Source organism: Variovorax flavidus, from assembly GCF_030317145.1.
Classification (GTDB): Bacteria; Pseudomonadota; Gammaproteobacteria; order Burkholderiales; family Burkholderiaceae_C; genus Variovorax; species Variovorax flavidus.
Map to the genome: position 1 here is coordinate 898,561 of NZ_JASZYE010000003.1, position 57,112 is coordinate 955,672.

At 64.8% G+C, this 57,112-nt stretch carries 49 protein-coding genes and 2 tRNA genes (2 of these 51 running past the window's edge); 18 read left to right on the forward strand and 33 right to left on the reverse strand.

Going from position 1 to position 57,112, the window contains the following annotated elements; translation table 11 throughout:
• Window positions 1–286: the start of a glutamate carboxypeptidase gene (locus QTH90_RS19520; protein ID WP_286666210.1), read on the reverse strand. Its footprint begins 977 nt before the window's first position; only the first 286 of its 1,263 coding nucleotides appear in the window; the start codon lies at window positions 284–286; the stop codon falls past the left edge of the window.
• Window positions 287–474: 188 nt separating this feature from the next.
• On the opposite strand from QTH90_RS19520, the gene QTH90_RS19525 reads away from it, so the two are divergent.
• Window positions 475–684 (forward strand): dodecin, encoded by a 210-nt coding sequence (locus tag QTH90_RS19525; RefSeq protein WP_286567257.1) that lies wholly within the window; start codon window positions 475–477, stop codon window positions 682–684.
• A gap of 108 nt (window positions 685–792) precedes the next feature.
• Here QTH90_RS19525 and QTH90_RS19530 read toward each other — a convergent pair whose 3' ends face one another.
• The 5 genes from QTH90_RS19530 to QTH90_RS19550 form a co-directional block, all read right to left on the reverse strand.
• Window positions 793–1,026 (reverse strand): hypothetical protein, encoded by a 234-nt coding sequence (locus tag QTH90_RS19530; RefSeq protein WP_286666211.1) that lies wholly within the window; start codon window positions 1,024–1,026, stop codon window positions 793–795.
• A 119-nt stretch (window positions 1,027–1,145) separates the two neighbouring features.
• Window positions 1,146–2,057: a ZIP family metal transporter gene (locus tag QTH90_RS19535; protein WP_286666212.1), complete on the reverse strand. Its 912-nt coding sequence runs from the start codon at window positions 2,055–2,057 to the stop codon at window positions 1,146–1,148.
• Window positions 2,058–2,134: 77 nt separating this feature from the next.
• On the reverse strand, window positions 2,135–3,043 hold the full coding sequence (locus QTH90_RS19540; RefSeq protein WP_286666213.1) for a dienelactone hydrolase family protein: 909 nt from the start codon (window positions 3,041–3,043) through the stop codon (window positions 2,135–2,137).
• Window positions 3,044–3,110: 67 nt separating this feature from the next.
• Entirely contained in the window at window positions 3,111–3,872 is a 762-nt protein-coding gene (locus QTH90_RS19545; RefSeq protein ID WP_286666214.1) for an aspartate/glutamate racemase family protein, read from the reverse strand.
• A 156-nt stretch (window positions 3,873–4,028) separates the two neighbouring features.
• Window positions 4,029–4,913 carry a transporter substrate-binding domain-containing protein gene (locus QTH90_RS19550; RefSeq protein ID WP_286666215.1) on the reverse strand — a complete coding sequence of 295 codons (885 nt, stop codon included), beginning with the start codon at window positions 4,911–4,913 and terminating at the stop codon, window positions 4,029–4,031.
• 208 nt (window positions 4,914–5,121) lie between these two features.
• Between QTH90_RS19550 and QTH90_RS19555 the strand changes: the two genes are divergently transcribed.
• Window positions 5,122–6,357 (forward strand): D-amino acid dehydrogenase, encoded by a 1,236-nt coding sequence (locus tag QTH90_RS19555; RefSeq protein WP_286666216.1) that lies wholly within the window; start codon window positions 5,122–5,124, stop codon window positions 6,355–6,357.
• Window positions 6,358–6,383: 26 nt separating this feature from the next.
• On the opposite strand, the gene QTH90_RS19560 is transcribed toward QTH90_RS19555, so the two are convergent.
• From QTH90_RS19560 to polA, 3 genes are all read right to left on the reverse strand, one after another.
• Window positions 6,384–7,286 (reverse strand): LysR family transcriptional regulator, encoded by a 903-nt coding sequence (locus tag QTH90_RS19560; protein WP_286666217.1) that lies wholly within the window; start codon window positions 7,284–7,286, stop codon window positions 6,384–6,386.
• Between the two features lie 29 nt (window positions 7,287–7,315).
• The gene (locus tag QTH90_RS19565; RefSeq protein ID WP_286666218.1) at window positions 7,316–8,617 is read right to left on the reverse strand and encodes a M20/M25/M40 family metallo-hydrolase; all 1,302 of its coding nucleotides are present in this window, start codon (window positions 8,615–8,617) and stop codon (window positions 7,316–7,318) included.
• A gap of 136 nt (window positions 8,618–8,753) precedes the next feature.
• Window positions 8,754–11,546, reverse strand: a complete 2,793-nt coding sequence (polA, locus tag QTH90_RS19570) for a DNA polymerase I (protein ID WP_286666219.1) — start codon at window positions 11,544–11,546, stop codon at window positions 8,754–8,756.
• 97 nt (window positions 11,547–11,643) lie between these two features.
• Here polA and QTH90_RS19575 point away from each other — a divergent pair, with 97 nt between their 5' ends.
• From QTH90_RS19575 to QTH90_RS19585, 3 genes are read left to right on the forward strand one after another with little or no spacing between them, the layout of a single operon-like run.
• Complete coding sequence (locus QTH90_RS19575) at window positions 11,644–12,021, forward strand: hypothetical protein (protein WP_286666220.1); 378 nt, start codon at window positions 11,644–11,646, stop codon at window positions 12,019–12,021.
• Between the two features lie 7 nt (window positions 12,022–12,028).
• A complete protein-coding gene (locus QTH90_RS19580; protein WP_286666221.1) occupies window positions 12,029–13,072 on the forward strand; it encodes a homoserine kinase in 1,044 nt (347 codons plus the stop codon).
• A gap of 9 nt (window positions 13,073–13,081) precedes the next feature.
• A complete protein-coding gene (locus tag QTH90_RS19585; protein ID WP_286666222.1) occupies window positions 13,082–13,876 on the forward strand; it encodes a BPSS1780 family membrane protein in 795 nt (264 codons plus the stop codon).
• 6 nt (window positions 13,877–13,882) lie between these two features.
• On the opposite strand, the gene QTH90_RS19590 is transcribed toward QTH90_RS19585, so the two are convergent.
• Entirely contained in the window at window positions 13,883–16,255 is a 2,373-nt protein-coding gene (locus QTH90_RS19590; RefSeq protein WP_286666223.1) for a UvrD-helicase domain-containing protein, read from the reverse strand.
• A 242-nt stretch (window positions 16,256–16,497) separates the two neighbouring features.
• Between QTH90_RS19590 and QTH90_RS19595 the strand changes: the two genes are divergently transcribed.
• Window positions 16,498–17,475 (forward strand): GMP reductase, encoded by a 978-nt coding sequence (locus QTH90_RS19595; RefSeq protein WP_286666224.1) that lies wholly within the window; start codon window positions 16,498–16,500, stop codon window positions 17,473–17,475.
• A gap of 18 nt (window positions 17,476–17,493) precedes the next feature.
• Here the strand turns inward: QTH90_RS19595 and QTH90_RS19600 are convergent, their stop codons facing one another.
• On the reverse strand, window positions 17,494–18,360 hold the full coding sequence (locus QTH90_RS19600; protein WP_286666225.1) for an alpha/beta hydrolase: 867 nt from the start codon (window positions 18,358–18,360) through the stop codon (window positions 17,494–17,496).
• Window positions 18,361–18,456: 96 nt separating this feature from the next.
• Here QTH90_RS19600 and QTH90_RS19605 point away from each other — a divergent pair.
• A tRNA-Ala gene (locus QTH90_RS19605) sits at window positions 18,457–18,532 on the forward strand.
• Between the two features lie 31 nt (window positions 18,533–18,563).
• Here QTH90_RS19605 and QTH90_RS19610 read toward each other — a convergent pair.
• Window positions 18,564–19,043: an Lrp/AsnC family transcriptional regulator gene (locus tag QTH90_RS19610; RefSeq protein ID WP_286666226.1), complete on the reverse strand. Its 480-nt coding sequence runs from the start codon at window positions 19,041–19,043 to the stop codon at window positions 18,564–18,566.
• A gap of 135 nt (window positions 19,044–19,178) precedes the next feature.
• On the opposite strand from QTH90_RS19610, the gene QTH90_RS19615 reads away from it, so the two are divergent.
• The gene (locus tag QTH90_RS19615) at window positions 19,179–20,375 is read left to right on the forward strand and encodes an amino acid aminotransferase (protein WP_286666293.1); all 1,197 of its coding nucleotides are present in this window, start codon (window positions 19,179–19,181) and stop codon (window positions 20,373–20,375) included.
• Window position 20,376: 1 nt separating this feature from the next.
• Window positions 20,377–20,754 (forward strand): RidA family protein, encoded by a 378-nt coding sequence (locus QTH90_RS19620; protein ID WP_286666227.1) that lies wholly within the window; start codon window positions 20,377–20,379, stop codon window positions 20,752–20,754.
• A 17-nt stretch (window positions 20,755–20,771) separates the two neighbouring features.
• On the opposite strand, the gene QTH90_RS19625 is transcribed toward QTH90_RS19620, so the two are convergent.
• From QTH90_RS19625 to QTH90_RS19670, 10 genes are all read right to left on the reverse strand, one after another.
• Window positions 20,772–22,118, reverse strand: coding sequence for a threonine/serine exporter family protein (locus QTH90_RS19625; protein WP_286666228.1), 1,347 nt, complete (start codon window positions 22,116–22,118; stop codon window positions 20,772–20,774).
• Between the two features lie 44 nt (window positions 22,119–22,162).
• On the reverse strand, window positions 22,163–22,315 hold the full coding sequence (locus tag QTH90_RS19630) for a hypothetical protein (RefSeq protein WP_286666229.1): 153 nt from the start codon (window positions 22,313–22,315) through the stop codon (window positions 22,163–22,165).
• 35 nt (window positions 22,316–22,350) lie between these two features.
• Window positions 22,351–22,821, reverse strand: a complete 471-nt coding sequence (locus QTH90_RS19635) for a YidH family protein (protein WP_286666230.1) — start codon at window positions 22,819–22,821, stop codon at window positions 22,351–22,353.
• On the reverse strand, window positions 22,814–23,446 hold the full coding sequence (locus tag QTH90_RS19640; protein ID WP_286666231.1) for a MarC family protein: 633 nt from the start codon (window positions 23,444–23,446) through the stop codon (window positions 22,814–22,816). The genes QTH90_RS19635 and QTH90_RS19640 overlap by 8 nt, the downstream gene beginning before the upstream one ends.
• A gap of 14 nt (window positions 23,447–23,460) precedes the next feature.
• Window positions 23,461–24,432: an HAD family hydrolase gene (locus QTH90_RS19645; RefSeq protein WP_286666232.1), complete on the reverse strand. Its 972-nt coding sequence runs from the start codon at window positions 24,430–24,432 to the stop codon at window positions 23,461–23,463.
• A gap of 63 nt (window positions 24,433–24,495) precedes the next feature.
• A complete protein-coding gene (locus tag QTH90_RS19650; protein ID WP_286666233.1) occupies window positions 24,496–27,057 on the reverse strand; it encodes an RHS repeat domain-containing protein in 2,562 nt (853 codons plus the stop codon).
• 26 nt (window positions 27,058–27,083) lie between these two features.
• The gene (locus tag QTH90_RS19655; protein WP_286666234.1) at window positions 27,084–28,469 is read right to left on the reverse strand and encodes a DUF1254 domain-containing protein; all 1,386 of its coding nucleotides are present in this window, start codon (window positions 28,467–28,469) and stop codon (window positions 27,084–27,086) included.
• Between the two features lie 34 nt (window positions 28,470–28,503).
• Window positions 28,504–29,424 carry an HAD family hydrolase gene (locus QTH90_RS19660; RefSeq protein WP_286666235.1) on the reverse strand — a complete coding sequence of 307 codons (921 nt, stop codon included), beginning with the start codon at window positions 29,422–29,424 and terminating at the stop codon, window positions 28,504–28,506.
• A 30-nt stretch (window positions 29,425–29,454) separates the two neighbouring features.
• A complete protein-coding gene (locus QTH90_RS19665) occupies window positions 29,455–31,020 on the reverse strand; it encodes an arylsulfatase (RefSeq protein WP_286666236.1) in 1,566 nt (521 codons plus the stop codon).
• A 249-nt stretch (window positions 31,021–31,269) separates the two neighbouring features.
• The gene (locus QTH90_RS19670) at window positions 31,270–31,977 is read right to left on the reverse strand and encodes an SDR family NAD(P)-dependent oxidoreductase (protein WP_286666237.1); all 708 of its coding nucleotides are present in this window, start codon (window positions 31,975–31,977) and stop codon (window positions 31,270–31,272) included.
• A gap of 114 nt (window positions 31,978–32,091) precedes the next feature.
• Here QTH90_RS19670 and bktB point away from each other — a divergent pair, with 114 nt between their 5' ends.
• Together bktB and QTH90_RS19680 are read left to right on the forward strand one after the other, a co-directional pair.
• Window positions 32,092–33,273 carry a beta-ketothiolase BktB gene (gene bktB, locus QTH90_RS19675; protein ID WP_286666238.1) on the forward strand — a complete coding sequence of 394 codons (1,182 nt, stop codon included), beginning with the start codon at window positions 32,092–32,094 and terminating at the stop codon, window positions 33,271–33,273.
• 64 nt (window positions 33,274–33,337) lie between these two features.
• Window positions 33,338–33,413, forward strand: a tRNA-Lys gene (locus tag QTH90_RS19680).
• A gap of 340 nt (window positions 33,414–33,753) precedes the next feature.
• Here QTH90_RS19680 and QTH90_RS19685 read toward each other — a convergent pair.
• On the reverse strand, window positions 33,754–33,978 hold the full coding sequence (locus tag QTH90_RS19685) for a tyrosine-type recombinase/integrase (protein ID WP_353506622.1): 225 nt from the start codon (window positions 33,976–33,978) through the stop codon (window positions 33,754–33,756).
• A gap of 53 nt (window positions 33,979–34,031) precedes the next feature.
• Entirely contained in the window at window positions 34,032–34,364 is a 333-nt protein-coding gene (locus tag QTH90_RS19690) for a site-specific integrase (RefSeq protein ID WP_286666239.1), read from the reverse strand.
• Between the two features lie 926 nt (window positions 34,365–35,290).
• On the opposite strand from QTH90_RS19690, the gene QTH90_RS19695 reads away from it, so the two are divergent.
• Window positions 35,291–36,247 carry a GDP-L-fucose synthase family protein gene (locus QTH90_RS19695; protein ID WP_286666240.1) on the forward strand — a complete coding sequence of 319 codons (957 nt, stop codon included), beginning with the start codon at window positions 35,291–35,293 and terminating at the stop codon, window positions 36,245–36,247.
• A gap of 244 nt (window positions 36,248–36,491) precedes the next feature.
• On the opposite strand, the gene QTH90_RS19700 is transcribed toward QTH90_RS19695, so the two are convergent.
• The 5 genes from QTH90_RS19700 to QTH90_RS19720 all read right to left on the reverse strand — a co-directional run bounded on the left by QTH90_RS19700 (window position 36,492) and on the right by QTH90_RS19720 (window position 46,555).
• Window positions 36,492–39,692: a glycoside hydrolase family 99-like domain-containing protein gene (locus tag QTH90_RS19700; protein ID WP_286666241.1), complete on the reverse strand. Its 3,201-nt coding sequence runs from the start codon at window positions 39,690–39,692 to the stop codon at window positions 36,492–36,494.
• 3 nt (window positions 39,693–39,695) lie between these two features.
• A complete protein-coding gene (locus QTH90_RS19705) occupies window positions 39,696–42,995 on the reverse strand; it encodes a glycosyltransferase (protein ID WP_286666242.1) in 3,300 nt (1,099 codons plus the stop codon).
• A 43-nt stretch (window positions 42,996–43,038) separates the two neighbouring features.
• Window positions 43,039–43,893: a class I SAM-dependent methyltransferase gene (locus QTH90_RS19710; protein ID WP_286666243.1), complete on the reverse strand. Its 855-nt coding sequence runs from the start codon at window positions 43,891–43,893 to the stop codon at window positions 43,039–43,041.
• Between the two features lie 1,102 nt (window positions 43,894–44,995).
• Window positions 44,996–45,889, reverse strand: a complete 894-nt coding sequence (locus tag QTH90_RS19715) for a DUF72 domain-containing protein (protein WP_286666244.1) — start codon at window positions 45,887–45,889, stop codon at window positions 44,996–44,998.
• 39 nt (window positions 45,890–45,928) lie between these two features.
• A complete protein-coding gene (locus QTH90_RS19720; RefSeq protein WP_286666245.1) occupies window positions 45,929–46,555 on the reverse strand; it encodes a TetR/AcrR family transcriptional regulator in 627 nt (208 codons plus the stop codon).
• Between the two features lie 84 nt (window positions 46,556–46,639).
• Here QTH90_RS19720 and QTH90_RS19725 point away from each other — a divergent pair, with 84 nt between their 5' ends.
• From QTH90_RS19725 to QTH90_RS19740, 4 genes are all read left to right on the forward strand, one after another.
• The gene (locus tag QTH90_RS19725) at window positions 46,640–47,476 is read left to right on the forward strand and encodes a thioesterase family protein (protein WP_286666246.1); all 837 of its coding nucleotides are present in this window, start codon (window positions 46,640–46,642) and stop codon (window positions 47,474–47,476) included.
• Window positions 47,477–47,520: 44 nt separating this feature from the next.
• The gene (locus QTH90_RS19730) at window positions 47,521–49,155 is read left to right on the forward strand and encodes an acyl-CoA dehydrogenase family protein (RefSeq protein WP_286666247.1); all 1,635 of its coding nucleotides are present in this window, start codon (window positions 47,521–47,523) and stop codon (window positions 49,153–49,155) included.
• A 69-nt stretch (window positions 49,156–49,224) separates the two neighbouring features.
• Window positions 49,225–50,016 (forward strand): SDR family NAD(P)-dependent oxidoreductase, encoded by a 792-nt coding sequence (locus QTH90_RS19735; protein ID WP_286666248.1) that lies wholly within the window; start codon window positions 49,225–49,227, stop codon window positions 50,014–50,016.
• A 196-nt stretch (window positions 50,017–50,212) separates the two neighbouring features.
• Window positions 50,213–51,094, forward strand: coding sequence for an alpha/beta fold hydrolase (locus tag QTH90_RS19740; RefSeq protein ID WP_286666295.1), 882 nt, complete (start codon window positions 50,213–50,215; stop codon window positions 51,092–51,094).
• Between the two features lie 57 nt (window positions 51,095–51,151).
• Here QTH90_RS19740 and QTH90_RS19745 read toward each other — a convergent pair whose 3' ends face one another.
• From QTH90_RS19745 to QTH90_RS19755, 3 genes are all read right to left on the reverse strand, one after another.
• Window positions 51,152–52,564 (reverse strand): M20/M25/M40 family metallo-hydrolase, encoded by a 1,413-nt coding sequence (locus QTH90_RS19745; RefSeq protein WP_286666249.1) that lies wholly within the window; start codon window positions 52,562–52,564, stop codon window positions 51,152–51,154.
• A 119-nt stretch (window positions 52,565–52,683) separates the two neighbouring features.
• Complete coding sequence (gene dapB, locus QTH90_RS19750) at window positions 52,684–53,505, reverse strand: 4-hydroxy-tetrahydrodipicolinate reductase (protein ID WP_286666250.1); 822 nt, start codon at window positions 53,503–53,505, stop codon at window positions 52,684–52,686.
• 7 nt (window positions 53,506–53,512) lie between these two features.
• A complete protein-coding gene (locus QTH90_RS19755; protein ID WP_286666251.1) occupies window positions 53,513–54,142 on the reverse strand; it encodes a LysE family translocator in 630 nt (209 codons plus the stop codon).
• Window positions 54,143–54,293: 151 nt separating this feature from the next.
• On the opposite strand from QTH90_RS19755, the gene QTH90_RS19760 reads away from it, so the two are divergent.
• Complete coding sequence (locus QTH90_RS19760) at window positions 54,294–55,199, forward strand: SDR family NAD(P)-dependent oxidoreductase (protein WP_286666252.1); 906 nt, start codon at window positions 54,294–54,296, stop codon at window positions 55,197–55,199.
• Window positions 55,200–55,400: 201 nt separating this feature from the next.
• Entirely contained in the window at window positions 55,401–56,303 is a 903-nt protein-coding gene (locus QTH90_RS19765) for a LysR family transcriptional regulator (RefSeq protein ID WP_286666253.1), read from the forward strand.
• A gap of 8 nt (window positions 56,304–56,311) precedes the next feature.
• On the opposite strand, the gene QTH90_RS19770 is transcribed toward QTH90_RS19765, so the two are convergent.
• A protein-coding gene (locus tag QTH90_RS19770; protein ID WP_286666254.1) for an HpcH/HpaI aldolase/citrate lyase family protein crosses the window boundary here: on the reverse strand, window positions 56,312–57,112 show its 3' portion. Its footprint extends 45 nt past the window's final position; only the last 801 of its 846 coding nucleotides appear in the window; its start codon lies beyond the right edge, outside the window; it ends in the stop codon at window positions 56,312–56,314.

Consider the following 57,112-nt stretch of genomic DNA (forward strand, 5'->3'; position numbering starts at 1 on the left):
CGATGTCGGCGCCCGCGCCGGCTGTGGCCTTGCGACGCTCGGTCTTGAAGCCGATGCCCTTGAGCTGCGCTTCGATCACGCTCGCGATTTTCATCAGGCCGTCGACGTTGAGGCTGCCTGATTCGATCAGCACCATTTCCTTGAGGTTGTCGATCACCGCGGGCTGTGCCTTTTCCGCTGCTGCGAGCAGCCTGGCATCGGGCGCCGCCTGCGCCGTCACGGCCGCAAACACGAGACCACAGGCCAGTGCCATGGAAGAGAGGGCACCGGGAAAGCGCTTGTTCATCATTTCAGGAATGTCGGAGTTGAAAGGCGAAGGGAAGCATATTTCACGCCCGTGCGGCCGCAAGCAAATGCGGGACAAGGGCATGCAAGCCCCGGGTTTCAACTAGGAGTGCCGACCGCCCATGACGTGCCAACATGGCGCGGCGAGGCATGTGCAATCCGCACGTCCCCCTGCGACTGGAGGCCCCCATGTCCAATCACGTCTACAAGCTCCTCGAACTCACCGGCTCATCGCCGACGAGCAGCGACGATGCGGTGCTGCGCGCCATCGCCAAGGCCAGCGAATCGGTTCGCAACATCCAGTGGTTCGAGGTGACCGAAACGCGCGGCCATGTGGTCGACGGCAAAGTTGCGCACTGGCAAGTCACCATCAAGGCCGGCTTCACCCTGGAAGACTAACCCGGCATTCCAGAAATACCGCGGAACCGGCTCAGCCGGGCCGCCGGTATTGCCCCCGGCAGGGGGTAGGCGGCCACACGAAGTGGGCAAGCCTGGGGGCGAGCCAATTCAATCAGGTGCCTGGATGACACGGTCGAATTCTTCGTCGGCGGGCACGTTGTCCGCATCGAGTTCGCTGGCATCGGTCAGGTCGATGCCGGTTTCTTCGGAAAGCTCGTCGGTCGCTTCGGATTCGTCTTCGTCGAACGCCTCGTCGTCCTCGGGCAAGGTGTCTTCGGCTTCGTCGATCTCGGGTTCGTCTGCGGTTTCTCCGGGACGCAGAGGGGGGTCGGCGCTGATCATGATCGGGACTCCTGGCTGACTGATGTTTCGCATGATGCACCCCGAGTGTGGGTCCCAGCCGAATCAGCCACTTCGGCGAAGGGGCAACAAGCGTGTCAGAAAGTGCCGCGGGTGTCCACTCAGTGCTTGTGGTCGGACGCCTCGTGCGCGTGATCCGGATCGGCAGCAGCGCCGTGCGCATGGTCGTGGTCGGCATGCGCGAAGCGACTCACGAGCGTGACGAGGAGGATGCCGATTGCCAGCCACACGATCTGCAGGGCCGTCTGCCGCGCCGGGAGCCGCTTCTGCAGTTGCGGGATCAGGTCAGCCAACGCCACGTAGACGAAGCTGCTGGCCGCCAGCACCAGGAAGTACGGCAGCCAGCCATGCAACTGATCGACCAGCCACCAGCCCGCCAGGCCGCCGAGCGCCGTCATCGTCCCGGCCAGCGAGACCTTGACGAGCGCCACGCGCTGGTTGGACGAGCTTTGCCGCAGCACGACCAGGTCGCCGATGTGGTGAGGCACCTCGTGCGCGAGCACGGCGATCGCGGCCACTAGGCCCAGGCGCAGGTCTGCAACAAAGGCCGAGGCGATCAGGATGCCGTCGCCGAAGCAATGCACGCTGTCGCCGGTGAGGACGGCCCAGCCACCACCCTTGGCATCGTGCGCATGGTCGTGGGCATGCGGGTGGTGGTGATGATCATGATCGTGCGCATGGGCCCGGCTGTGCCCATGTCCGTCGGCGTGCTCGCCGTGGTGATGCTCATGCCCGTGGTGCCACAACTCCGCCTTGTCCAGCAGGAAGAAGAAAACCAGCCCGAACAACAGCACGCCGAACAGCACGGCCGGCGCGATGTGGCTCTCGAAGGCTTCAGGCAGCAGGTGCATGAAGGCCGTCGCCAACAGTGCGCCGGCGGCAAGGCTCAACAAATGCTGCGGATTCACGCCGCCGGCGCCGCTGCGCACGCCCACGCGCAACAGCAGCGCGGCGATCCAGACACTTCCGATGCCTGCGACCAGGGTCGCGGCGATGATGGCTAACAAGTTCATGACTGCTTGCGCAATGGTGGCAAAAACAAAAGCCGTCCATCGGACGGCTTTCGATTGAAAGCGGCTGGCGGATGCGGCTAGGCCACACCGTTGGCTTTGAACCAGGCCAGGGCGCGCTTCCATCCGTCCTCGGCCGCTTCCTTGACGTAGCTGGCCCGGTTGTCGGCATGGAACGCATGGCCCGCTTCGGGGTACACGACGAACTGCGACGCCTTGGCGGCCGGTGTGCCGGTTGCCAGGGCGGCTTTCATCTTATCAACCGTGTCAAGAGGGATGCCCTGGTCCTTGCCGCCGTACAGGCCCAGCACCGGCGCCTGCAGGTGGGCGGCGACGTCGACGGGATGCCGGGGCGTCAGGTCCGAGGGCTGCCCGACGAGCCGGCCGTACCAGGCGACGCCGGCCTTGACCTTGCCCGTGGCCGCATAGAGCCAGACGATGCGCCCGCCCCAGCAGAAGCCCGTGATGGCTGCTTCCTGCACGTCGCCGCCATTCGCGGCCGCGTACGTGAGCGCGCCGTCGAGGTCGGCCATGACTTGCGCGTCAGGCACCTTGCTGACGATTTCGGCCTGCAGCTTCGGGATGTCGGTGTACCCCTTCGGATCGCCCTGTCGCGCGTAAAGCTCGGGGGCAATGGCGAGATAGCCGGCCTTGGCGAAGCGGCGGCAGGTGTCGGCAATGTATTCGTGCACGCCGAAGATTTCCTGGACCACGAGCACCACGGGCAAGCCGGTCTTGCCGGCCGGCGCGGCGGCATAGGCCGGCACCTCGAAGCCGTTCACCGTGTACTTGATGGGGCCGGCCCGGAGGCCTTCGTCGGACGTCTTGACGACGGTCTGCGCCGCAATCGGCAAGGTGGCGGCCGCGTAGCCCACGCCGATGGCGGCCTTGAGCGCCGTGCGGCGCGTGGCGCCTTGCTCGGTGCTGTCGCCGGGGCGGAGCGAATCGAAATCGGCTTGCAGATCGGAAGCGTTCTCGGAACGAGGCATACGGGCGAACTCCTGTTGAATCGGACAATGGGCCTGGCGCACGACGCGCAGGCCGCAATGTAGGCGATCAGGCGACGGCGCGGAAGGCCGGCGCAGAAGCCTCTTCATAGGCCCGTGCCGCGAGCGCGGTCGCGAGAACCCGCGCCGGGTCGATGAGGCGCAGCCCGCCGACCGCCGCCGAGCCCTCCAGCCCCAGGGGGATCTCGGTGCATCCCATGACAATGGCCACCGGCCCATGGCGCCGCGCGAGCTGCAGCGCGACCTCGCTGAAGCAGGCCTGCGCCAACGGCATGTCGCCCGCCTTCACGCCATCGTAGATGCCGCGCATGAGCATTCGCCGCTCCTCGGCCAGCGGCAGGTGGCACGCCATGCCGGCGTCCGCCATCGCCTGCTCGTAGAGACCGATGCGGTAGGTGCCTTCGGTCGCCATCAACGCCACGTCCCGTACGCCTTGCGCCGCCAGATGGGCCGACACCTCGCGCGCGACATGCAGTACCTCGATCTGCGGAAAGCGTTCCTGCAGGGTGGCGTGCCACGCATGGGCCGTGTTGCAGGCAATCGCCACCGCCCGGCTGCCCAACGCCGCCAGCCGCCCCAATGCCTGCAGCATCGGCTCCAACGGCTGATGCGCGCCCAGGCCCTCCGCCTCCAGTGCGCCGCTGCGATCCGGCACCGGCACCTGCGCGAGCCAGTGCTCCGGAAAGCCCTGGTCTCGCACCGTCTCGCCGCGCGCCCGCATCCGGCGCGCGCAGGCATCGACGAACAGACGCACGAAATCCGCGCCCGCCGCCGGCCCCATCCCGCCAAGGATGCCAACTACTCGTGTCATTGCCGTGCGCTCATTTCGTTCACGCCCCTTCCCAGCCTCTTCCAGAAACACCGCGGATCCGGCTCCGCCGGTCCGCCGGTGTTGCCCCCTGCAAGGGGGTAGGCGGCCACACGAAGTGGGCAAGCCTGGGGGTGTGCTCCCAAGCCTCGGGTGTGCTCAGGTCGCCGGCTTGTCGCTGGGGGTCTTGATGTTCTCGCGCAGCTGCGGGCTCATCGGCAGGTTCAGCGGCACGCCCTTGGGCGGGATCGGCTGCATGAACCACTTGTTGTACATCTTCTCGAATTCGCCGCTCTTCATCAGGCCGATGATGGTGTCGTCCACCACCTTCTTGAAGGCCGGATCGTCCTTCGCCAGCATGCAGCCGTAAGGCTCGACCTGCAGCGCATCGCCCACCACTTCGAAGTCGGCCGGATTCTTGGCGTTGGCGATCAGGCCGAAGAGCAGGATGTCATCCATCGCGAAGGCCACGGCGCGGTCGCCTTCCACCAGCAGGAAGGCATCGGCATGGTCCTTGCCGAGCACGATGTCCATGTCGAGGTTCTTCTCGGTGTTGTACTTGCGCATGACCATGGCGTTGGTGGTGCCGGTGGTGCTGGCCACGGTCTTCTTCGCGAGGTCGCCGTAGTTCTTGATGCCCGATGACTTCTTCGCGAGCAGCCGCGTGCCCGTGTAGAAGTGGTTGATGGCAAAGGCCACGTCCTTGCCGCGCGCAGAGTTGTTGGTGGTGGAACCGCACTCCAGGTCGATGGTGCCGTTGGTGATCAACGGGATGCGGTTCTGCGAGGTCACCGCCATCAGCGCCACTTCCAGATTGGGCTTGTTGAGCTTCTTCTTGACCGCGTCCACCACCGCATTCGACAGCTCGACCGAGAAACCGATCGGCTTGTTCGGACCGTCGAGGTAGCTGAAAGGCACCGACGATTCCCGGTAAGCCAGGGTGATCTTGCCGGATTCGGCGATCTTGGCCAGGGTGTCGGCGGCTTGGGCGCCCGTGACGACAGCGGAAAGCAGGACGGCGGCCATCAATGCGGATAGTTTCATGCGAGCCCTTTCGAATTTGAAGTGAAACGAAGTGTAGGAAGCATTCGCCCGTCCGTCACAATTCCTTTTGCACCCAAGCCCATGACCAAATGTTATGGCTGCGCCGTCCCATGAGCTTTGGCTATGGGCCGCGATGTTTTTGGCATTTCCAGACGGAGCGCGCGCCACCTAGAGTCGGCGCATTCGAACTTCAAGAGGAGGAAGCGTCATGCGCGTGTGCGTGCTGGGTGCCGGCATCGTGGGCTTGGCGACCGCGTGGCAGTTGAACCGCGACGGCCACGAGGTGATCGTGATCGACCGCGCCGCCCCCGGCGCAGGCGCAAGCGGCGGCAACGGCGCGCAGTTGAGCTATTCCTACGTGCAGCCGCTGGCCGACCCGTCGATCTGGAAGCAGTTGCCAAAGCTGCTGCTTTCGCCCTCCTCCCCGCTCAAGCTGCGACCGCAGCTCGATCCGTTGCAGTGGCGCTGGGGCATGGCTTTCCTGGCGGCCTGCAACGCGGAAACCTCGCGCGACACGACGGCTCGCCTGCTCGCCATGGCGGCGCAGAGCCGCGCTGCGTTCGAGGAGATGCGCGCGGACATCGCGCCCGATTGCGATTTCTCGGCGACGGGCAAGCTGGTGCTGTATGCCAGCGCGTCGTCGCTCGAGGGCGCGCGCCGACAGCTCGAATTGCAGCGGGCACTGGGCAGCGAGCAGCGCCTGGTGACGCCCGAGGAATGCGTCGCCATCGAACCGGCGCTGGCCTCCTACCAGGGGCAGATGGCCGGTGCGATCCACACGCCGAGCGAATGCGCGGCTGACTGTCTCAAGGTATGCACGGAGCTCGTCAATACCTTGCGGGTGCGAGGTGTCGGATTCATGCTCGACACGGAGATCAAGGGTTTCGACGTGCGCCGCGGGCGAGTGGCGGCGGTGCAGACTGCGGCGGGCGATGTGGAAGCGGATGCCTTCGTGATGGCGCTGGGCTCGGCGTCGCACAGGCTCGGGCGCCAGTTGGGAGCCTATTTGCCGGTCTATCCGCTCAAGGGCTACAGCATCACGGTGGACGTCGATCCGGCGCCGGGCGCGGCACCGCACGTCAGCGTGACGGACAGCGCCCGCAAGGTCGTGTTCGCGCGCATCGGATCACGGCTGCGGGTGGCGGGCATGGCCGAACTGGTCGGGCATGACGCCAGCATTCCGGCCACGCGCATCGAGACGCTCGCGGAGGCTACCCGCGCCGTGTTTCCTGACGCCAGCCGGCTTGATGAATTGCATCCTTGGACTGGAATGCGGCCGGCCACGCCGACGGGCGTTCCGATCGTCGGTCGGGTTGGTCCGGCGCCCGTCAACATGCTCTTCAACACGGGTCATGGGGCGCTCGGCTTCACGCTGGCTTTCGGGTCGGCGCGGAGGGTGGCGCACGAACTTGGCGAGGTCGCGACTGCGGCCGGCGCCCGGTAGGCGGCGCGCCTCCCGCCCCAACCCCATCAACTCATCTCTTCAATCGCCTCGCGCATGAACCGGGTGATGCTCCGCACAGCCACCGAATCCGGCCTCCCCGCAAATCGCAGCGCACGAATCGGCACCGGTATGTGCGGCTCCAGCGTCAGCACATCCACTTTGGATCGATCTGCAGAATTCGCGGTGCATCCATCGACCAGCGCGACCCCCAACCCGTGGTGCGCCATCGCCAGCGCCGCGTGGTACGTCTGCACCGTCACGACCGCCTGCTGAAACCCAACGCCCGCCTGCCGACAAGCCTGGCTCAGGCTGGTCCCGACCGGATCGCGGCTGTCCAGCCCCACCACCGGCAGGTTCACCAGATCGTGAAGCGCCACCGATCCATTGCGCAGCAGCGCGCGCGACAGCATGCCCTTGGGCGCGATGCACACCATGCGGCTGTCGGCAACCGACTCCTGGGTGAGCGACGGATGCACTGCCGGACTGAATGCGAAGCCGACATCCGCCTCCTGCAACAACAGCGCCGACATGATCTGCGGCGAATGCAGCGACTCGACGATCACCGCGATGCCCGGATGCTTCTCCCGGAAACGCTTGAGCGCGCGCGGCAGCACCTCGTAGCTCAGTGCCAGCACCGTGAGGATGCGCAGCTCTCCCGCATCGCTGCCAGTTCGCAGATTGGCCGCGAGCCGCTGTACCTCGTCGAGTTGCGCGAACAACCGCTCGATGTGCGGATACAGCGCCAGCGCCTCGGTGGTCGGCGTCAGTCGACCTTTGGCTCGCTGGAACAGCGAGAACCCGAGCTGGATCTCGGCATGCTGCAAGGTCCGGCTGACCGCAGGCTGCGTGATGTTGATGAGCCGTGCCGCCGCACTCACGCTCCCCGTGAGCATGATGGCGTTGAAAACCTCGATGTGGCGGAGACGCATGGCAGCAGACAGAACCGGACCGCCGGACCTCAGGGAGCCGGCCGTGCCGACACCTTGCCGCGCGAGATGTCCATGATCAGCTGCGCCGCAAGATAGAGCCGCGGCTCGATGGAATCGACCAGCACGTACTCGGCATCGGCCGAATGTGCGCCAAAGCCCTGCAGCCCGAAGCGCTCGACCACGGCCGCCTTGGTCTTCAGCGCCGCGAACGCTGCATCGGTGCCGCCGCCGGCGACCTTGTCGTCCGCGCCCAGTTCCTTGCCGAGTTCCTTGTAGATCTGCTGCGCATGCAACGCCAGGGCGCGCGAGGCATCCGTGGCTTCCAGCGGCGGACGGCGGCGCTCGAATTTCATCTCGACCATGGCCTGCGGAATGAGCTGTTTCTTCACGCGTTCCTGAACCTGCTGCTCGATGCGGTCGTAGTCGCTGACCCTCAGCACCCGAACATCCGCACCGGCCGTGGCGGTCGCCGGAATCACATTGCGATTGGAGCCCGAGCGCGAAACGGTCCAGTTCATCTTGAGGCCTGTCGCCGGATCGGACAGGTCCCTCATCTGCAGGATCTGGTGGGACAGCTCGTACAGCGCGTTCACGCCCAGCTCGGGCGCGGAGCCTGCGTGCGAGGCCTTGCCCGTGACGTTGAGCGTCACCGACGCGATGCCCGCGGTGGCGAGCGAGAGCTTGTCTTCCTTGACCGAGGAGCCCTCGAACGACATCACGACATCGTGCTCCCCGCCCAGGCGCGTGATGAGCGTGCGGGCGCCGGGCGAGCTGATTTCCTCGTCACCGTTGATCAGCACCGTGAGCGTGCCGTATTCCTTGAAGTCCATCGCCTTCAGCAACGCGATCGTGTGCGCGATGACCGCGATCCCCTGCTTGTCGTCCGCGATCCCGAGCCCATAGGCCTTGTCGCCCTCGACCCGGAACGGCTGCTTGTTCAGCATCCCGATCTGATAGACGGTGTCCATGTGCGCGATCAGCATGATCTTCTTCGTGCCCGTGCCCTTGAACGTCGCACGCATCACCTTGCCGATCTTCTCGGGCGTGTCTTCCATCCGATACGCATCGGCCGAAGGATCGATGAGCTCGACCTGCCCGCCGAGCGCCTTGAACTTGTCCGCGATCAGGTTGGCAATCTTGTCGAGTCCTTCCAGATCGCGGCTGCCCGACTCGATCGAGACCAGTTGATTGAGCGTCTCCAGCAACGCCGGCTTCTCCTTCGCAGCCAGCGAAGCGATGCGCTGATCAGGCGCAGCAAAAGCGCACGCACAGGCCGCCGCGAGCGCAGCGAACAAAAAGGCCTTCCGCCCCGTAGCAATAGCAGTGTTCATTGGTTCCAAAATCTCCTCAACGCCAAAAAAAATCCAGAAATGCCGCGGACCCGGCTCCGCCGGTCCGCAGGCATTGCCCCCGGCCAGGGGGAAGGCGAAGCGACACAAAGTGCGCGCAGCCTGGGGGCGAGCCAATCTAGTGGGCTTTGTCCCAGTTCGGGCCAAACCCGATCTCGGCCAGCAGCGGCACCTTGAGATCCGCCACGCCGGCCATGAGGCGCGGAATCTCGGTGCGCACCCACTCGACCTCGCCCTCGGGCACTTCGAACACCAGTTCGTCGTGCACCTGCATGATCATCTTCGTACCGCGCTTTTCGGCGTCGAGTACGTCCTGCACCTTGACCATGCTGAGCTTGATGAGATCCGCCGCGGTGCCCTGCATCGGCGCGTTGATCGCGGCGCGTTCGGCTCCGCCGCGGCGCGGCCCGTTCGGCGAATTGATCTCGGGCAGATAGAGGCGGCGGCCGAAGACGGTCTCCACGTAGCCCCTCTGCTTCGCGAGCGCCTTCGTCTCGTCCATGTACTGCTTCACGCCGGGATAGCGCGCAAAGTACCGCTCGATGTAGGAAGCGGCCGCCTTGGTCTCGATGCCCAGGTTGCGCGCGAGGCCGAAGCTGCTCATGCCATAGATCAAGCCGAAATTGATGACCTTTGCATAGCGGCGCTGCTCGCTCGACACCTGGTCCACCGCGACGCCGAAGACCTCTCCCGCCGTCGCGCGGTGCACGTCGATGCCCTCGGTGAAGGCACGCAAGAGCGACTCGTCGCCGCTGATGTGGGCCATGATGCGCAGTTCGATCTGCGAGTAGTCCGAACTCGCGATCACGCTGCCGGCCGGCGCCACGAAGGCTTCGCGCACGCGGCGTCCCTCGGGGGTGCGGATCGGGATGTTCTGCAGGTTCGGGTCGTTGCTCGACAGCCGACCCGTCACGGCCACGGCCTGCGCGTAGTGCGTGTGCACGCGGCCGCTGCGTGGATTGGCCAGCAGGCCGAGCTTGTCGGTGTAGGTGCCCTTGAGCTTCGACAGGCCCCGGTGCTCGAGGATCTTGGCTGGCAGCGGGAAATCCTCGGCGAGCTTTTCCAGCACCTCCTCGTCCGTGCTCGGCGCGCCGCTCGGCGTCTTCTTGACGACCGGCAGGCCCAGCTTGGTGAAGAACACCTCGCCGATCTGCTTGGGCGATCCGAGATTGAAGGGCTGGCCAGCGAGTTCGTAGGCCTCCTGCTCCAGGGCCATGATGCGCTTGCCGAGTTCGTTGCTCTGCGCGGACAGGGTGGGCGCATCGATCAGCACGCCGTTGCGCTCGATACGGTAGAGCGTTTCGCTCGACGCCATCTCCAGTTCGTAGACGAAGCGCAGCTTTTCGTTCGCTTCGAGTTGCGGCCACAGCGCAAGATGCACGTCGAGCGTCTGGTCGGAGTCTTCGCACGAGTATTCGGCGGCTTTCTCGATCGACACCTGGCTGAACGGGATCTGGTGCGCGCCCTTGCCGCACAGGTCTTCGTAATCGATGCCGGTGCGCCCCAGGTGCCGCTCCGCCAAGCTGGCAAGCCCATGGGGCTTGTGCACTTCGAGCACGTAGCTCTGCAGCATGGTGTCATGGGCGTAGCCCTTCACCTCGATGCCGTGGTTCGCGAACACGTGGCGGTCGTACTTGACGTGCTGGCCCAGTTTCTTCTTCGCGCCATCCTCGAGCCAGGGCTTGAGCTTCGCGAGCACCTCGTGGCGCGGCAATTGCACGGGCGCGTCCGGATAGTTGTGGCCGACGGGGATGTAGGCCGCTTCACCGGGCTTCACGCTGAAGCTCAGGCCGACGATCTCGGCGCGCATCTCGTCGAGCGAGTTCGTTTCCGTGTCGATCGCCACCAGTTCGGCGGCTTCGAGCTTCGCAAGCCAGGCATCGAAGACGTCCCAGGCCATCACGGTGTCGTAGACCAGATTGGTCGCCTTGGAGGCGGCCTCGAAGCTCGGATCGTCGAAGAGGCCGGTGCCCCCCTGCGGACCCTTGCGCTTCTTGTTTTCCTCGATCAACTCGGGCTGCACCTCGTGCGCCTCCAGCGTCTTCACGAGGCTCTTGAAACCGTACTGTTCGTAAAAAGTCTTCAGGCCGTCCGTCTGCTGCGGGCCGATGGCGATCGCGTCGAGCGCGGGAAGGCCGCTGACATGGCCATCCAGATCGCAATCGGTGCGGATCGTCACGAGCCGCCGCCCCTGCGGGAGCCAGTCGAGCGCCTTGCGCAGGTTCTCGCCTGCCTGGCCCTTGACCTCGGCGGCATGCGCGATCACGCCGTCGAGCGAGCCGTACTGGAGCAGCCACTTGGCGGCCGTCTTGGGGCCGACTTTTTCCACGCCGGGAACGTTGTCGACGGTGTCGCCCACCAGCGTCTGGTAGTCGATCATCAGATTGGGCGGCACGCCGAATTCGGCCGTCACGCCCGCCACGTCGCGCTTCTTGCCGTTCATCGTGTCGATGATGGTGATGTGCTCGTCCACCAGCTGGCTCAGGTCCTTGTCGCCGCTGGACACGATCACCTCGATGCCCTGGCTGGCGGCCGTGCGGGCGAGCGTGCCGATCACGTCGTCGGCCTCGACCTCGGGCACGCAGAGCACCGGCCAGCCGAGCATCCTGACCACCTGATGAATCGGCTCGACCTGGCTGCGCAAATCGTCGGGCATCGGCGAGCGGTTCGCCTTGTAGTCGGGATACCAATCGTCGCGGAAGGTCTTGCCCGGCGCGTCGAAGATGCAGGCCGCATAGTCGGCCCGTACCTCTCGGCGGAGGGCCTGCATCATGTTGATCATTCCCCGGATGGCGCCGGTCGCGGGGCTGCTGTTGTCCCCCGGTACGGCGCGAAGGTCGGGCATCGCATGGAAGGCACGGTAGAGGTAGCTCGATCCGTCGACGAGCAGCAGCGTTTTCTTGTCGGTCATCGGGGCATTTTGCCGTGCCGCGCCGGCCGCCCCGGACGCCGCGGAAGATCCTCACTTAGTTGTACCCCTGACGGGAACGCGGACCTACAATCTCTTCATGTCCTCCTCCACGCTCCTCGTTCGCCGCACCCGGCTTGTTTCGCTGGTGCTGGCTTGCGCCGCGCCGACCGCCGCTGTGTTCGCACAGAATCCGCAGCCACCTGCCGCCACGCCCGGCCAGGCGCAACCGGATCCGGACAAGGCTGCGGGGCGCCACAACCAGAAGATCGAGCGTATTCACGTCGAGGACCGCAACGCGACGGTCGACGAACTCCGTGTCGGCGGCCAGACCGAAAACATCACCGTGAAGCCCGCCAACGGACCGTCCTACCAGGTGATGCCCAACGAAACGGAACGCGTGCGCAACCAGGGGCAATCCGACCAGAGTTCCGGCGAGAGCGGTTCCCGGGTTTGGTGGAACGTCTTCAAGTTCTGAGCGCGCAGTGGCGGTTTTCACGGAAGTCGGATTCGACGAAGCCGACGCACTGGTGCGTCGCCTCGGCCTGGGTGCCCTCACCGAACTCAAGGGGATCGAGGGTGGCATCGAGAACACCAACTACTTCGCGACGACGGAGTCGGGCGAGTTCGTCCTGACGCTGTTCGAGCGCCTCGGCGCCGAGCAATTGCCGTACTACCTTTGTCTGATGAAGCACCTCGCGGCGCGCGGTCTCCCGGTGCCCGAGCCGGTGGCCGACCCTGCGATCGCGGCGCCCTCTGGCCATCCGCTGTCGATTCCGGCCAACGCCCCATGCGAACTGCTGCACACGGTGGCAGGCAAGCCGGCCGCCATCGTGCAACGCCTGAAGGGCAAGAGCGAACTGTCGCCCACGGCGGCCCATTGCGCCGAACTCGGCCGCCTGCTGGCCCGCATGCACCTTGCGGCGCGGGACTATCCCCGCATCCAGCCCAATCTGCGTGGCCTGCCCTGGTGGAACGACACCGCGCCCGTGGTCCTGCCCTATCTGGAAGCCCCGCAGGCCTCGCTGCTGCGCAGCGAGCTCGCCTACCAGAACCACGTGGCAGAGTCCTCGGCCTATTCGGCGCTGCCGCGTGGTCCGGTGCACGCCGACCTGTTCCGCGACAACGCCATGTTCGACACGCATGCCAGCGCCGACGCGCCGCGTCTGACCGGCGTGTTCGACTTCTATTTCGCCGGCGCCGACACCTGGCTCTTCGACCTGGCCGTGTGCCTGAACGATTGGGCCATCGACCTCGCGAGCGGCCGCCACGACACCGCGCGCGCCGACGCCCTGCTCGCGGCGTACGGCACTGTGCGACCCCTGACCGGCCCCGAGCGCGCCCTGCTGCCCGCCATGTTGCGCGCCGCCGCGCTGCGCTTCTGGATTTCGAGGCTCTGGGACTATTACCTGCCGCGCGAGGCGAGCATGCTCAAGGCCCACGACCCGACCCACTTCGAACGCGTGCTGCGCGAACGTGCCCATGCGAGCTTCGAGTTCGACTGCGGCGCCGAACCGTTGGCCGCCTGACCCGATCCGATGAAACTCAATCTCGTGCCGGCGCGCACCGGCGTGCTGTGGGTCCGCACCGGCCTCCAGGCATTCGCACGGCAGCCGCTGGCCTTCATTTCGCTGTTCTTCTTTTTCATGGCGATGGTGTCGATCGCGTCGCAGGTGCCGCTGATCGGCGCCGCCCTCGCGCTGATGCTGCTGCCGACCATGACTCTGGGCCTGATGGCCGCCGCCGCGCAGGCCGCGGGTCCGGAAAAGCCGCCCGCGGGAGCGGTGTTCATGGCCGCGCTGAATGCCATTCGCGCGGACGTGCGGCCGATGGCGGTGCTGGGCGCGCTCTATGCCGCGCTGTTCCTCGTTGTGATGGCCATCTCCGCCCTGGCCGATGGCGGCCAGTTCGCCCGGGTCTACCTGCTCGGCGGTCCGCTCACCCGCGAACTGGCCGAAACCACTGAATTCCAGGTGGCGCTCTGGATCGCGATGGGCCTGTACCTGCCGCTCTCGCTGGCCTTCTGGCATGCGCCGGCGCTGGTGCACTGGCATCGCGTGCCGCCAGCCAAGAGCCTGTTCTTCAGCTTCGTTGCCTGCTTCAAGAATTTTGGCGCGCTCACCGTCTTCGGCCTGGTCTGGGTCGGCGTCTTCATCGGCGCGGGCATCGTGCTGAGCCTGCTCGCGACGCTGCTCGTGGCCGTGGGCGTAATGGGGATGGGTGAAGGCGCTTCGGCGGCCGGTGGCGCGGTGATGGTCGGCGGCGCGCTGGTGATGGCGGCGATGTTCTTCACCAGCACGTGGTTTACCTTCCGCGATTCATTTCAGGAATGAACCCAGTTAGACGGGCGTCAGCTTAGCCACAGAGAGCGCCAGCCACTTGACGCCATGGCGGGGGAAATTCACCTGCGCGCGGGCGTCGTCGCCGCTGCCTTCCAGCGCCGTCACCGTGCCTTCGCCGAACTTGTTGTGGAACACCTGCATGCCTGAACGCAGTCCATGGGACGGCGCGGCCTTCTGCGGGGGCACGGGCGGACTGGCGAAGGTGTCCTTGCTGCCGTAGCTGCCGCCACCGCCGCGCGTGGTGGCGTAGCCGCCGCCATAGCCGAAGGCCGACGGGGTGAATCCCTGGTTCTTGGGCGTGAGCCACTTGAGCGCGCCCTCGGGCAGTTCCTCGAAGAAGCGGCTCTTGACGTTGTAGCGGGTCTGGCCGTGCAGCATGCGCGTCTGCGAATGGCTCAGGTACAGGCGCTTTCGGGCGCGCGTGATGGCAACGTACATCAGGCGACGTTCCTCCTCGAGGCTTTCGTAGTCGCTCATCGAGTTCTCGTGGGGGAACAAGCCCTCTTCCAGGCCCGTGATGAACACGCAATCGAATTCGAGCCCCTTGGCGGCATGCACGGTCATCAGTTGCACGGCATCCTGGCCGGCCTGCGCCTGGTTGTCGCCTGATTCAAGTGCGGCATGGGTGAGAAACGCGGCAAGCGGGCTCAGCGTTTCGCCGGTTTCCGCATCAGGCGCCAGCGCTTCGTCGATGAGGGGGCGATTCGGATCGAGGCCCTGGCTGGCGGGTGATTGCCGCAGTTCGTCGACAGGGAGCGCCACCGCATCGCGGCCGAAGCCTTCCTGCGTGACGAAGCTCTCGGCGGCGTTGACCAGTTCGTCCAGATTCTCGAGACGATCCGCGCCTTCGCGATCGGCCTTGTAGTGCTCGACCAGGCCACTGTGGTCCAGAACGAGTTCGATGATCTCGCGCAGCGACATGCCCTGCGTCTGCTCGCGCAGCACGTCGATCTTGGCGACGAAGGCCGAGAGATTGCCGCCGGCCTTGCCACCGACCGCGCTCACCGCGTCGTGCAGCGACCGGCCGGCCGCGCGAGCCGCGTCCTGGAGCTGCTCGATGCTGCGCGCGCCGATGCCGCGCGGCGGGAAGTTGACGATGCGAAGGAAGCTGGTGTCGTCGTCCTTGTTCTCCAGCAGCCGCAGGTACGCCAGCGCGTGCTTGATTTCGGCGCGCTCGAAGAAGCGCAAGCCGCCGTACACGCGGTACGGCACCGCCGCATTGAAGAGCGCCGTTTCGATCACCCGGCTCTGCGCGTTGCTGCGGTAGAGCACGGCCATCTCCTTGCGGTCGATGCCGTCGCGTACCAGTTGCCGCATCTCCTCGACCATCCACTGGGCCTCGGCGAAATCGCTGGTCGACTCGTAGACGCGAACCGGCTCGCCGGGGCCCTGGTCGGTGCGCAGGCTCTTGCCCAGGCGCTTCTTGTTGTGGCTGATCAGCTCGTTGGCCGAATCGAGGATGTTGCTGTAGCTGCGGTAGTTCTGCTCCAGCTTGATCTGGTGCGACACATCGAACTCGCGAACGAAGTCCGCCATGTTGCCCACGCGCGCGCCGCGGAATGCATAGATGCTCTGGTCGTCGTCGCCGACCGCGATCACGCTGTTGTCGCCCGGAATGAAGCGGCCGTCGGCCGTGGTGCCCGAGAGCATCTTGATCCACGCGTATTGCAGCCGGTTGGTGTCCTGGAACTCGTCGATCAGGATGTGGCGGAAGCGCCGCTGGTAGTGCTCGCGCACAGGGTCGTTGTCGCGCAGCAGCTCGTAGCTGCGCAGCATCAGCTCGCCGAAATCGACCACGCCTTCGCGCTGGCACTGCTCTTCATACAGCTGGTAGAGCTCGACCTTCTTGCGGTCGTCGTCGCTGCGGATCTCGACATCGCGCGGGCGCAGGCCGTCTTCCTTGGCGCCGGCGATGAACCATTGCGTCTGCTTGGCCGGAAAGCGCTCGTCGTCGACGTTGAACTGCTTCATCAGCCGCTTGATGGCCGAGAGCTGGTCCTGCGTGTCGAGGATCTGGAAGGTGGACGGCAGGTTGGCGAGCTTCCAGTGCGCGCGCAGGAAACGATTGCACAGCCCGTGGAAGGTGCCGATCCACATGCCCCGCACGTTGACCGGCAACATCGCGCTCAGCCGGGTCATCATTTCCTTCGCCGCCTTGTTGGTGAAGGTGACGGCCAGGATGCCGCCCGGCGACACCTGGCCGGTCTGCAGCAACCATGCGATGCGGGTGGTCAACACCCGCGTCTTGCCTGAGCCGGCGCCGGCGAGGATCAGTGCATTGCCGGCCGGGAGCGTCACGGCGGCGCGCTGCTCCGGGTTGAGGTTTTGAAGCAGCGGCGAATCTGCGGCGGCCGCGAGGTCGGTGAACATCCGTCGATTGTAGAAAGCACTGCGTATGGGGGTTATACGAAGCGGCAGAAGTCATGCGCCGGGTCGGGCGGGTAGAATCAGTCACCGGGCCCAAGTTTCTTGACGTCCGGTTTTTTTGTGCCTGCGCACAGCAGGGTTCGGTCGCGCCGCCACGGCGCACCCGCAAATCCGGTCTCCAAGCCAAGCGCCCCATCGCCGCCGAAATCCTTCGGCGACGACCCTTTTCAAGGAGCTTGGATCTCATGCAAATCTTCGACTACGACAACATTCTTCTGCTGCCCCGCAAGTGCGTGGTGGAAAGCCGCTCCGAGTGCGACGCCAGCGTCACCCTCGGCGGCCGCAGCTTCCGCATCCCGACGGTGCCCGCCAACATGAAGACGGTGGTCGACGAGACCATCTGCACCTGGCTCGCGAAGAACGGCTATTTCTACGTGATGCACCGCTTCGACCTGGACAACGTCCAGTTCGTGAAGGACATGCACGCCAAGGGCGTGTTCGCCTCGATCTCGCTGGGCGTCAAGAAGCCGGACTACGACACGGTCGACCAGCTGGCCGCCGCCGGCCTGGCGCCGGAATACGTGACGATAGATATCGCCCACGGCCATGCGGACACCGTGAAGAACATGATCGCGTACCTCAAGAAGAAGCTGCCGAAGACCTTCGTGATCGCGGGCAACGTTGGCACGCCGGAGGCGGTGATCGATCTGGAGAACTGGGGCGCCGACGCCACCAAGGTCGGCATCGGCCCGGGCAAGGTCTGCATCACCAAGCTCAAGACCGGCTTCGGCACGGGCGGCTGGCAACTGTCGGCGCTCAAGTGGTGCGCCCGCGTGGCGACCAAGCCGATCATTGCCGACGGCGGCATCCGCGACCATGGCGACATCGCCAAGAGCATCCGCTTCGGCGCGTCGATGGTCATGATCGGCTCGCTCTTCGCAGGCCACGAGGAATCGCCGGGTCAGACCGTGGAAGTCGACGGCACGCTCTTCAAGGAGTACTACGGCTCGGCCAGCGACTTCAACAAGGGCGAGTACAAGCACGTCGAAGGCAAGCGCATCCTCGAACCGATCAAGGGCAAGCTCGCCGACACACTGGTCGAGATGGAGCAGGACATCCAGAGCTCCATCAGCTACGCGGGCGGCCGCAAGCTCATGGACATCCGCAAGGTCAATTACGTCACGCTGGGCGGAGACAACGCGGGCGAACACCTCCTGATGTGAGGCCGCCGCCAGCGCGGCTCAGGCTTCGAGCAGTTGCACGGCAAGACCGTGCAGCCGCTGGCCAGGGTCGGCCAGGGCATCCACGATGCTGAAGTGGTCGAGCCCCGGAAGCACCTCGCAGACGGGCACTGCCTTGCGGCCCCACGCATCGCGGATCAGCGTGTTCTGGCGGATGAACTCTTCGCTTTCGTCACCACCGGCGACCGTGTAGAACGGGCCGCGCTTCGGCGCCGGCCAGAGCGCCGGACTCAGGCGCAGCGCATCGGCGTCGGTCAGCCGGAGCGCATCCGCGATGAAGGGCGCGTGCTGCAGCGGCCGCAAATCGTAGAGGCCGGAGAGCGACAGCGCGTTGCGAACCAACCCTGCCGGCAGATCCGGCGCCACGGCCTTCCAGTCGCAATCGAGCAGCATCGCGGAGAGATGCCCGCCAGCCGAATGTCCGGCAACGGTCATGCGCGAAGGATCGCCACCGTGGGCCGCGACATTTCGCCAGGTCCATTCGAGCGCACGTACCATTTGCAGGGCGATGTCGGCGATGCCCACAGGCTGGTCAGGCGTGCCGGGACATAGCGCGTAGTTGGGCACCACGACACACACGCCGCGATCGTTGAACGCCCGGGCAATGAACGAATGGTCGCTCTTGTCGAGCGAGCGCCAATAGCCGCCATGAACGAACACCAGCACGGGCGCATCCACGACCGGCGCGGGAAAGATGTCGAGCGTCTCGCCAGGCCCGTCGCCATAGCGCAGGTCGACGCTGCATGGCATCGAGGCCCGGAGTGCCGCGGAATCCGTGGCCCAGCGTTCGAGGTACGCGGGGTGGCCCGGTACGCGCACCCGGTTGTTGTACATGCGGTCCAGCCAGGCGGGATCGTACGAGACCATTCTTCTTGCTCCGGAGTTGGCGAGGCGCGCATCTTGGCACGCCGCAGCCGGCGCCTGCACCGGACGCCGGCTTCTGGTTAGAATTCTGCTTGCGTTGGGGGGGTAGCTCAGCTGGGAGAGCGCCGCGTTCGCAATGCGGAGGTCGGGAGTTCGATCCTCCTCCTCTCCACCAACCGTCTCAGCCCTTCACGGGCCCGCAGATACTAAGCGCCAGCCGCCGGAATCGGCAGGTCATCAAAGCGCTTGAACTCCTGCAACGAAAAGCTCGTCTGCACCTGCTTCACCCCAGGCAGCCGATGCAGCTTGCTCTGCAACAGCTCCGAATACGCATCCAGATCGCGGGCCACGACCATCAGCAGGAAGTCCGCCGTGCCGGTGATGCCATGGAACATCAGCACCTCCGGGATCGCACGCACGGCATCGACGAACGCCGTTGAGCGCAGTTCGTTCTGGTGATCGATGCTGATGCTCACGAAAGCCACCACGCCATAGCCCAGCCCGCGGCGGCTCAGGCGCGCGTGATAGCCGTCGATCAGGCCCGACTCCTCGAGGCGCCGGATGCGGCGCCAGCACGGCGATTGCGACAGACCCGTCATCTGCGCCAGCTCGCCGGTGGTCAAGCGCGCGTTCTGCTGCAGGGCCGCCATCAGTTGCCGATCGATGTGATCCAACTCGATTTGCATAACTCAACCTCAATTATTCGAATATACGGATGAATTATGCGCAAAGTAAAAATCTGTTGGCTTCAAAAACCAGAGAACTGAAAATTCAAAGATAGCCATCCTTGCTCTCGCACCATGACCACCATTGCTCCCTCCCTGTTCGCTCACGTCCCGCCTTACGCAGGCGACCCGATCCTGTCCCTGATGGAGTCGTTCCAGAAGGACGCCCGCCCCCACAAGGTCAGCCTGAGCATCGGCGTGTACTTCGACAACGAAGGCCGGCTGCCCGTGCTGCCCTCCGTTCGCCAGGCCGAAAGCGCGCTGCTCGGCGACATCGGCCCGCGCCCATACCTGCCGATCGAAGGCATGGCCGACTTTCGCTCGGCCGTGCAACGCTTGTTGTTCGGCGCCGGACATGAAGCTGCCACCAGCGGCCGCATCGCCACGCTGCAGACCCTGGGCGGTTCCGGTGGGCTGAAGGTGGGCGCCGATTTCCTGCACCGCTATTTCCCCGAGGCGGGCGTCTGGGTCAGCGATCCGACCTGGGAAAACCATCACGCCATCTTCGAAGGCGCAGGCCTGCAAGTGCACACCTATCCGTACTACGACCCCGACACCGGTGGCCTGCGCTTCGATGACATGCTTGCGTCCTTGAGCGCCCTGCCCCGCCGCAGTGTCGTGCTGCTGCATGCCAGCTGCCACAACCCGACTGGCGTCGACCTGTCTGTCGCCCAGTGGCAAGTCCTCATCCCGGTGCTGCGCGAGCGCGACCTGATTCCCTTCGTGGACATCGCCTACCAGGGCTTCGGCGACGGCCTCGACGACGATGCCTTCGCGGTGCGCGCCATGGCCGATGCCGGCCTGCAGTTCCTGGTTGCCAACTCGTTCTCCAAGAACTTCTCGATGTACGGCGAGCGTTGCGGCGGGTTGAGCGTGGTCTGCGCCGACCGCGAAGCGGCCGACATCGTGCTGGGCCAGCTCAAGGCGACGGTGCGACGCAACTATTCGACACCGCCGACGCACGGCGCGCGCGTGATCGCCCGCGTGCTGCAGGACCCTGCGCTGTTCGCGCAATGGTCGAACGAGACCGCCGGGATGCGCCAGCGCATCCGCGCGATGCGCGAGCGCCTGCATGCGGTGCTCAACGAAACCTTCCAGGGCCGACGCAACTTCGACTACCTCGTCACGCAGCGCGGCATGTTCAGCTACACCGGCTTGAGCGAAGAGCAGGTGAACCGCCTGCGCGAGGAGCATGCGGTCTATCTCGTGCGTTCAGGCCGGATGTGCCTGTCGGGGCTGACCACCGGAAACGTGGACCATGTGGCGCGCGCCATGGCGGCCGTACTGGGCTGACATGAAGGAAGTCGTCGACACCGGCTTGCCGCCGCTCAAGCAACCGTTTTCCTGGGCCGTGAAGGCCTCAGGCAACCTGCTGTTCACTGCCCACGGACCTGTGCGTGCCGACGGCAGCATCGACACGGGGGCCATCGAGGATCAGGCGCGCCTGACCTTCGCCAATCTGCGGCAAGCGGTGCGCGCGGCCGGCGGCGACCTGAGTGACGTCACCCAGGTGCTGATCTACATGACGGACGTGAAGGACATGCCGGCGATCGACGGCGTGTACCGCGAGTTCTTCGAGCCACACTATCCGAACCGCTCCAGCATGGGCGTGGCGGGCCTCGTGGTGCCGGGCATGAAGATCGAGATCGTGGCTTACGCCGCGATCCCGTAGATCACGCGAACAAGGCTTCATCGGCGCAGCCGGAGGTAGCGAAGCATGACGTTGGCCATGGTTCCGGCGCGTTGAAAAACCGGTTCGAACAAGGCGTTGTAAACGCCCGTTCCGATCACCGATCCGAGGCCGATCGCAACGATCGAGAACAGCGTCGCCACGAAGTTCTCCACGCCTGCCAGACGATCGTTGCCGACGAGTTCGGCCATGCCGATCAGGCCGAGCGATCCGGGCACCAGCAACCACAGTGCGGGCGTGAAAGTCACCATCGAAGGCGGGCCGCCGAGGCGGTACTGCACCATGTACGACGCCGGCGTGATCAGCATGGCAGCAAAGAAGCCGCTCATGTAGCCGCCGAACGCCGCATTGCCTATCAGTTGTCCCGCCTGTGCGACGCACAGGAGCGCCAGCATCCACGGCAGGGTCCGAAGTCGCGCCGAGTAGTGAAGCACGTGCCCCACGCCGAACAGCAGCACGCCAAGCCATGGCGCCCAGGCGCGAACCGCACCTTCCGGTCCTGGCGTGAGCAGCTTGTCCGGCGGCAGGCCGACGATCGACGCGGCGGCCAGCATGCCCAGCACGAGAAACACGAGTTGCAGCAAGCCGGACACGAAGCGCGTGCCGCCTGAAACGATGTCGCCGTAGGCCAGTTCGACCGTCGCGATCGCGAGCGTTCCGCCGGGCAGAAAGGTCACGAGCGACGCGACGAGCACGTAGATGGGACTCGCTGCAAATCCATGCTGCGCCGCGAGCAGCGACACCAGCGCCACGACGAAGGCCGCGACGGTCGGCAGCAGCGTCGTGATGATTCCGCGGTTGCGCGCCAGCACCTTGAGCACGCCAACCACCAGCCCGAAGAACGCGGCGGCCCCCACCACGTCGGCGGCAGGTCGCAGCACCAGGGCGATTCCGACCGTGACCATCACATGCCCCAGCACGCCCCACGCCAATCCGAGCCGGGGCTGCATCGAGAGGATGGCGTAGATGCGCTTCAAGCCCTCGGCCGGGTCGATCGGGTCGCGCTCCGCGTCGCGGGCCAGTTCATGGGTCGCCTCGATCTGGTCGAATCGCAGGATGAGGCCCTGCTCGGCAGTGAATTCGATCTGCAGCGAATCCTCTTCCGCGAAATTGACGAACACCACGGTCGGCAGCGCCAGCGCATTGAAATGCTCGACGCGGTTGACGCGAGCCACGCGCCGAAGCGTCGTCTCCACCAACCCGGCCGGCGCGCCCGTGGCCAGCAGCAGGTGACCGAGTCGCAGCAGAAACCGCAGCAGATGCCGACGCTCTGCCACCGAGCGCTCGCCGGCAGCATCCGTCGGCGCGCCGGGCGGCGAACTCGTTGGCTCGGAATCGGAGGTCATGCCGCGACTGACTGCCTTCCCTTTGGCCCTGGCGGGCTAGCGTTTCACGCGCCTTTCGTCGGTTCCAACGGCGTCTTGATCTGCATCTCGGCGCGCCCTGCGAGCGCCAGCCAGGCCGGACGCGGCATGAGCCTGGCACCGATCGCCACCGTGAGCCCCACGATGATCGCGATGATGCCTTCGAAGTTGCCGAACATGTCTGCTTTCGTCCGGACGAACATGGGGAGCGCCCTCATCCGAAGGGCCCGCTGTGGAACACCATGCTGGCGACCGCCAGCAAGCCGATGACCAGAAGCAGCAGTGCAACGACCAGCGTCAGGGATACCGGGAACTGGCTTTCGGCATGAACGAGCCCCTGTGCCTTCATCGCCTGGCGTTCCCTGCGCAGCCCGAGCATGAAGAAGCAGTGATAGCCGATGCCCGAGACCAGCATCGCAATGCCCAGCAGCACCAGCGCGACGCCGAAGTGGCGCGCCGCCTCGCTGCTCCTGAGGACTTCCGCGTCGTGCAGTTTCTGGAACACCTGGAAGATGGTGAACCCGAAGCCGATCAGCGACAGCGAGGTCCGGATGACGGACATCAAGGTGCGGTCCGCGCTCATGCGGGTGCGCTGGAACGACATGCCGGTGCGGCGTGAAGACAGCTCGACCGAGATGCGCTCCGACTCCGATCCCGGACCCATCAGTGGTTCTTGGTCAGGCATTCATGACTCCCAGATCGTGAAGTGCATACAGGATGATGGTCACTGCAAGAGCCACCTGGAGCACGCCGAGCACGGCTCCGAGGATCTCCAGCACGATGGCCGTCACGCCGCCCAGGATGCGGCGCGCAAAGAGCATGGCGACAAGATTCAACAGCATCACGCCGACCACGATGACAAAGATCGTCAGCATGCGCTCCACTTCGTGCGTGTGCGCGAGCAGCACGATGACCGACGCGGTGCCGTAGGGCGTGACCACGGTCGGAAAGGCGATGCGCATGGCCGCCGCCATCGGTGAATCCGGCAAGTGCGGCGGCGGTGTGGACGCCGGCGAATATTGCTCCAGCACCACGCGCATGCCCACGACGAAGAAGATGGCCCCTCCCGCAAGCAGGAGCGCGGGCGGCGAGATGGACCAGCTCTGCAGGAGTGCCCGCCCCACGAGGGCGCCTGCAATCACCGCGACGAGGGCGATCACGAAGGCACGGACCGCGATCTTCTTGCGCGCCGCGTCGTCCATCTCGTGCGTGAGCTTGGCAAAAGGTCCGATGACCTTCAACGGCCCGAGCATGACGAACATCAGCGTGAAGATGCTTCCCGCGCCCAGGGAGAAGTTCGTTTCGTGCATGGACGGTCGTGGTGCTATTTGTCGAAGGAGAACACGCGGTTCCAGTCCCGCTTCATGTCGACCACGGTCCACGCCCTGGCCGTCGCTTCGTCCAGCGCCTTGTCCAGCTTGCCGATGTGCGATGTGCGGTCGTAGGCGTACTCACGGTCGGCATCGGTGTGGTGGACGATGCCCATGAAGCGAGGCCCGGACCCTGCGGCCGTCCACTCGAGCATCTGCTGGTCACCGTCGGAATTGCCGAACGCGAAGATCGGGCGCCGGCCGATGAAGCGCTGGATGCCGACCGGCTTGCCGGGGCCGTCGTCGACCAGATCGATCTTCGCGAGCCGCATGAGCACCGGCTTGCCGTCGCCCCCCATGCGAAACGCGAGTTGCCCCGTCGAGCCGACCACCTGCTCCGGCGGAATGCCGTAGGCCTTCTCGGTGAACACGCGCATGAACTCGACCCCGCCGCCCGAGACGATGAAGGTCTTGAAGCCGTTCTCGCGCAGGTACGCGAGCAGTTCGAGCATGGGCTGGTAGACCAGCTCGGTGTAGGGCCGCTTGAAGCGTGGATGGCGCGCGTTCGCCAGCCATTGCGCCGCTGTCTCCGTGAACTCCTCGGTCGTCATGCCGGCATGGGTCGCGGCCAGGACCTGCATCACCCCTTTTTCGCCCGACGCGGCGAAGCCTTTCATGTCGCCCTTGAGGATCGCGCTGAACGGAGGCGTCGTCTTCCACTCCGGATGCTTCGGCGCCAGCGCCTTCACGCGGTCGAGCGCAAAGGCGAACTGGAAGTAGATCGGCTGCTCGGCCCACAGGGTGCCGTCGTTGTCGAACACCGCGATGCGCTCTGCCGGCGGGATGAAGGTCGCAGCGCCGGGCGAGGTCACATCGGCGACGAACTTCAGGATGGCCTGCTTCGCGGGGCCGTCGTTCCACGAGGGAAGCCCCTGTGACTGCGCGTGCGCCATCGCGGCCATCAGCAGCAGCGCCGCGGCGGCCATGAAACGCCGAAGCGTTCGGATCGAAGAGTTTCCTAGCATGTTCATTTCGCTTTCACCATCGGACTACCGGCGCCCCCGGAATCCACCGCCGCCATGGAAGCCGCCGCCTCCAAATCCGCCACCAAACCCGCCGCCTCCGCCTCCGCGAAATTCGCCGCCACCGAAGGAGCGTTGCATGCCCATCGATGACTCGCGAAGGTCTGCCGAACGCTGGGCCCCGAAGTCGCGCGCACCGCGGTCGCTGTCGAGTTGCTGGAAATGCTGCTGCTCGCTGCCGCCGAGGCCACCCGCCGCGTCGCGCGTCGCCTGTGCCTGCCCCTGGAACTCGCCGCCGCTGCGCGCGGATTGATCCTCCCAGCCGCTCGGCGTCGCCTTCTGCCAGCCGTTGCCGGTGTTGCGGTAGACGTTGCCGTCCTTGCCGGCGTAGACGTCGTTGCCGACGTGCGCGACCGTCCCGCCTCCCTCGCCTGTGGCGCGGCCGTAGGTCGTCACCTGGCCGGTGTTCTGGTTGTAGACGGCGCCCCTGCCGCCCGACACCTCGTTGCCCGTGTAGGCATTGCCTGCCGTGCCCCGCGCACCGACCGTGACACTGCCGCCCGGCCCTGTGGCCACGCCACGGGAGCCGGCCGCATAGTTGCCCGTGTAGACATTGCCGACCGCGCCGCGCTGGCCCGCCGAGGCAACGCCGGTGCGGGAGTTGTACGAAGAGCCGACCTGGCCGGCCCAGGCGTTGCCGGTCCACGCGTTGTAGCCGCCACCCACGCGCGTCACGCTCGCGCGATTGCCCCACTGGCTGTAGATGTTGCCGGAGTACCCGGCCCAGCCGCCGGGGCCCCAGGCCACCGCGCCGCCGCGCGGCCCGAATGCCGCACCGCCCCAGACCGGCGCAGCCCATGGCCCCCAGTACGGATACGGCCCCCAGCCCCACCCCGTCGCCACCGTGGCCGCACCCCACGCCCAGCCGAGACCGAAGGCCACGGCCCAACCGGTCCAGGGCGTGTAGGCCACCGCCGCACCGTAGCCGTAGGTCACGGGCGGGCCATACCAGACGGTGCCGACCCATGGGTCGTAGACATAGCCCGTGCCATAGACCACGACGCCCGATACCGGATCGACGATCGAGCCCATGTAGCCCGGCGAATAGCCGACGTAGACGGTATCGGGAGTCGTCTCGTAGACCCGTACAAAGGTCACGTAGTGCAGCGGCGAACTCGGCGGGATGGCATAGATGGCGGCCGGCACCGACCGGGCAACGGCCCATGGACCGCGCACCGAGCCCGCGACGAACCACACGCCGTTCTCCACCGCGTAGTAGGCGCTGTCGCTCACCCGGATGATCGGCGTCGGCGAGTTCGCGACGTAGGACAGCGAGGTGCCGTCGATGGTCCTGAAGCTCGGCTCGCCGTCGAAGCGCGGCGTCTTGAGTTGCGTACCCGCAACCTTCACCGCTGCGGTCTGCGGCACCGAAGCCGCGATCGCCGCCTCGCGCGCCTGCGACGTGCCCGCGATCGATGCCTTCACGTTCTCCTTCGGGCTGTCGTCGGGAATCTTCGCGAACTCCGCCGGCAAGGCATTGGCCGGCACGTACTGCCATGGGCCGTTGTCGGTGGTGGAACGGAACCAGCGCCCGGCGATGAGCACGTAGGTCATGTTGTCCAGCATGTTCTTGAAGATGTTGCCTGTCGTGTTTTCGACGTAGAGCAACTGCGCACCGTTCACCGGCACTGGGCGCGGCGTGCCGTCGGTCACGATGAGTTCCGTCGGCGCGGTCGCCACGACGATCGCCGGCGTCTGGCTGTCGAGGCGCGGCGCCGGACGGTCGGCCGTGGACTGGCCCGTGAGCGGATCGATCGAATGCGCATCGGAAGCCTGCTGGAAGGCCTTGCCGAGCGCGGCCGACGGCGCGTGCAGGACCGCCCACGGCCCGCCGATGGCCGGCGCATTCATCCAGCCATCAAACACCTTGAGGTAGTGCGTGCCCGTGCCGTCGCGCAGCAGCAGCGGCCGGGTGTTGAGCACGCGCTCGAAGGGCAAGCCCTGCATCCGGCCGTACCTGGGCTCGCCATCGATGTAGACCAGGATGGCGGGCACGGTCGAGAACACGATCTGCGGCGGGTCGTTGCGCAGCGGCAGGCGGTCGGCCGTCTGCTGCGTTTCCACGATGTGCATCGCGGCTTCGAGACGGTCCAGCGCGATCGTGCGCGATTTGCCGCCGATGGCCTGCGCGATCGCGTCGCTCCAGGCCTTGGACTGCACCTGCGTCGATGACGGAAAGTCGATCTTGGTCAGGCGAACGCTGTCGATGGTGACCACGCGCCGGCTCTTGTCCGTGAGCGTGCGGGCATCGAAGGTCACGACGCCGTAGCGGGTCTCCGGGTGATCGGCGCCGATCTCCACCTGCACCGCCGAGCGGCCTGCGAGCCTGACGCCGTCCCAGCTGTCGAGCTGCGGCTCGTAGACCATCATGGTCACGTTGCCCGTCTTCACGGTGCGCGGCCATGGCGTCTCCGCACCGATGGCCGCGGCGCCCGAAGCCGTCGCGTCCTGCGCCCAGGCCGTACCGCCCTGACCCCACGCGACGAAACAGATCGCCAGGATGACCACGCCGCCTGCAACACGTCTCATGAGGTGCTCCTGATGATCCTGGTGAATTACGACGCCCTGACCACCGCCGGCGGGGTCCAGCTGCCGTCGAGGGCTGCCGGCTCGGGCCAGTAGGACCGGATGTAGAGCGAGAACTCGCTCGTGCCATCGGCAGGCGCGGGCAGCCAGTTGCTCTCCTTGTCCGCACCCGGTGAATGGGCCTGCACATGGATCGTCAGCGAGCCATCCTGGTCGTAGCGCAGCGCCTTGTTCTTGGTGCCGACCGAATACCGGGCAAGCGAGTTCGGCTCGAAGAAATGATGGCGGTTGTAGAGCGTCAGCGACCAGAAGCCCTTGACCGGTGGCGTCGCGCCCTTCGGGAAGGTCACCGTGTAGCGGTTTGCGCTGTTCAGCCTTTCGCCGTCATCGTCAAGATCCTGATAGAAGTACATGGTCTCGTTCTGCTTGTTGACGAAGATGTTCGACTTCGCCACCGCCGTGCGCGTGAAGTAGTCGCTGCCGAAGCTCGCGCCGTTCGCGATGGTCGACCAGTGGTGCGGCAACTGCCGCCCGTAGTTCCTGAACTGGAACAGCGGCTCGACCAGTTCCTTGTCCGCCGCTGCCAGCGCCTGGTTGAAGACGTCCCTGACGCGCGCGTCCTTGCTCGCCGCATCCACTACCGCCAGCACCTGCGCGTAGCGCGCCGATTCGCCGGCCATCGGCTTCGCATCCGCGAGCGCACCCGGGAGCATGTCCAGGAACTTGTCCGGCGGCACCCACCTGGTCTCGGCGCCGTCGCCGCTGCTGTCCGACGGGGTCCTGACCGTCGGCACCTTGCGCCAATCGGTGACTTTCATCCTTCCGTCGAAGTCCGCCACCGGGTACAGGCCGATCTGGTTGATGGCCGGCTGCAGCGCCTGCAGATCCTGCGCCGTGTCCTCGCGGAACACGCGCGGCACCACGACGCCGGTGCCGGTCTGGGACACGAACACCTTGCTGATGCCCTGCGGCACCGTGCCCACCCAGTTCGGACCCACCAGCAAGTAGAAGCCGGGACGGGTGCCATACATCCGCCCCAGCTCCGCAAAGCTGTCGGTGCGTGCATCCACCACCTGGTACACCCAGAAGCGATCGCCGAAGTCCGGCACCTGCACCACCACCGGCGACACGTCCAGCGCCAGGATGCTGTTGCCATAGACCACGTCCTGGTTGGGGCACGCCACCGCGCGCTCCGCCGGGTCGATGTAGTCGGTGAGCATGGTCACCGTGTTGAGCGGCCCGACCGGCAGCACGCCACCCAGCAGCATCGAATGAGGCAAGGGCCCAAAGGTGAGGCGCCGGTTGTAGACGTTGACGATCGGCCACGCCCAGAAGAAGGCATCGCGCGCGACATGGCGCACATAGTCGTCGGTGAGCTTCATCCGGGTGTCGGGGCCGGGGATCACGTGCGCCATCGTCATCTCCTGGTGAAATGCACCGGCGCGCGGCTCAGCCCGCGAACACCTTGTTCCAGTCGCGCCGCATGCTCACGACCTCGATGCCGTACGCGTCGGCGTGGTCCAGCGCTTCGACCAGCGGACTGAGACGGAACTCGCGGTCGTACGCGAATTCGCGCTCCGCATCGTCGTGATGCAGCAGCAATGCCAGCCGCGCGCCGCTTCCCGACTTCACATAGCGCAGCATCGACAGGTCCCCGTCGGAATTGCCGAAGGCGAGGATCGGCCGCCTTCCGATGTGCAGCCCGATGTTCTGCGGCTTGACGTCGCGGTCGTCGAAGCTGCCCAGCTCCGGGAGCTTGAAGAGTTCGGCGCGCCCGTCGCGCATCTCGAAACGCGTCTTGACGCTGCTGCCGATCACCCGCTCGGGCGGGATGCCGTAGACCTCTTCCGCAAAGGCGCGCATCAGGTCGATGCCGCCGCCGGAGACGATGAAGTTCTTGAAGCCGTTGGCACGCAGGTGGTCGAGCAACTCGATCTGCGGTTGATATACGCACTGCGTGTAGAGCCGCCCGAGCTTGGGGTGCCGGGCCGAGGCCAGCCAGGCACGCGCCGCGCTCATGAACTCATCCTCGGTCAACCCGGCGTGCGTGGCGAACGCGACTTCGAAGGCGCCCTGCTTGCCCAGGCTCGCGATGGTCTTCAGATCGTGCTCGAGGAAGGCCTTGTAAGGCTGGCGATCCTTCAAGGTCGGATCCTTCCCGGCCAACGCCCGGAGGCGGTCGTCGGCAAAGAAGAGTTGCGACTGCATCGGCTGCTCGCACCACAAGGTGCCGTCATTGTCGAAAGTCGCGATGCGCTCCGCGGGCCGCACGAAGTCGGGCCCGCCCTCCTTCGTCACGCGGGCGACGAAGTCGAGCAGGGTCCGCTTGGCCGGACCGTCGGTCCAGGAGACAAGAGGAGCTCCGTCCATGGCAGCCAGCAACCTGGGCCATCGAGGCCCTCAGTTGCTGCCTCCGGCCGCGGCCTCGGCCATCTTCGAGAGCGCGTCGTCGATCGTGAAGGTATTGGGCTTCTGGATCGGCGGGAAGTCCTTGAAGGTCGCCGCGAACCCGTCCGCGATCGTGTAGGCGCCGTAGAGGATGTACGCGTGGTAGAGGAACCACTCGTAGTAGCTGTTGGACGTGACATCGGCCCGCTCGTAGGGGTCCGTTCGAAGGTTGAAGATCTTGGGCAGCCGCAGCGCCACGAAGGGCTCGGCCCAGATTCGCAGCGTTCCCGGGGCGCGCTGCTCCATGAAAACGACCTTCCAGTTGTCGTAGCGGATGCCGAGCACGTCGCCGTCGTCGCTGATGTAGACGAAGAGCTTGCGCGGACTCTCCTTCTCCTTCCCCGTAAGGAAGGGAAGCAGGTTGATCCCATCGATGTGGTTCTTGTATTTGCGCCCGATCGCGTCGACGCCCTTCTTCACCTTCTCGACGATGTCGGGCTCGCCAGCCATTGCGAGGAAGGTGGGCAACCAGTCGTGGTGCTGCACGATGCCGTTCGAGACGGTGCCGGCAGCGATCTTGCCGGGCCAGCGCACGACCATCGGGACGCGGAATGCACCTTCCCAGTTGCTGTTCTTTTCGCTGCGGAACGGCGTGGTGGCGCCATCGGGCCAGCTGTTCGTGTGAGGGCCGTTGTCGGTCGAATACATGACGAAGGTGTCCTCGGTGATGCCGAGTTCGTCGAGGTAGTCGAGCAGTTCGCCCACGTTCTTGTCATGGTCGATCATCGTGTCGTGGTAGGGCGACTGCCAGCGGCCCGCCTGCCCCATGCTCTCCTTCTTCGTGTGCGTGAAGAGGTGCATGTGGGTGAAGTTGAGCCAGACGAAGAAAGGCTTGCCGTCCTTGTGCTGCTGTCCGATGAAGTTCTTGGCGGCCGACGCGAACTCGTCGTCACAGGTCTCCATGCGCTTCACGTTGAGGGGACCGGTGTCCTCGATCTTCTGCTTGCCGACGCGACCCCAGCGCGGCTCCTCGGTCGGATCGTCCTTGTCCGTCGCCCAGGAATGGACCACGCCGCGCGGGCCCACCTTCTTCCTGAAATCCGGGAAGTCCGCCTCGGGGTAGTAGTCGTACATCTCCGGCTCTTCCTCGGCGTTCAGGTGATACAGGTTGCCGAAGAATTCGTCGAAGCCGTGGTTGGTCGGCAGCATGCTGTTCAGGTCGCCCAGATGGTTCTTGCCGAATTGGCCCGTCGCGTAGCCCTGGTTCTTGAGCAGCGCCGCGATGGTCACGATGTTGGTGTTCATGCCAACGGGCGCGCCCGGTATGCCGACCTTCGACAGGCCCGTGCGATACACGCTCTGCCCGGTGATGAACGACGAACGCCCCGCCGTGCAGGATTGCTCGCCGTACGAATCGGTGAACTTCATGCCCTCCTTGGCGAGCCGGTCGATGTTCGGCGTCCGGTAGCCCATCAGCCCATCCGAATAGCAGCTGAGGTTGGTGATGCCGATGTCGTCCCCCCAGATCACGAGGATGTTGGGCTGCTTCGCTGCCGCTGCCGGTTTCTTCGATGCCATTGAGAGCTCCTTGGTTGGTGCATGGTCATTCGCCCGCCGCTCCGGGCGGAACCCGGCCGGTCAGGGCGATCGATGGGCGCGGGCGCGACTGAACTCCGCCGCGCCGGGGCGTACCGCTAGCATGCGCACGCCGTCCGCAAAGCGCACTTGTCCCAAGGTGAAGCGCCCCTTGCACCTTGGTGCAAGGGGCCGCGGACACTTGGCCCGAACGTCAGAAGGGTCTTGAGGAAAGAGGCCTTCCCCGGGGCCTCAGGCGTCGAGCGTCAGGTGCTGCCCGTGCAACGCCGCAGCGGCAGGAGACGCCAGGAAGCCGATGGTCTGCGCCGCCACGCCGGTCGACACCCACCCGGCCGGATTGGCATCGGGCATGGCCTGCCGGTTGGCGGGCGTGTCGAGCACGCTGGGCGCGACGCTGTTGACGTTGATGCCGTGCGGCGCCAGCTCGGCTGCCGAGGCTTCGACCAGGCGCTGCAAGGCGCTCTTCGACGCGATGTAGGCCGACATGGCCGCGGCGCCGCGGGATGCCGTCTTGGCGGTGACGGCGATCACGCTGCCGGCCTTGCGTTCGATCATCGAAGGCACCAGCGCCTGCGAGACCGCCACGAAGGACCAGGCGTTCAGGGTCATCATCCGGTCCCAGGCCTCGCGGCTCAGCCCGTGGACGGGCTCGCCCATCTCGAAGCCGCCTGCAATGTGGACCAGCGCATCGACCTGCCTGAAGGCGCCGAGGATGCGCTGCGCCGCCCCGGCCATGGCCGGCACCGAGGTGACGTCGGCTTCGATCAGCAGGTGCTGCGAGTTCTCGAGCCCCGGAAAGGTGCTCGACAGGTGCTCCATCCGATGGTCGATGAGCGCCACGCGGGCGCCCTGGTCGAGAAAGTGCTGCACGACGGCGCGGCCCAGCGCGCCTGCCGCGCCGGTCACGACCACGTGGCGGAGGGTGTTGGCTTCGATCATTGGAGGCTCCTTGTTCGGGGCACGGATGGTAACGCCGGCGTCAGCGAGGTCCGCGGCGAACGGCCCCTGGACTGGCATCATCGACCTTTTCGTTTTTTGCATCGGAGACTTTTCATGAAAGAAGTGGTTGTTGTCAGCGGCGTGCGCACCGCCATCGGAACCTTCGGCGGCGCCCTCAAGGACGTTCCGCCGACCAAGCTCGCGGCGCTGGTCACGAGGGAGGCGCTGGCACGCGCCAAGGTCGACGGCAAGGACGTCGAGAACGTCGTCTTCGGCCACGTCATCAACACCGAGCCGCGCGACATGTACATGGCGCGCGTGGCCGCCATCGAAGGGGGCTGCGCCCAGGAGACGCCGGCACTGACCGTCAACCGCCTGTGCGGATCGGGCCTGCAGGCCATCGTGAGCGCGGCGCAGAGCATCCAGCTCGGCGACGCCAAGGTGGCCGTGGGCGGTGGCGCCGAGAGCATGAGCCGCGCGCCCTTCGCCTCGCTCAGCGCACGCTGGGGCGCGCGCATGGGCGACACCAAGATGGTCGACATGATGCTCGGCGCGCTGCACGACCCCTTCCAGACAGTCCACATGGGCATCACGGCGGAGAACGTCGCGAAGAAGTGGGGCATCAGCCGCGAGACACAGGACCAGACGGCGCTCACCAGCCACCAGCGCGCCCAGAAGGCGATCGAGAGTGGTTATTTCAAGTCGCAGATCGTTCCGGTGACGCTGGAAAGCCGCAAGGGCACGACCCAGTTCGACACCGACGAGCACGTGCGCTTCAACGCGAAGCTCGAGGACATGAGCAAGCTCAAGCCCGCCTTCCTGAAGGAGAACGGCACCGTGACCGCGGGCAACGCGTCCGGCGTCAATGACGGCGCCGCCGCGGTCGTGCTGATGGAAAAGGAAGAAGCCGCACGGCGCGGCCTCAAGCCGATGGCGCGCGTCGTGGCCTACGCCTTCGCCGGCGTCGATCCGGCCTACATGGGCATCGGCCCGGTCCCAGCATCGCGCAAGGCGCTGGAAAAGGCGGGACTGAAGGCCTCCGACATGGACGTGATCGAAGCCAACGAAGCCTTCGCCGCGCAGGCCTGTGCCGTGAGCAAGGACCTGGAACTCGACCCTGCCAAGGTGAACCCCAACGGCTCGGGCATCTCGCTCGGCCACCCCGTGGGCGCGACCGGGGCGCTGATCACCGTCAAGGCCCTGTACGAGCTGGAACGCATCCAGGGCCGCTACGCGCTCGTGACCATGTGCATCGGCGGCGGACAGGGCATTGCGTGCATTTTTGAAAGACTGTGAACGGGTGCCTGAAAGTTGTGGCTATAATCGTGGGATTGCCTGAAACGACATACCAGTCAATCAGGGGCTCTTAGCTCAGTTGGTAGAGCAGCGGACTCTTAATCCGTAGGTCGAGTGTTCGAGTCACTCAGGGCCCACCACCAACAAACCTCAGTGGTACTTGAAAAGCCTGCTATCGAAACGGTAGCAGGCTTTTTTCATGACTGCGCCGCTGTGTGGTTCTGGTGTGAACGTGTCAGCCAAACATCTGCGAGATGACCGCCATGAACATCGAAGGATTTCTTGAGACCGAGGCGTCAGGATCTGCGAGCTTGGTTGCCCCTTACATCTCGGCATCAGAAGAGTTCGACGATCTTTCCTCGGGATGCGCGGCCGGCAGTGACTGCGGTTTTTTTGGAAGGCCACACGGAGTCTTCGATACCACCGAAGGACAGGCGGATCAATTTGATCATGCTGCGCTCGGCAATCGAACCCTGCGCCTCAGCGCGCGTCGCCCGTTCGTATCTGCAACTTGTCCATCTCTGTCCGAATGTGCTCGACTTTCCGATGCGCGTACTTCTCCGCCATCGCCAGTGTCTTGTGGCCACTGATCCGCTCCATGGTCGGCGAGTCGGCGCCCTCCTGCACCAAGTGGCCGATCGCGGTATGCCTCAGTGTGTGGCGCAGCACCTGAGCGGGATTCAGCCCGGCCGCCGCGGCGCCCAGCCTGAACGGCTACTGTCGGCGACCCGATTTCGATTGCGGCTTGCCGCCTTCTGTTACGTATGGGAACACCACGCTCTGGCCACCGGCATCGACTGGCCAAGTACGTCGATGACGCGCTGGGCAATGTTGATGTCCACCTTGCGGATCGCGAGCACTTCGGACATTCGCATCGAGGCTTCGAGTGCGACGAGCACGAACGGGTAAAGCTGCCCGTTGACGGATCCCTTCGCCGCCTGCAGGAACGCCTGCGCCTGTTCGGACGTCAGGTAGACGATCCGCCCCTCCCCTTCCTTCATCCGCCTCATCTTCGGCTTGGCGGTTGTGATCCATCCCCACTCGATCGCCTGAGTGAACAGATGCGACAGCGTCGTCAACTCGCGGTTCACGGCGCCTGGGCTTGTTTGTGGTCCTGCCGATGTCGCGTGGCACCTGCGCGAGCGAGCGATGCTTCTTGTGGACCTCAACATCGAATGAGCTAATCTTCGTTGGAGGCGAGATGCTGAAGAACGAGACTAGGCGCTGCTGCAGATGCTGGTTCTTCGTGTCGATGTCCTTACCGCCCGATTCCCTGAGCTTCGCGACGTACTTGTCGGCTGCGTCCTTGAACGACAGCGCGACCTTGCGACCCTTGGTCAGCATGTGGCGATCGTGCCGGGCATCGGTCCTGGCCTTTTCGATGAACTCCTCGACCTGGCTGCGCGTCGTGCCGTGCGACGCGCGGCCGGGGTGACTATCGCTGAACTCTCGTCGCGTCTTGGGATCGGAAACATCTCCGAACCATTGGCGCAGCGTAAGCCAAGAAGAATCGAACGACAGTCGGGACGGCTACCGCCAGCGCACTTGGCACATTCGTGCAGACAGTGCGAGTCGAATGCCCAAGCTGTGCACGGCCTTGCGGATCCGGAGCCCCGCCCTCACGGCCCCAGATCAGCGGGCTTTCGGGAAGTTCCACGAGCACGTCAACGCTTTCCTTGGCAGATCCAGGGCGACTGGCCTACTTGTGGATCGACGCGACTTTCGTGAAGGCGCGCGAGGCCAGGCGATCACGCGCCTGGCGGTGCCAAGATGCTCTGGCAGAAGTGGTCGCTCAACCGGCCCACTACATATAACTTGAAGGCTTGCAGACCATGAGCGACACTGCGCCCACTCGGCTGTCCGCTGCGGCTCGCTGAACACCATGCAATTCAGGCTTCTCCGGGCTGTGACCTACACCACGTGGAATGGGACGCTCTGGGCTGGCCCCTCTCTTGCCGTCAAGCGATGAGCGTCACACATACGCATCTTCAACCGGTTCAAGTCACAGGGGATTTAAATGACGACGAAAAGGGTATTTGTCGCCGGTCATCGTGGGCTCGTCGGCTCAGCGACCATGCGTGCAATTGAACAGAATCCCGACTATGAGATCTTAGCGCGCAGCCGCGGAGAACTCGACCTCCAGGACCGCGCAGCGACTCGAGCCTTCTTCCTCGAACACCGCCCCGACCACGTGGTCATGTGCGCCGCGAAGGTCGGAGGCATCCTGGCCAATTCGACCCTGCCCGTCGACTTTCTTCACGACAACCTCCGCATCCAGTTGAATGTTTTCGATGCTGCGTACGAATCCGGCGTCGATCGCATGATCTTTCTCGGCTCGTCGTGCATCTATCCGCGCGATTGTCCTCAGCCTATCAAGGAGGAGCACCTGCTCACCGGCCCACTGGAAGCTACCAATCGCCCGTACGCACTAGCGAAGATCGCCGGCGTGGAATCCTGCTGGGCATTCAATCGGCAATACGGCACGCGGTACCTCGCCATGATGCCAACCAACATGTACGGGCCGGGCGATAACTACCATCCAGAGCATTCGCACGTGCTTCCCGCCTTGATCAAGCGATTTCACGAAGCGAAGGTCGCCGGGGCACCTTCGGTGGTCGTTTGGGGCTCCGGCAATCCTCGCCGGGAGTTCATGTGTTCGTCGGATTTGGGCGACGCGATCCGTTTCCTGCTTAGCTTGCCGGGGGAGCAATTTGCCTCGCTCACAAGTGCAGACGTGACGCCGTTGATCAATGTCGGCGTCGGAGAAGACGTGACGATCCGCGAGGTCGCCGAACTCGTGAAGGCGACGGTCGGCTACACGGGCGAACTCAAGCTTGACGCCTCCAAACCTGATGGCACGCCGCGAAAGCTGCTTGACGTGGGCCGGCTATCCGCGTTGGGCTGGAGGGCGAAGACGAGCCTCGCTGAGGGCCTCCGATGCGCGTACGAGGACTTCCTCAAGCGCCATGGGTGAAGGCACTTTCGGCGCTATGCGCGAAGCCGGCCAAAATCGCGGCAGCTTCAATCCCCGCCTCAACGCATACGCACGGCGTTCACGGCTTCCAGGCCGTCGCAGCGGTGCGACTTTCGCAGTGAAACGCAGACCGCATCTACCGCTGCCGGCCCTGATGGACATCCCGATGTCCGGCCTGACACTGCAACGCTGGGCGCCTGCGAAGTCATCGGTATCAGCGTCGGCAGCCGCCTGACCACTGGCCTCATGGGCGTCCGGTCATGTCCTTCAGCGTGCTGATCATCTGGATGCTGGGGCACACCCGCATCGGAAATTGTTCGTAGGGCGTGTCGCCGCGCCATCGGTTGTGGCTCTCTGCCGAAAGATAATAAGTCTCAGGGTCCTTTTCCATATCGCTCAGCATTCGGTCGAGCTTTATCGACGAAAGCCCGAATCCGGCAATCATGAAACGGAGCTTCTCGAAATGCTCGTCGGCACCGATCCCCTTGTGGACGTGGTCCACGGCATGGATGGAGACGCCATTGGGTTTCAAGAACTTCTGCATTCCGCGGAACACGCCCTGTAGCCCAAGGTAGTCGATGTGCTCCAGCACAGAGATTGAATAAATGCAGTCGAACGAAGCTGCAGGAGGTTCGGTCAGGCGATCATCGAAGAGTGTCCGGACAAACCGTACCCCCGGACTCTCGCGCTTGTAGGTTTCGAATTCGACGGGCCCGTTGCCGGACCCATCATATGGGTCGACTAGCCAGACCTCGTATCCCAATCGTGCCAGCAGATCCGCAACATAGGGCTGCCCACCACCTATTTCGAGCACGCGGCCACCCTTTGGCACCTTTGCGATGATTGCCTTGAATACCCAAGGTCGTTGCACATCCTTTAGATCGCCCTGCGCAGTGGTCAATCGATTCAAGTGCTGGAAACCGTCGACGAAGTCAGTGACGGTGGCATAGCTGACATCGGTCACTGCGAACTGACGATAACGTTGGGCAACTGAGGACAAGGCCTCGTCATCGATCCAGGTGCTAGTGATTGACATAGTTCGGTTCCGGCCAGCCGTTGTTTGTACTATCGGATCGACAGGTCCTTCGTCGAGCAGATCCGGCTCCAGACCCAACAAAGCAAGCAACTCGCCGCGCGACACGTCCATGCCCTGCGCCCGATAGAAGGAACGGATGCCGTCGACCCGTCCGCTCAAAGTGGCCCTTAACCACGCGTGCCCATAGCGTTGGTCAGGCTCCAGGTGAGTACCTTCTGCCCACTCGTTCCAGGCATTGACGAATATGAATGGCTGCTGGTGCGATGAACGCCCCATTGCCTGGAGAGACAGCTTCCTGATCCACTCCGCGTAAAGCTGGGGCGTGGAGTTGACCAAAATATGCGAATGACTACCGCGTCTGGCAGTGTTGTCCCAAGATGGCATCGCACCGCGGTACCAGACGAATTCGGGCAACGGCTTCTTCACTTGGTCCTGCATGACCGCTACATAGTCTTCGATGTATCCCTCGAACTCGGCGTCCACTCCAGGGAACTGGTCCTTTGGCAACAAAAATCGGTTCGTGTGTGGCGGAAACTCCATCGCAGCATCGAATCCATACGTCCTCGGATCGCCGAGCCCAAAGCTCTGCACCGCGACCAGATGCAATTCCAGGCCCGCCAGCTCGCGGGCAAGTTCGCGCCATCGCGCGACGACGCTGCAGACGTCGGGGAGGATGTTGGCTCGATATATCAGCAGCATCGGCGCATTGCCGACACGCAAGTAGCGCTGGTCGATCAGGATCGGCAGTACGTCGGCAATGAATTGCTCAGCCCATTCCCCGGTGTAGTCCTGCTGAAGCAGGACCTCATGCTCCTGGCCATCCCACCGCCGAGTCCAATTCTCGTTGGCCCAGCAAATGCAGAACGGCATGCCGGGCTGGCCGCTCGCCAGCATTTGGTCAATCGGCCGTTCCAACACGCGCCGGCCGTTGAACCAATAGTAGTAGTAGCAGAACGCCTCGATTCCGTATCGGCGGGCCAGCTCGGCCTGATGCGCCAGCACTTCGGGGAGTCGTAGATCATAGAAACCCAAGTCTGACGGCAAGTGCGGCTGGTAGTGATCCTGGAAGTTCGGCTTGGCCCGCGTGACATTCGTCCATTCAGTGAAGCCACGGCCCCACCATTCGTCATTTTCCGGAATCGGATGGAACTGCGGCAAATACATCGCCACGATCCTCGGCATCGCTGCGATGGACTGTTCGACGACCGATCCCGGGGCAGCGACTTCGGCCAGCGGACTCGCGGCCGACCCGCCCGCCAGCACGCGTTCATAGAAGGCCTCGATCTTCCTGACGTTGTCATCCCAGCTCAGTCGCTCCTGCGCGAATTGGCGTCCTCGGTCGCCGAGGGCGCCGCGCATCAACGGGTCGCCGACCAGCTTGGCCACCTTGTCGGCGATCTCGAATGCGTCGCCTTGATCGAGGAGCATCACATTCTCACCGTCGGTCATGAATCGCCCGATGTTCGTGCGAGGAAGAATGACCGGTCGACCCGAAGCAAGGAATTCGGGGAGCTTCGAAGGGAAGCGAAAATCGTTGAATGGGTTCGCCGAGCCCGGCTGCACCAGGACGTCGGCGGCTGCCAGCAATTTCGGAATGTCTGGCCGAGGCAGGAAGCCCAGGTCATGGACGAAATCGCGCAAACCGCACTGGGCGATCCAGTCCATCGACACATGGTTCCATCCCGTTTTCAGCAGCTGCGCTGGATGGCCCCTGCGTCGCAGCAGGCCGATCGCCAGGATCAGACTGCGGACCTCTTCTTCGTTCGACGCATGGACATTGCCGGTATAAACGAGCACTAGGTCGTCGTCGCGCAGCCCAAAGGCGGCCCGCCCATTGCGGCTTGAGGTTACATCGAGGAAAGCGGGATCGAACCCCGGCCAGAAGACCTCACCCGGGATGCCCTCAGGTTTGAATTCGAGGAGCCGGTCCATCAGCACGGTTACGCCAGCCGCCCGCAGCATGAACGTTTCGCCCTTAATAGGATGCATCCGCGAAGGACTGATCAGTTTGTCGATGATCGGCGTCGGCAGCTGTCTGATCGCCTTGTATGTCAGGCCGCCCGGCAGCTCGTCCGTCACGATGACCTGTTCGTTGTCCTCGAGGTGGACGATATAAGGGCAGCGGTGTCGCTCGCACAATTGTTCTACGATCTTGCGGACGTGTTCCCGTGGGGTAAATGCGTGGATGAGGTCGGCGAGCCGTTCGTCCGGAAACTGCGCATCCACCGCGGCCTGCTCGTACGTCAAGACTGGAAATGGCGGCCTGCCGACTTCGGCGATCGTTTCGGGCTTGTTCGGTATGCAGACGATGGGGCTGTGACCATGCCGATGCAAGGCTAAGGCGACGGAGTGTGCGTGATACGCACTGTTGCCTTCGTAGTTGCAATGGCTGATCAGCAGGATATTCATCAGTCACACACTGTAGCCGCCCGACCGGACATCGAACTGGCGATTGTGATAGGGGTCCCGCACGAACACCGACTTCCATCGTTCACGGATCAACTGGCTGTCCAACTGCGATGCGGGATCGGGCTCGCAGGATGCGGGCTTGCGAACGACTATTACAGTCGGAAGGACAAGGTTGTACCTGCCACATTCTGTTGCACGGGCGGAAAGATCCAGCCACTGGTGCTCGCTCGTTTCGAGCCTGTCGTCGATCCCGCCTAGTTCATCGAAAGTGCGCACGCTGGTCGCCATCACCGACCCTTTGACCGCGATCACTTCGCGTACGCAGGAGAGCGATCCGGCATATCCGTCACTGTCGATATCCCAGCCGGTCATTGCGTCGCTGAAACTGCCCGCCGCGTTCAGGATCAGCCCCGCATCGATGACCTTCCGTTCCTCACCGATGCCGACGCCCGCAACGACTCCCGCCCCCGAGAGCCCGCAGAACGCGATCAGAACCTGCAGCCAGTCCGCAGACTCGAATCCGACGACGTCCCGGCCGATGGTCAAAACGTAGTCCGCGTCGGCAATGACCCGACGCAAGGCACTGGCGCGCGACTCACCGTGTAGTTCCTCTACCGAAGGGCACAACTCGACCTGGTGCAGGCCACGACTCTCCTCCAGCCAACCCGCCAGGCGGTCAATCCTCAGGCCCCGCGCCGGCACGACGACCACTTTCGCAGACCGATCGGCGGAGGATGGTCGCAGGGTCGCGCGATGTGCATGTCGCGCGTGCGGGGTTGCCACCAAGTTGATTCCTCGCCTGGCCAAGTGCTCCGACACCGCCCGCGATTGCAACACCTCGATGTCCGACTTCGCGTCCCCGCGATGGGCGACGCTCCCGGGGATGCGCCGCCAATGATAGAGGACCTTGTCGACGTGGGCGATCCGCGATGTCCGCTCGCTGACTCTCAGCATGAACTCAAAGTCCTGGACGTTATTGAAGCGCCCATCGAATCCGCCAACTTCGTTGGCTAGGGTGCGTCGGACAACCAGTAGATGGCCGACAAACATCACGCCATAGAAAAGCATCGGTGACCAATCAGGCTTTAGCAAGAGGCCTGATGGCCTGCCGTCTGCCTCGATATAGTCCTGATCGGTGTACACCACATCCAGATCGGGATCGGTATTCAGCTTCCGTACGATCTCTAGCAGCGCGTCGTCAATCAACTCGTCATCGTGGTCGAGCATCGCGACGAACTCGCCTCGAGCGCGCCCGAGTGCGTCATTGGTGGCACCTGAAATTCCCTGATTCACAGTGTTCCGTTGAACTTGGATCCGATCATCCCGTACCGCCAACTTTGTGAGTACCTCAAACAGCTCTGGCGATGTGGAGCCGTCGTCCACGATGATCAGTTCCCAGTTCTGATAGGACTGGCGGACGACGGAGTCCACGCAAAGAGTCAGGTACTGCACCGGGGTGTTATAGGTCGGCAGGAGAACCGAAACCAACGGTCGATACTGTAGCTCCTCTGATTCGGAGACAGTACGCAACCGCTCACACGAGCGCCGAGCATCCTGCAGCAGCTTCTCGTCAGAAGGCTCGTCGGGACACTCGTGGGCGATCGGCTCACCGGTGCCGTGGCTGGAGTCGGAGCGGTCGTCCACAATAAAAGCCGCGGCGCTTCGCCCTTCCCGAATCCCGAATCTAACGAAATGCGCAAGGGGATTAAAACCCGCTTCCGCGACGTCCGGATACCGCCGCAGGTATGCGCTGGTGCTGAAACCCGGCGCGGGGTCCCGATCTTCACGGACTCCGTATCGCAGGTAGTGGAGCAGAGAATTTTTCCCCGATCTCGCAACGTCGGAATAGCTGTTGCGGTACCAATCAGCGGAAAAGTGGCTGCTGTTTGACAGGAGGACGAAGTCGCGGGCCAACCGGACCCATCGCGCGGCACGAGCCTCGCCTGTCGCCGACCTAGGCGCGTGTGCACTGCGGACGAGTCGCATGAGTGCCCGCAGTGGGCCAGTGATTCTCCAGGATGTAGAGGCGTGGATCGCCTGAATCGTTTCATGCAGGCCAGCGAGGGACGCGGCCTGACCGACGATCTTGAATTGTGCATCTTTCAGCGCCGCTGCGAGATCTGCCCCCGTGAAGCGTTCCGTTGCCAACTCGTTCTGCAGCCTGGCAAACTCGCCCTGCCGCCTAGTGAGTTCGTCATGCAGCGTGGTGATCTCGTCCCGCCGCCTGGTGAGCTCGTCATGCAGCTTGGTGATCTCGTCTCGCTGCTTAGTGAGTTCACCCTGCAGCTCGGTGAACTCGTCCCGCCGCTTAGTGAGTTCATCCTGCAACTCGGTGAGCTCGTCCCGCAAGCCACCCAGATCGCCATGAGCAGCAGTCAACTGCTCTGCGTAGCGACCGGTCTCCACATGGGCGTCACGAAGAGCTTCAGTCTGATGTGCAATTCGCCCTTCTCTGTCGCTGACCTCGTTCCAGACTTTCTCGAGCTCTGCCCGATACGCGGAGTGGATTCCAGGGAGAAACGAATCATCCCAGAGCATGCTATCGGGCAGGGGATATATCGGAGCCCGGGATGCCTGCGCGATCAGGTACACCGGACGTTCCAATTGCTCGGAAGCCAGATAGGAGGTGCGATCGGTCCGCCTAAAATAGTTCCGACTCGATGCCGAATCATCCGAAAGCTGGGCGATCGTCGATGACAGAGCGGCAACCTGGCCGCCAAGGTGGTAGTACGGAAAATGCGCGCCGAGCAGTCGTTCAAACTCGTCGCGCGTCAACTCCCTGAGATGGAATTCGTTTGGTGCCGTTCCGGGCGGCGAGTAGACATTCTTGTCAGGGGTCGAGATGATCAGCTGTCCATCGTCCCGCAAGACGCGCGATATCTCCCGCAGGAATTCATCGTGTTCGATCATGTGTTCGAGCGTTTCAAAGCTGACGACTACATCGATCGAGCGGTCGGGAAGGGAGATGGACAGCGCGTTGCCCACCAGGAACTCGACGTTCGGTGCGGGATAGTTCTTCCGACAGTGCTCGATGACAGTTTCATCGATGTCGATCCCGGTCACATGGCGCGCAACGAGCGCGATTGCGGCCGAACCGTAGCCTTCTCCGCAGGCAATATCCAGTACATCTTTGTCCCGGCAAGCTTCCATTGCAAAGAGATAGCGATGAAAATGCTCGTGCTCTATCGTCCCTTCCGCCAGCGATGTGAAGCGCTCGCCGCAGAACTCCAGAGGGATCGAGGCAGAGGGGAGCCTGAGTTGCCTGGGACGCAAACGCTCCCCATCAGCTTTTCGGGAAGTCATGTTTTGCGACGAACCACGTACGGGGACACCTGGAGGCTGCTGATCAATTAGAGGGGCGTTGCAGCACGACGAACGCCTGCGGCATTTCGTCGCGTTCCTCGAACGCAACTACGCTGAGCCCGAGTTCCGGCGCTTTCTCGATCAAAAACTTCTCAGTCACCACGGCTTCGCCATAAAACGACGAGTCCCGCATGTCGCCGCCGCCAGTCGGAACGTATAGAAACTCACCATTTGCGCGTCGCGCCAGCCAGCCCTCATGATCGAACCCCGCGCGCTTCAGGTATTCCACGTACCAGGGGTCACTGCCGGTGGACAGTCGGTGCCACGCGTCGAGGTGGGGACCCTTAAGGGTGGTGAACACGACCAACCCACCTGGTTTCAAGATCCGGGCAAACTCCGACATATAGGTCCTGAACGCGTGTTCGGCAAGGTGCGAGAATACGGAGTAGGCATATACGATGTCGAACGTGGCCGGCGCAAACGACAGCGGCGGGTCGCCGGACAACTGGAACGTGCCGTAGGGCATCGCCTCGCTGCACAACTGCACGCACTTAGAATCGATGTCGACGCCGATCAGCGAATGCGGGGTACAGTGGTTCAGCAGGATGCGGTACAGGCGTCCCCAGCCCACCCCAAAGTCAAGCAGGCGGCAATTGGCCAAAGTGTCTTGACCACATTTCATCGCCGCTTCGCGCAACTTCTCGCAAAAGATGGAAGCCTCATTCAGCGCAGCCCGACCGTTGGATCCAACGAACTGATCCTGCATTGCGACTGAGGGCATCGCTGGCGGCGTCAGGCCGTCAACGGCTTTCTGATGCAAAAGGAAATCGATCCAGTCAGCGACAGGAAGGCGAGGCGGCGCGGCGGGCCAATCGGCAGAGACGTTGACACTTGACATTGGCGTTCGCCCCCATGAGTACGTCGTTCAAAACCCATTAGAACTGTTAAGGGAAGACTGATCAAGTCCCCCTGGCCCAAGGATGCTGTGTCGGCGGCGTAGCGATGGCGCGAGTGCCGAGGACGAAGCAGTAGACATTGACAAATGGAGGCGGACGATGACGCGGCATTCGAACGATTTCGTCACCGTACGAAGCGCGAGGATTTTCTGAAGCACCGTTGTGCGCTTTTGTCGAGCCGCGCCATCCCAAGGCGCGAGACCCTGGCAACGTCAGGCTGTGGTCGTTGAGCAAACATGACAATCAGACGGCGCGCCGACCTGATGCAGTTGCCGCATGTCGATCACCTGTTTGATCAGTGTTTTATTCGGCTCAAAGACGATGGCGCTCGGATCGTCAGCTCCGCCCTTCCTCGCGAAGTCTTGTCAGCCTGGGGCATCGGCGAGAGCGACCATAGGGCTTCTCGCGGCTGCAGACCGCTTTCTTGTCCTTACATCAAGCGCACGTCTTCAGGCACTAGCGGTATGCGCCGGGCTACAACTTCGAGTGTCGCTGTGCTGCCAGTTGCCGTACGCAAGCCAATGTCCCGCGCGTAGTCCTCTATGCAGAAGTGACATTGCGCCAGAAGGTCTGCGTTGTAAAGTGGGTAGACCTTCACCTCCCGCGGGTTGACAGGCAGGGCTCTCGCAGAGTTGAGCCCTTCAAGGGATAGGAAAATGTTGCTAGCGATACCGAGGAAACCGAGCGGTGAGTTCAGCGACAGGGCGCGAAGCACGGGATTCACCAACAACTCAAAGTGCCCTTGCAGGAACCCAGGATCATCCCGAAATATGCACGGCTCTACATATACCAGCACCCTAACTGTCATGAGCTACCCCTCAGTATCCAATCGTCGCCGCGATCCGCGCTAGCGTGTCACTTGGATAGTATTCGGAAGCGCGATTTCGAAAATTACATTCGAAAAAATATGGATCTAGCGGGAGTGTGGCTGACGCGGGTTGCAGCCGTCAATCGCCAGAGTCACTCAGGGCCCACCACCAACACTGAAAAAGCCTGCTACCGGAAACGGCAGCAGGCTTTTTTCTTGGCCGCCTTTCTGGCCGTTCACCCGTGCGCCAGCAGCATCTTCAGGAAGCTGATGCCATTGCGCTGCCCTTTGTCCTCATCGCAGTTGTTGAAGATGATGTGCGTGTTCCGCACCCTGTAGGCGATTCGCAGGGCCTCGACGACCAGTTCGCGAATCTCCTCGTCGGGGTAGTCGTAGTCGAATCGCTCGGCGGCCGAAGGCGCGCCCCGGGCGTTGTAGGTCTCGGTATTGCGGCCGTGCAGCCGCACCAGCGCGTAGTCCGGATGCGTCGTCTCGACCAGCATCGGCACGCTGTTGTCGAAGCCTTGCGGCCCATCCACGATGGTGTGCACGGCGTTCATCTCGCGCAGGAAATCGAGGGTCCCGGCGCGGTGGGCCTCATCGAGCCATGACCGGTGCCGGAACTCGATGCTGACCGTGTGGCCCTCCATCATCTCGACGCAGTGCTCCACATGCGCGTGGCCTTCGGGATTGCACAGGAGCCAGGGCGGGAACTGGAAGTGGACGAGTCCGAGCTTGCCCCCGATCCTGAGCGGCGCCAGCGCATCGATGAAGCGCCGCCACAGTTCCGCCCGGATCTCCGGCGGGGTGCTGCGGTAATAGAGCGTCTTGGTCGTGCCCAGTGCTTCCTTGATGTCCTTGTGCATCACCTTCGGGTCCGTCTGGTGCCCGGTGAAGAGCCGGAAGGCCTTGGCGTTGAAGGTGAAGGCTTCGGGCGTGCGCTCGACCCAGTGCTGTGCGGTGACCGGATCGGGAATGGCGTAGTAGCTCGAATCGATCTCGACCAGCGGAAAGATCGACGCGTAGTAGCGCAGCCGTGCTTCGGGCGTTTTCGCCTCCTTCGGGTAGAAGCGCCCGCAGTCGATCAGCGTCTTGTCAGTCCAGGAGGCGGTGCCGACGAGGATGGCCATCGGCGCATGCTAATGGCGCCGACGGTCCAATGCGATTTGTTACGCGGCCAGGTAGGCACGGATCGCGGTCCGGGCCTGCCGCGAGAGTGCCTGCAGGTCGGGCTGGCCGGCCGCCCCGATATGGGCGTTCGCAATCAGCCCGTACATGATGGTGAAGCTCACGCGCGCGGCCTCATCCTTCTCGCACGCCGGCGACAGGTCGCTCGCCGCGCCGAGGGCGCCGACCCACTCGTCGACGAAGCGGTCGTACATCTTGCGATAGGCATCCGGGCCCGAAAGGTGCCGTTCCAGCAGATAGTGCGCGCCCCATTCGAGCGGCTGCTCCCGGTGCGCCTCGATCTGCGATTCGACCACCGCATCGACGATCTCCCGCAGCGGCCGGCCCCGATGCCGCTCGACGGCATCGTGCAGCGCCATCAGCAGTGCCTTGGAGCGCAGGTGCAGGCACACGCGCGCCAGGTCCTCCTTGCTCGCGAAGTACTCGTAGAAGCTGCCGAGGCCCGTGCCGGCGACCGAGACGAGTTCGCGGATGGTGATGCCCGCATAGCCACGCTCCACCAAAAGCCGAACAAAGGCCTCCTGCAAGGCCTGCGAGGTGTGGCGCGCACGGGACTGGCGCGGCTTTCTCCTCGGCGCCGCGGGGGATCGACCGACCTTGGCTTTCATGCGGCGGAACCCGAACACCCTCGACGCGTGTTGTTCCTAGAATTTTCGACACCCATCGGATGCATTTTGCAGCGCGGAGACACCATGACCGACAGCCCCCTTCCCACCGAGGCCGCGCCCTCGCCCGCCGTATTCGCCCGCGATGGCGATACCTGGCACCCCGGCAAGCTGGCCCGCGGCCCGTGGGACCCGCGCGCACAGCATGGCGGGGCGCCTTCCGCGCTGCTCGCCCACATCGCCGAAAGCGCAGTGGCCGAGCCCGGCTGGCAGCTTGCGCGGCTGAGCGTCGAACTCGTCAGGCCGGTGCCCATCGCACCGCTGTCCGCACGCCACAAGGCGGAGGCCTCGCGCTCGACGACGCGGGTGACGATCGACCTCCTGGCCGGCGACACCCTCGTTGCTCGCGCCCATGCACTCCTGCTGCGCGAGCAAGCGCTCTCGCTCCCGGCCGGATTGCCCGGCTGGTCGCCGGCGATGCTGTTGCCGCTGCCGCAGGATTGCGAGGATCGGGTCCGCATCCCCGGCCTGCCCGAAGGCGAGTATTTCCATCGCATGGCGGTGGAGTCGCGCGTGGCGCATGGCGACCCGGCCAGGTCCGGCCCGGCCGCCGCCTGGTTCCGGCTCATCGTGCCAGTGGTGCAAGGCGTCCCCACGTCGCCGGCCATGCGCGTGGCCGCCGCAGCGGATTTCGGCAACGGCCTGAGCTGGATCCTGTCGCCCGAGCGCTACCTCTTCGCCAATGCCGACCTCAGCGTGCACCTGCATCGCCCGCCGGCCGGCGAATGGGTCGGGCTTGCGTCCGAAACGCAGGCCGACGGCGGCGGCGCAGGCACGACGCTCTCGCGCCTCTACGACGAGCAAGGCCCGATCGGCGTCGCCATCCAGACGCTGGTGCTGCGCGAGCGCGGCGCCGGGGCATAAGCGACCCTCCACCACGGAGCCTCACCCAATCGTCGAGACACACCATGACTGGCATTCACCCCCACAACCAGGTTCCCGAACTCAAGGACTACAACGTCTACACCAGCGACCCCGTACTCCGCCGTGCCGTGGAGCGAGGCGGCGCCGGCTGGCGTGACGCCGAACTCGTGCGCCAGGGCGCGGAATACGGCGCGGAAGCCACGCTGCGTGCCGCCGAGGACGCCAACCGCCACGAACCCGAGCTGCACACGCACTCGCGCACCGGCGAACGCATCGACCTCGTGAAGTTCCACCCCGCGTGGCACACCATGATGTCTATCGCGCGGCGCAACGGCATCGCCAACCTGCCCTTCTTCGACGAGCGCCCCTCCGCCTGGACGGCCTACGGCGCCTCGCTCTACATGCACAGCCAGATCGAATCGGGCTCGACCTGCCCGACGACCATGACCAAGGCCTGCATCCCCGTGTTGCGCCACAACGCAGCGCTGTTCGGCGCGGTCGAAGCGAAACTGGCGGCGACGGAGCACGACGAGCGCGACCTGCCGCTCGAACAGAAGCGCTCGATCGCCGTCGGCATGGGCATGACCGAAAGGCAGGGCGGCAGCGACGTGCGAACCAACACCACGCGGGCCGTCCCGTTCGGACAAGGTCCGTGGGGCAGCGAATTCCTGATCACCGGCCACAAGTGGTTCTTCTCCGCACCGATGTGCGACGGACACCTCGTGCTCGCCAAGACCGACGAGCGCGGGTCGACCTGCTTCTTCGTGCCACGCTGGCGGCCGGACGGCAGCAAGAACCCCATCCACATCCAGCGCCTGAAGGACAAGGTGGGCAACCGTTCCAACTCCAGCAGCGAGGTCGAGTTCAAGGAAGCCTGGGGTGTGCTGGTGGGCGAGGAAGGCCGCGGCATCCCGACCATCATCGAGATGGCCACCTTCACGCGGCTGGACTGCGCGCTGTCCAGCGCCGGCTTCATCCGGCAGGCGCTGGCGCAGGCGCTGCACTACACACGCAACCGGCATGCCTTCGGCAAGGCGCTGGTCGATCAACCCGTGATGACCGAGCTGCTCGGCGACATGGCGCTCGAATCCGAGGCCGCGACGCTGCTCGCGATGGACCTCGCCTCGCATTTCGGATCCACCGACGCGCTCGACGTGGCCTGGCGCCGCCTGATGACGCCTGCAGCCAAGTTCTGGAACTGCAAGCGCGCGGTGGCCCTGACCGGCGAGGCGATGGAAGTCTTCGGTGGCAACGGCTACGTGGAGGACGGCCCGATGGGCCGCCTGTTCCGCGAAGCGCCGGTCAACTCCATCTGGGAAGGATCGGGCAATGTGATGAGCCTGGACGTGCTGCGCGCCGTCTCGCGCAACCCGGACGACGCACACCTCGTGCTCGACCATCTGCAGGACGTGGCCTCGCAGGACGCCCGGGTGCTGGCGCAAGTCCATGCGCTGCGCGACGCGATCCAGCTGCCGCCGGCCGAACTCGAACGCCAGGCCCGGCGCTTCACCCAGCGGCTCGTGCTCACGGCGCAGGCCTGCCTGATGCTCCGGCATGCGAGCCCCGAAGCATCCGCCGCCTTCATCGGCAGCCGCTTCGACCCCGACTGGGGCCCGGTGGCCGGCATCAGCGCCGGCACCAGCGATCCGGCGGCGCTGTTGCGCGCGGCGTGGTCCTAGGCTGGACAAGTCACCGGGGATTGCTGCACGCTCCGCCTTCCATTCTCAAAAACTGAAAGGCGGTTATCCATGGACTTGAAGCTCAAAGGCAAGCTCGCGCTCGTTTCCGGCAGCACCGCGGGCATCGGCCATGCCATCGCGGCCGCGCTCGCTGCCGAAGGCGCGCGGGTGATCGTCAATGGACGCTCCCAGTCTTCCGTCGATGAAGCAGTGGCCCGCATCCGCGCGGGAGAAGGCGGAGAAGTGCTGGGCTTCGCCGGCGACCTCGGCACGTCCGCCGCAGCCGAGGCATTGGCGGCGCGGTTTCCGGGCATCGAAATCCTCGTCAACAACCTCGGCATCTTCGAGCCCAAGCCCTTCGAGGACATCCCCGACGAGGACTGGACGCGCTTCTTCGACGTGAACGTGCTGAGCGGCGTGCGGCTCGCCCGCCTGTGCCTGCCGGCGATGAAGCGCGCGAACTGGGGTCGCATCATCTTCATCTCGAGCGAAAGCGCACTGCAGATTCCCGCCGAGATGATCCATTACGGCATGACGAAGACCGCGCAGATCGCCGTGGCACGGGGGCTGGCCGAATCACTGGCAGGCACCGGGATTACCGTCAACAGCGTGCTGCCCGGCCCGACGAAATCTCGCGGGGTCGGCGAATTCGTCGAGACCCTCGCCAAGGCCGACGGCAAGTCCTTCGAGGCGTTCGAAAAGGAATTTTTCGAGAAGGTGCGACCGACCTCGCTCATCAAGCGATTCGAATCGCCCGAGGAGATTGCCAGCCTGGTCACCTACGTGGCCAGCCCGCTCTCGTCGGGAACCACCGGTGCGGCGCTGCGTGTCGATGGCGGCTGCACGAAGAGCGCTTTCTGAGCCCTGGGACACGGCGCGTTCGGTTGAGCGGCACGCCGGGGGTTAGCCGTTGATTGCCCCAAAGGACTATTGCGTCGCAAGCCGCCTGAAGCGGAGACTCCGTCCTTCGCCGCCGCAAGCGGCTCGGCGCATCGCGCCCACAACCCGAGGAGCAACCGTGTTCAAGTCCCTCTTTGGATGGCTCGCTGCCGCCCTCATGGCCAGCGCCGCCCAGGCACAGGTGCCGCCCTTCCCCGCAAGCTTCAAGACCCAGGAAATCGCGGTCAACGACACCAGGCTGCATGTCCGGGTGGGCGGCAAGGGCCCCGCAGTGACCCTCATCCACGGCTACGGCGAAACAGGCGACATGTGGGCGCTGATGGCCGCCGACCTGATGAAGGACCACACCGTCGTCGTGCCTGACCTGCGCGGCATGGGCCTCTCGGCGCATCCGGCCGGCGGCTTCGACAAGAAGAACCAGGCCGCCGATATCGCGCAGGTGCTCGACGCCCTCAAGATCGACAAGACCGACCTCGTCACCCACGACATCGGCAACATGGTCGGGTTTGCCTTTGCCGCACGGTATCGCGACCGTGTCGGCCGCTTCGTGCTGATCGATGCGCCCGTGCCCGGCGTCGGCCCGTGGGAGGAGATTCTCAAGAACCCGCTGCTCTGGCACTTCCGCTTCGGCGGCCCCGACATGGAGCGCCTGGTGGCTGGCCGCGAGCGCATCTACCTCGATCGCTTCTGGAACGAGTTCTCCGCCAATCCGAAGAACTTCGACGAGGCCTCGCGCCGGCACTACGCCAAGCTCTACGCCCGCCCCGGCGCCATGCACTCGGGCTTCGCGCAGTTCGCGGCCTTCGATCAGGATGCGGTCGACAACAAGGCCTTCCTGGCGGAGAAAGGCAAGCTCACCGTGCCCGTGATGGCGATCGGCGGCGAGAAGTCCTTCGGGCCGACCATGGCGGTCGTGATGCGCGCCGCCGCCGACAACGTCACCGAGGGCGTGATCCCCGGCTCGGGCCACTGGATCATGGAAGAGAACCCGCAGGCCACCGTGAAGATGGTGCGCGGGTTCCTCGGCGCGGCGAACTGATGGGGTGCTACCGCCCGGCGTCGTTCGAAGACGCCGGAGGCCGCAGCCGTCACCCGACTACTGCGAAAGCTGCTTGACCATGCGGTACATGAACTCGCGGCCGTCGTAGAGCCGAGGGATCGCGACGCGCTCGTCCAGACCGTGCGCGCGGGCGTCGCTGGGCTCCGAGAAGATGCCGGAGACGCCGTACATCGGAATGCCGATGTTGCGCATGAAGCGGCTGTCGGTGGCGCCCGTGCTCATCGTCGGCACGACCGGGATGCCGGGCCACATCTGCTGCGTGAGGGACTCGACCACGCCCAGCACGTCGGCGCGCAGCGGCGACGGCGGGCTCTTGAGCGGCGGATTGCTCGCTTCCATCTTGATGCGATTGCTGCCCAGCACCTTGCGCAGCGCAGCGTCGACCTCGGCGGGATCGTCGTGGGGCAGGATGCGGCAGTTCACCGTGGCCTTGGCCGACTGCGGCAGCGCGTTCTCCGCATGGCCGGCCGTGAGTTGCGTCGCGACGCAGGTGGTGCGCAGCGTGGCGTTGTAGAGCGCCGAGCGCGACAGGCGATCGATCGCGGCCTCATCCGGCTTTCCTGACGCAACGGCTCGCATGTCCTCGGCCATCTGGCCGGTTTCGAACAGGGCGCTCTTCTCGAAGTAGCTGCGCGTGACGTCGGCCAGCTTCACGGGGAAACGGTAGGCGCCGAGCCGGTCCAGCGCAGAGCTGAGTTCGTAGATGGGATTGGCGGGCGTGGGCAGCGAGCTGTGGCCGCCGACATCGCGCACTTCGAGCTTGTAGGTGGTGTACATCTTCTCGGCCACCTGCACCCGGTGCAGCACCGGCTTGCCGTTGTTGAGCTGGCCGCCACCGCCTTCGTTGATGCCGAACTCTGCGTCGAGCAGCGCGCGCTGGTTGTTCACCAGCCAGAAGGCGCCATTGGTGGGCACGTCGCCGAGCTCCTCGTCGGCCGTGAGCGCGAGCACGATATCGCGGGTGGGCTTGAAGCCCTCGCGCTTGAGCTGGCTGAAGATCGAGACGAACGAAGCCGCCATCGCCTTGTCGTCCGACGAGCCGCGCGCAGTGAAGTAGCCGTCGTCTTCCTTGAGCTTGAACGGATCGGTCTTCCAGTCCGCGCGGCGGGCCTCGACCACGTCGATGTGGGCCAGCAGCAACAGCGGCTTCTTGCCACCCGTGCCTTTGAAGCGGACGACCAGGTTGCCCTTGTTGGGGTAGGGCTCGAAGAGCTGGATCTCGTCCGCCTTGAAGCCCGCATCCAGCAGGTGCTTGCGCATGGCCTGCGCAGCCTCCGTGTTGTTGCCCGTCAGATGGGTCGTGTTGATCTCGACCAGTTCCTTGTAGATGTCGTGGAAGCGCTGTTGCTCGGGCGTCAGCGGCGGCATCTGCGCGGGGGTTTGGGCACCAGCCCAGGAAGCGGCACACAGCAGGGCTGCCGCGGCGCAATGTCGTAGCTTGTTATTCATCAAGTATCAGTCTCCGGATTGAACGCTATGCAAGCCCGGCCATCGATGCGGCGCAGGCCCGATTCAGTATAGGGGGCGGTCTGGGACCGCCCTGTCCCATAAACGACGCAGGACGCGCGCTAGAGGCCCAGCACATCGGACATGTCGAAGAGTCCGCTGCGCTTGTCCGCAAGAAAACCCACGGCGCGAAGCGCGCCATGGGCGTAGGTCGCGCGGCTCGATGACTTGTGGGTGATCTCGATGCGCTCGCCGGTGCCCGCGAACAGGACGGTGTGGTCACCCACGATGTCGCCGCCGCGAACGGTGGCGAATCCGATGGTCGATGGATCGCGCTCGCCGGTGACGCCTTCGCGCGCGTAGACGGCGCAATCCTTCAGGTTCCGGCCGAGCGCCCCGGCCACGACCTCCCCCATCCTGAGCGCCGTGCCGGAAGGCGCGTCGATCTTGTGCCGATGATGCGATTCGATGATCTCGATGTCGTAGCCGACCGAAAGCGACTTCGCGGCCAGGGCGAGCAACTCGAAGGTCACGTTGATGCCAACCCCGGTGTTCGGCGCGAACACGATCGCGACATCCTGCGCGGCCTCGCTGATGCGAGCCTTCTGCGCGTCGTTGAACCCGGTCGTGCCGATCACGAGCTGCACGCCGAGCGCCCGGCACATCGCGAGGTGCTCCAGCGTGCGCTCCGGATGCGTGAAGTCGATCAGCACATCAGCGCCGGACAGGCCTGCGCGCAGATCGGAAACGACCTTGACGCCGGTCTCGAACCCGAGCGCCGCGCCGGCATCCTGGTTCAGCGCGCTGCTGCCGGCGAGCGCGCCCGTGAGGCGGCAATCGGGCGCGTCGCGCATGGCCTCGATCAACATGCGGCCCATGCGACCGGTGGCGCCCGCGACGGCGACGCGGCGTTCGGAAGAACGGCTCGGTGCGAAAGTGCGCATCGAAAGCTCAGGCCCGCTGCTTCAGCGCCAGCACCGACAGGCCCGAGGCGATGAAGGTCAGGCCCGCCCCGACGTTCAGGCCGGTCCCGACGCGCGGACGCCGCTGGAGCCACAGGGACAGCTTCGAGGCCCAGCTGCCCAGGATGCTGAAGATGACTGCGCTCATCACGGCGAAGATGGCACCGTAGACGAGCATCTGAACGGTCACCGAGCCCCGCCCCGCGTTCACGAACTGCGGCAGGAAAGCCAGCACGAAAAGGCCCGGCTTGGGATTCAGCACGTTGGACAGCAAGCCGGTGAGGAACACCTTGCGCAAAGGCTGGTGCGAACTCGGCACGAAGGAAATCATGTCCCTGGAAGCCAGGGCCTTGTACCCCAGCCAGAGAAGGTAGAGCCCACCGGCCGCCTTCACCACCCAGAACGCCACGGGCGATGCCTGGATGACCAGCGACAAGCCGAGTGCCGCGGCGACCGTGTGGAACATGATCCCGAGGCCGGCGCCCGCGGACGAGAGGCAGGCCGCAACCCGCCCCTGGCTGAGGCCGCGGCTGATGGCCAGGATGTTGTCGGGGCCAGGCGCCAGGACGACGACGAGGCAAGCCGCCAGATAAGTGAAAAGGATGTCCAAGGGGAACATGCGTGAGGGTCCGTAATGGGTGGTTGATTGTCCGCGGGACCGCAGATTGTCCGATGTTGGCCGTAACCCCTCTTCCGAAATGCCGAACCGCGGGCGCCGGGCCCATGGCATTCTCCTTCGGCGATCCCGCAAGTGTTTCTGGAGTGATCCGATGGTTGAAGGAAAAGTGGTTCTCGTCACCGGCGCTGGCGGTGGTATCGGGCGCGATATCGCGCTCGCCATGGCGAGTCATGGTGCACGCGTGGTGGTCAACGACATCGGCGCCGCAGTCGATGGCCAAGGGAGCAACGCCGGACCGGCGCAGCAGGTGGTGGACGAGATCCATGCACTGGGCGGCGAGGCGGTCCCCAGTACCGACAGCGTCGCGGACGCCGCGAGCGCCGCGAAGATCGTGCAATGCGCGGTCGACAACTTCGGCCGCATCGACGCCGTCGTCAACAACGCCGGCATCCTGCGCGACCGCTTCTTCCACAAGATGTCGGTGGACGAGTGGGATTCGGTGATCAAGGTGCATCTCTACGGCTCGTACTTCGTCAGCCGCGCGGCTGCGACCTTCTTCAAGGAGCAGAACTCGGGCGCCATGGTGCACATGACCTCGACCTCCGGGCTGATCGGCAACTTCGGCCAGGCCAACTATGCCGCCGCCAAGCTCGGCATCGCGGCGCTGTCGAAGTCGATCGCGCTGGACATGCTCAAGTTCAACGTGCGCTCCAATTGCATCGCGCCCTTTGCGTGGAGCCGGATGATCGGCGCCATCCCCACCGACACCGAGGAGCAGCGCGTGCGCGTCGCCAAGATCCAGCAGATGACGCCGTCGAAGATCGCGCCGCTGGCGGTCTACCTTGCCAGCGATGCGGCAAAGGAAGTCAATGGGCAGATCTTCTCGGTGCGCAACAACGAGATCTCGCTGATCAGCCAGCCGCGCCCCGTGCGCTCCATTCACCGCTCCGAAGGCTGGACGCCTCAGACCATCGCCGAGCACGCGATGCCGGCGATGCGCGCGAGCTTCTACCCGCTCGACCGCTCGGCGGACGTGTTCAGCTGGGATCCTGTCTAGTTGCTCGCCCCCAGGCTTGCCCACTTCGTGTGGCCGCCTACCCCCTGCCGGGGGCAACACCGGCGGACCGGCGGAGCCGGATCCGCGGTGTTTCACGAAATGACGGGGCGCTGTGCGGGCTGGCCCCAGGGGGCCTTAGTGGGATTGGCGGGACAATCAATGTCTTGTCCTCACTGCTTGGCGCGTGCGTGCCTTTCTTGCGTGAATCTGCATTTCGACCTTTTTGACCTGAAGCTCTTTGCCTATGTGGCTGAGGCCAGGAGCCTGACGCGTGGGGCGGACAAGGCCTGCATCTCGCTGGCGGCGGCGTCGACGCGCATCAAGCAGATGGAGGAAGCCATCGGCGGGAAGCTGCTGCACCGCAACGCGCAGGGCGTGAGCCTCACTGCGGCGGGCGAAGCCCTGCTCTACCACGCCAAGCGCGTGATGCAGCAGATGGAGCACCTGCGCATCGACATGCAGGACTTCGGCAAGGGCATCAAGGGGCACGTGCGCGTGTTTGCCAACACCACCTCCATCACCGAATACCTGCCGGAAAAGCTGGCCGGCTTCCTCACGCGGCATCCGGCCGTGCAGGTGGATCTGCGCGAATATCTCAGCGAGGAGATCGTGCGTGCGGTCGCCGATGGAGGTGCGGACATCGGCATCCTCGCCGGCGATGTGCACACCGGGGATTTCGATTCGCAGCCCTTCGGCCGCAACCAACTGGTGCTGGTGGTGCCCGCGACGCATCGCTTCGCAGGCGCGGAGTCGATGGCCTTCGTCGACACGCTCGAAGAGCAGCACGTGGGCCTGCACCATGGCAGCGCCATCCATCGCTTCCTGCAGCGCAAGGCGGAGCTGGCCGGCCAGGGCTACAGCCCGCGCATCCAGGTCGGCAGTTTCGAGGCGATCTGTCTGATGATCGAAGCCGGTGTCGGCGTCGGCGTGCTGCCCGCTTCATCCGCGCGGCGCCTGTCGCGCGCCTTGCGCATCACCACCGTTCCGCTGGCCGATGCCTGGGCGGAACGCGAACTCAAAATCATTGCGCGCAACCGCGAGCAACTACCCGCTTCGGCGCGCGAGCTGTTCGACTACCTGGGCCAGCGCGACGCTGGCCCATAGCCCACGCGTCAGCGATCAGCCGCGCGCAGCAAGGCTTGCGCCTTCAACACCACCGGCCGGTCGACCATCTTGCCGTCGACCGTGACCGGCGCGCCGCCGCTGGCCGCATCGGCATCGATCACCCGCCTTGCCCAATCGATCTGAGACGACGTGGGCAAGAAGCCCTGGTTGACGACTGCCACCTGCTTCGGATGAATGCACAGCTTGCCGCCGAAGCCGAAGCGTCTCGCCTGCAACGCATCGGCCTCGATGCGCGCGGGGTCGTCGATGGCGGTGCTCACCCCGTCCACCGGCGGCTGCAGGCCCGCGAGACGCGAAGCCAGCACGATCCGCGAACGGAAGTACAGCAACTCCGGCCCATCGCCTTCGATGTCGAGTTCGGCCTGGAAATCGATGGTGCCGAACACCAGCCGCTGCACACCAGGTGCCGCCGCGATCTCGTCGAGCCGGTCGATGCCGCGTGCGGTTTCGACCAGCGGCAACAAGGCCACGGCAGGAAGCGACGCGGCGATGGTGCGCAGCACGGCGGCGTCCTCTGCCTTGGGCAGCATGAGCGCATCGACGCCCTGGTGGCCGCACAGGGCGAGGTCGGCTGCATGCCAGGGCGTGCCGACGCCGTTGATGCGAAGAGCGACGAGAGGGCCTGCGCCGTCGCCTTCCTCACGTCCGGCTAGCCACTGCGCCACTTGGACGCGAGCCTCCTCCTTGCGATCGGGCGGCACGGCGTCTTCGAGATCCAGGACGATCGCATCGGCGCCGCTCTGGCAGGCCTTGTCGAAACGCGCGCCCTGGTGGCCAGGGACGAACAG

Excerpts from the sequence above, each read along its gene's own strand:
- QTH90_RS19525 (WP_286567257.1), top strand. The coding sequence starts at position 475 with ATGTCCAATCACGTCTACAAGCTCCTCGAACTCACCGGCTCATCGCCG.
- QTH90_RS19530 (WP_286666211.1), bottom strand. The coding sequence starts at position 1,026 with ATGATCAGCGCCGACCCCCCTCTGCGTCCCGGAGAAACCGCAGACGAA.
- QTH90_RS19535 (WP_286666212.1), bottom strand. The coding sequence starts at position 2,057 with ATGAACTTGTTAGCCATCATCGCCGCGACCCTGGTCGCAGGCATCGGA.
- QTH90_RS19540 (WP_286666213.1), bottom strand. The coding sequence starts at position 3,043 with ATGCCTCGTTCCGAGAACGCTTCCGATCTGCAAGCCGATTTCGATTCG.
- QTH90_RS19545 (WP_286666214.1), bottom strand. The coding sequence starts at position 3,872 with ATGACACGAGTAGTTGGCATCCTTGGCGGGATGGGGCCGGCGGCGGGC.
- QTH90_RS19550 (WP_286666215.1), bottom strand. The coding sequence starts at position 4,913 with ATGAAACTATCCGCATTGATGGCCGCCGTCCTGCTTTCCGCTGTCGTC.
- QTH90_RS19555 (WP_286666216.1), top strand. The coding sequence starts at position 5,122 with ATGCGCGTGTGCGTGCTGGGTGCCGGCATCGTGGGCTTGGCGACCGCG.
- QTH90_RS19560 (WP_286666217.1), bottom strand. The coding sequence starts at position 7,286 with ATGCGTCTCCGCCACATCGAGGTTTTCAACGCCATCATGCTCACGGGG.
- QTH90_RS19565 (WP_286666218.1), bottom strand. The coding sequence starts at position 8,617 with ATGAACACTGCTATTGCTACGGGGCGGAAGGCCTTTTTGTTCGCTGCG.
- polA (WP_286666219.1), bottom strand. The coding sequence starts at position 11,546 with ATGACCGACAAGAAAACGCTGCTGCTCGTCGACGGATCGAGCTACCTC.
- QTH90_RS19575 (WP_286666220.1), top strand. The coding sequence starts at position 11,644 with ATGTCCTCCTCCACGCTCCTCGTTCGCCGCACCCGGCTTGTTTCGCTG.
- QTH90_RS19585 (WP_286666222.1), top strand. The coding sequence starts at position 13,082 with ATGAAACTCAATCTCGTGCCGGCGCGCACCGGCGTGCTGTGGGTCCGC.
- QTH90_RS19590 (WP_286666223.1), bottom strand. The coding sequence starts at position 16,255 with ATGTTCACCGACCTCGCGGCCGCCGCAGATTCGCCGCTGCTTCAAAAC.
- QTH90_RS19595 (WP_286666224.1), top strand. The coding sequence starts at position 16,498 with ATGCAAATCTTCGACTACGACAACATTCTTCTGCTGCCCCGCAAGTGC.
- QTH90_RS19600 (WP_286666225.1), bottom strand. The coding sequence starts at position 18,360 with ATGGTCTCGTACGATCCCGCCTGGCTGGACCGCATGTACAACAACCGG.
- QTH90_RS19610 (WP_286666226.1), bottom strand. The coding sequence starts at position 19,043 with ATGCAAATCGAGTTGGATCACATCGATCGGCAACTGATGGCGGCCCTG.
- QTH90_RS19620 (WP_286666227.1), top strand. The coding sequence starts at position 20,377 with ATGAAGGAAGTCGTCGACACCGGCTTGCCGCCGCTCAAGCAACCGTTT.
- QTH90_RS19625 (WP_286666228.1), bottom strand. The coding sequence starts at position 22,118 with ATGACCTCCGATTCCGAGCCAACGAGTTCGCCGCCCGGCGCGCCGACG.
- QTH90_RS19630 (WP_286666229.1), bottom strand. The coding sequence starts at position 22,315 with ATGTTCGGCAACTTCGAAGGCATCATCGCGATCATCGTGGGGCTCACG.
- QTH90_RS19635 (WP_286666230.1), bottom strand. The coding sequence starts at position 22,821 with ATGCCTGACCAAGAACCACTGATGGGTCCGGGATCGGAGTCGGAGCGC.
- QTH90_RS19640 (WP_286666231.1), bottom strand. The coding sequence starts at position 23,446 with ATGCACGAAACGAACTTCTCCCTGGGCGCGGGAAGCATCTTCACGCTG.
- QTH90_RS19645 (WP_286666232.1), bottom strand. The coding sequence starts at position 24,432 with ATGGCCGCCGCGGCGCTGCTGCTGATGGCCGCGATGGCGCACGCGCAG.
- QTH90_RS19650 (WP_286666233.1), bottom strand. The coding sequence starts at position 27,057 with ATGAGACGTGTTGCAGGCGGCGTGGTCATCCTGGCGATCTGTTTCGTC.
- QTH90_RS19655 (WP_286666234.1), bottom strand. The coding sequence starts at position 28,469 with ATGGCGCACGTGATCCCCGGCCCCGACACCCGGATGAAGCTCACCGAC.
- QTH90_RS19660 (WP_286666235.1), bottom strand. The coding sequence starts at position 29,424 with ATGGACGGAGCTCCTCTTGTCTCCTGGACCGACGGTCCGGCCAAGCGG.
- QTH90_RS19665 (WP_286666236.1), bottom strand. The coding sequence starts at position 31,020 with ATGGCATCGAAGAAACCGGCAGCGGCAGCGAAGCAGCCCAACATCCTC.
- QTH90_RS19670 (WP_286666237.1), bottom strand. The coding sequence starts at position 31,977 with ATGATCGAAGCCAACACCCTCCGCCACGTGGTCGTGACCGGCGCGGCA.
- bktB (WP_286666238.1), top strand. The coding sequence starts at position 32,092 with ATGAAAGAAGTGGTTGTTGTCAGCGGCGTGCGCACCGCCATCGGAACC.
- QTH90_RS19695 (WP_286666240.1), top strand. The coding sequence starts at position 35,291 with ATGACGACGAAAAGGGTATTTGTCGCCGGTCATCGTGGGCTCGTCGGC.
- QTH90_RS19700 (WP_286666241.1), bottom strand. The coding sequence starts at position 39,692 with ATGAATATCCTGCTGATCAGCCATTGCAACTACGAAGGCAACAGTGCG.
- QTH90_RS19705 (WP_286666242.1), bottom strand. The coding sequence starts at position 42,995 with ATGACTTCCCGAAAAGCTGATGGGGAGCGTTTGCGTCCCAGGCAACTC.
- QTH90_RS19710 (WP_286666243.1), bottom strand. The coding sequence starts at position 43,893 with ATGTCAAGTGTCAACGTCTCTGCCGATTGGCCCGCCGCGCCGCCTCGC.
- QTH90_RS19715 (WP_286666244.1), bottom strand. The coding sequence starts at position 45,889 with ATGGCCATCCTCGTCGGCACCGCCTCCTGGACTGACAAGACGCTGATC.
- QTH90_RS19720 (WP_286666245.1), bottom strand. The coding sequence starts at position 46,555 with ATGAAAGCCAAGGTCGGTCGATCCCCCGCGGCGCCGAGGAGAAAGCCG.
- QTH90_RS19725 (WP_286666246.1), top strand. The coding sequence starts at position 46,640 with ATGACCGACAGCCCCCTTCCCACCGAGGCCGCGCCCTCGCCCGCCGTA.
- QTH90_RS19730 (WP_286666247.1), top strand. The coding sequence starts at position 47,521 with ATGACTGGCATTCACCCCCACAACCAGGTTCCCGAACTCAAGGACTAC.
- QTH90_RS19735 (WP_286666248.1), top strand. The coding sequence starts at position 49,225 with ATGGACTTGAAGCTCAAAGGCAAGCTCGCGCTCGTTTCCGGCAGCACC.
- QTH90_RS19740 (WP_286666295.1), top strand. The coding sequence starts at position 50,213 with ATGGCCAGCGCCGCCCAGGCACAGGTGCCGCCCTTCCCCGCAAGCTTC.
- QTH90_RS19745 (WP_286666249.1), bottom strand. The coding sequence starts at position 52,564 with ATGAATAACAAGCTACGACATTGCGCCGCGGCAGCCCTGCTGTGTGCC.
- dapB (WP_286666250.1), bottom strand. The coding sequence starts at position 53,505 with ATGCGCACTTTCGCACCGAGCCGTTCTTCCGAACGCCGCGTCGCCGTC.
- QTH90_RS19755 (WP_286666251.1), bottom strand. The coding sequence starts at position 54,142 with ATGTTCCCCTTGGACATCCTTTTCACTTATCTGGCGGCTTGCCTCGTC.
- QTH90_RS19760 (WP_286666252.1), top strand. The coding sequence starts at position 54,294 with ATGGTTGAAGGAAAAGTGGTTCTCGTCACCGGCGCTGGCGGTGGTATC.